The organism is Paracoccaceae bacterium Fryx2 (assembly GCA_032334235.1).
In the GTDB taxonomy this organism is placed as follows: domain Bacteria; phylum Pseudomonadota; class Alphaproteobacteria; order Rhodobacterales; family Rhodobacteraceae; genus JAVSGI01.
Genome location: JAVSGI010000005.1, coordinates 1,971,885 through 2,027,762 on the forward strand (window position 1 = coordinate 1,971,885; position 55,878 = coordinate 2,027,762).

Here is a 55,878-nt window from a genome sequence, read left to right on the forward strand (position 1 = left end):
CCGCCAGTTCACCCGCAGCGAAAGCGGCTGGGCCGAAACCATGGTCGGGCTGAGCGACGGCCGGCTCGCCTTCGGCCTCGCGGCCCCGGTGCCGCTGGCGGCGCTGGACCATCGGCTGGCCGACACCGCGCCCGGCGACGTGGTGGAAACCTGCGCCGCCGCTACCGGCATCATCGCGCAGATCGCCGACCGCATCGCCACGCATGGCGGGGCGGCGCTGGTGATCGACTATGGCGGCTGGGGCTCGCGCGGCGACACGCTGCAGGCGCTGCGCGCCCACCGCTTTGCCGACCCGCTGGCCGAACCGGGGCTGGCCGACCTGACCGCCCATGTCGATTTCGCGGCGCTGGCCCGCGCCGCCGCCCCCTGCCGCGCCGCCCCCCTGCTGACGCAAGGTGCGCTGCTGAACCGGCTGGGCATTGCCGCCCGCGCCGACCGGCTGGCGCAGAATCTCTGCGGCGCAGCACTGGAAAACCACCGCGCCGCAACTCGCCGCTTGACCGCCGACGATGAAATGGGAACGCTGTTCAAGGCGCTCGCCCTGCATTCGCCAGCACATTTGCCGCCACCCGGATTCGATTGATGCTAGAGATCCTGACCTCCGACGCGCTCGCGCCCTTGCGCCACGGTTTTTTCACGCGCAAGGGCGGGGCCTCGTCCGGCATATTCCATGGGCTGAACTGCGGTCCGGGCAGCACCGACCTGTCGGAAGTCGTGGTGATCAACCGCGCCCGGGTCGCAGCGTCCATGGGCGTCGCCCCCGATCACCTGGTGTCGATCCGTCAGGTGCATTCGGCCGATGTGCTGCACCTGACCGAACCGCCCGCCCAGACGCCGGTGGCCGATGCGATGGTGACGGCCACGCCGGGGCTTGCGCTGGCCGTGCTGACCGCCGATTGCCAGCCGGTGCTGTTCGCAGACGCCGAGGCGGGGGTGATCGGCGCGGCCCATGCCGGCTGGCGCGGCAGCCGCGACGGCGTGCTGGAAGCGGTGCTTGACGCGATGGAGACGCTGGGTGCACGGCGCGCGGCGATCACGGCCGTGATCGGCCCGTGCATCAGCCTCGCCGCCTACGAGGTCGGCCCCGAGTTCGTCGAAAGCTTCATCGACGACGACCGGGCCTCTGCCCGCTTCTTCGCGCAGGGCGCGGGCGACCGTGCCCTGTTCGACCTGCCGTCCTACAGCCTGGCCCGGCTGCGCGCGGCAGGCGTGGGCCATGCCGAATGGACGCGGCACTGCACCTACAGCGACCCCGACCGATTCTTCTCCTACCGCCGCACCACCCATGCCGGCGAAGTGGATTATGGCCGCCTGATCTCGGTGATCCGGCTGTAATCCGGGCAGGATCACGGCGCCCGCCGTCAAGGTCCGGCCACATTTGCGGAAACAGTCACGGGCATGTGCCGCGGATTGACCTCGATCCGGCGAGAAATCCCCTGCATTTGAAGCAGTTTCCCGATTGCGTCACGTTCGCCATAATTCCCTGGCGGAAAGAATCCGCGCCACACCGCAGCGCCAAAACCCTGCCGCATTGCCCCGTCATAGTGAACCCAAGGTCGAAAGGACCACCAAGGCAGAGCAGAAGTGAGGAGCCGATGATGAAGAAAGAACGCCGCTGGCTGAAGTCGGTCCTTGCCGCAAGCACCGAAGCGCAGGTTGCCCTGCCGTGGCAGCGCAGCACCCGCCGCCGCCCCGAGGCGATGAAGCCGGAGATTCCGCAGAAGTCGCGCGCCGTAGCCGCGCGCTGATCCGGCACGGCCGGACGCCCATTTCAGAGGCCGGGGGCACCGCCTCCGGCCATGCGCTTTTCCAGACCGGCGATTCACCAAGGCGAATCACCGTGCCCCGGCAAGACCGGCCTTGCCGCCACATTTCTGCGAGCTTTCCAGCGCCCGAGGAAACAATTGCCCGCCCCCTGCCACATTGGCGACCACGCTGTGACGATTAAGAATTAATTTTGACAGCCCGCCCGAATTCCGACATCTTCTGCCTTACAGATGTCCCTCTGTGAAAACAGGCGAAGGCAGGTGCGGCAAGACCCGGGGCGAAAGCCCAAGGCACCCCTCCCTTCGCTCCGGAATGGCCCAGCAGGGCTGCTTCGGGGTTCAATGCTCGGTAAGGCGGCCTTGGTGCGTTCCTCTGACGTGCCGCGAAGGGGCCGCCTATCTGTACCAGCCACACCCGCCCGATCCCGCCGTGCGCCAAAATCCTTCAAAGGATTTTGCAAAAATCTTGCAACAAGATTTTTTGGCCCCGGCCCGACCGGCGGGAAACTACCTCAGGCGCTGCGCTTCAGCCGCGCCTCAAGCACGTCGAACGGCACGCCCGGCTGGTCCTTGGCGCAGCGGATCACCAGGCTGGTCTTGACGCTGGCCACGTTCTCGGCCGCCGTCAGCTGCTCGGTCAGGAAGTTCTGGAAGGTCGACAGGTCCGGCGCCACACATTTCAGGATGAAGTCGATCTCGCCGTTCAGCATGTGGCACTCGCGCACCAACGACCACGCCCGCGCCCGCGCCTCGAAGGCCGAAAGGTCGGCCTCGGCCTGGCTGCGCAGGCGCACCATGGCGAACACCTGCACCTCGAACCCCAGTTCGCGCGCGTCGATATCGGCGTGGTAGCCCTTGATGAACCCGGCTTCTTCAAGCGTGCGCACCCGGCGCAGGCAGGGCGGGGCCGAAATGCCGACCCGCTTGGCAAGCTCGACATTCGTCATTCGGCCGTTGGCCTGCAATTCCGCCAGAATATGCCGGTCGATGGGGTCGAGTTTCGATCCGGCCATGACCGTCTCCTTGATCGCACGTCGTTTTCGGGCGGACATTAGGATTTCCGCCCCCCCTGCGCAATATTGTTTCACGGTCACGCAACATTTTATCGCGCGCGTGCGGCCGGGGCGGCCAGCCAGAGTCCCGGGGGGCTTTCGCCCTCGCTGCCTTGCGCCTATATGATGCGCCACAGGAAAGACACCAGAGGCAAGCATGACCGCGACACGTCACACCAGGGTTCTGATCATCGGGTCGGGGCCTGCAGGCTATACGGCGGCGGTCTATGCCGCGCGGGCGATGCTGAATCCGATCCTCGTGCAGGGGATGCAGCCCGGCGGCCAGCTGACCATCACCACCGAGGTCGAGAACTGGCCGGGCGACAGCCATGTGATGGGCCCCGACCTGATGCTGCGGATGGAGGACCACGCGAAGGCGATGGGCGCCGAGGTGATCTCCGACATCATCCTGAGCCTTGACCTGCAGAACCGCCCCTTCACCGCGCAGGGCGATTCCGGCACGACCTACACCGCCGACGCGGTGATCCTGGCCACAGGGGCGCAGGCGCGCTGGCTGGGCCTGCCGTCGGAAGAAAAGTTCAAGGGCTTCGGCGTCTCGGCCTGCGCAACTTGCGACGGGTTCTTCTATCGCGCCAAGGAGGTGGTGGTGATCGGCGGCGGCAACACGGCGGTCGAGGAAGCCCTGTTCCTGACCAATTTCGCGACCAAAGTCACGCTGATCCACCGCCGCGACAGCCTGCGCGCCGAAAAGATCATGCAGGACCGGCTGTTCAAGCACCCGAAGATCACCCTCATGTGGAACCACGAGGTCACCGAGGTGCTGGGCGACGAAACTCCGCTTGGCGTCACCGCCGTGCGCGCCCGCAACGTGCAGACCGGGGCCGTCACCGATGTGCCCTGCGCCGGGTTCTTCGTGGCGATCGGCCACGCGCCGGCGTCGGAACTGGTGAAGGCCCAGTTGGAGTTGCATCACGGCGGCTATGTCAAGGTCACCCCGGGCAGCACGCAGACCTCGATCCCCGGCGTGTTCGCGGCGGGCGACCTGACCGACCACATCTACCGCCAGGCGGTGACAAGTGCGGGCATGGGCTGCATGGCGGCGCTGGATGCCGAACGCTGGCTGTCCGGAGAAAGCTGACCACCGGGCTGCAAGCCGGGGCGGGAAACCGTCCCAGGATCATGCCGCAACGCAGCATTTTCGACTTTTTCCGTCACGAGGCGACAAGATCGCTTGAATTCGGCCGTGCTGCCGGGGTATGGCGCGCAAAAGTGGTGTCTCTGCCCCCCGTCTGCAGAGCTATTGAAACAAGGCCCTCGCAATGTCCCTGCCCAATCTCGCTCCGATCCCGGAGCTTTATGTTTCCCATGACTCCGCCCAAAAGCTGAAAGTCGACGCTGGCAACCTGCCGTCCTGGGATCTGACCGCCCGGCAGGTCTGCGATCTGGAGCTGCTGATGAACGGCGGTTTCTTTCCGCTGAAGGGCTTCCAGACCGAGGCGGATTACAACAGCGTCGTCGATACCATGCGGATGGCCGATGGCGCGCTCTGGCCGATGCCGATCACGCTGGATGTGTCGGAAAAATTCGCGGGCACCGTCGAGCCGGGGCAGGACATCGCGCTGCGCGACCAGGAAGGCGTGATCCTCGCCATCCTGTCGGTCACCGACAAGTACACGCCGAACAAGGCGCACGAGGCCGAGATGGTCTATGGCGCCGACGATCTGGCGCATCCGGCCGTCAACTACCTGCACAACACCGCAGGCCCGGTCTACCTCGGCGGCCCGGTCACCGGGATCCAGCAACCTGTCCACTATGACTTCAAGGCCCGCCGCGACACGCCGAACGAGTTGCGCGCCTTTTTCCGCAAGGTTGGCTGGAGCCGCATCGTGGCGTTCCAGACCCGCAACCCGCTGCACCGCGCGCATCAGGAACTGACGTTCCGCGCCGCCCGCGAGGCGCAGGCGAACCTGCTGATCCACCCGATCGTCGGCATGACCAAGCCGGGCGATGTCGACCACTTCACCCGCGTGCGCTGCTACGAGGCGGTTCTTGACCAGTATCCGTCCTCGACCACCACGATGAGCCTGCTCAACCTTGCAATGCGCATGGCGGGCCCGCGCGAGGCGGTCTGGCACGGCCTGATCCGCAAGAACCACGGCTGCACCCATTTCATCGTCGGCCGCGACCATGCCGGCCCCGGCAAGAACTCTGCCGGGCAGGATTTCTACGGCCCCTACGACGCGCAGACCCTGTTCAAGGAACACGAGGCCGAAATCGGGCTTGAGATGGTCGATTTCAAGCACATGGTCTATGTGCAGGAAAAGGCGCAGTATTTTCCGGCGAACGAAGTGCCCGAGGGCGACACAGTGCTGGACATCTCCGGCACCGAACTGCGCCGCCGCCTGCGCGAAGGGATCGAGATCCCGGAATGGTTCAGTTTCCCCCAGGTGGTAACCGAACTGCGCCGCACCAGCCCCGCGCGCAACAAGCAGGGCTTCACGGTGTTCTTCACCGGCCTGTCGGGTTCGGGCAAATCCACCATCGCCAACGCACTGATGGTCAAGCTGATGGAAATGGGCGGCCGCCCGGTGACGCTGCTGGACGGCGACGTGGTGCGCAAGCACCTGTCGTCGGAACTCGGCTTTTCCAAGGAACACCGCGACATCAATATCAAGCGGATCGGCTATGTCGCGTCCGAGATCACCAAGAACGGCGGCATCGCGATCTGCGCGCCGATTGCCCCCTACACCAGCACGCGGCGCGCCGTGCGCGAGATGATCGAAGCCTTCGGCGCCTTCATCGAGGTGCATGTGGCGACCTCGGTCGAGGAATGCGAACGTCGTGACCGCAAGGGGCTCTACAAGCTGGCCCGTGAAGGCAAGATCAAGGAATTCACCGGGATTTCCGATCCCTATGAAGTCCCGACCAAGGCCGAACTGGTGGTCGATACCGAAAACGTCGATGTCGACCATTGCGCGCATCAGGTGATCCTGAAGCTTGAGTCGATGGGCCTGATCAAGGCCTGAGAGCCGCGACGAAAGCCCCCCGGGGCCGGACCTGTTCCGGCACCCGGGGTCGGCCAAAGACCCGCCCGCGCCCGCACAGGGAAACCGTGCTGGGTCTGGGCGGCGCAAAGCGATCTTCCCGACAGCGCCGAAACGCTGGACCTGACGACCAGAGGTGGCGCTGGTCAAGGTCGGCCACATGATCACCGCCCTGCCACGCCGCCCCGCCAGCGTGGCGGTCACGCTGGCAGCGGCGCGCCCGGATCGCGCGGTCGGACCGCAGCGGAGCCTCAGACCGCCGCGCGCCGGTCCTGCCGCGCGATGCGGGCCAGCAGGTAATCGACCTCGGCCCGCCCAGTGGCCGACAGCGCGGGCCAGGGCTTGCGCTGCGTGTCGGACGCGATGATTCCCCGTCGCATCAGCACATGCTTGCGCACCGCCAGCCCGATGCCCGGCTGCTGTTCATAGCGGATCAGCGGCAGGTGCAGATCGAACAGGTCATGCGCCGCATCGCGCGCGCCCTGCCGGTGCAGCGCGTCAAGCTCCACCAGCATGTCGGGAAAGCCATAGCCGGTCATCGCCCCGTCAGAGCCGCGCTCGGGTTCGAAATCCAGAAACAGCCCGCCGTTTGCCGTCAGGATGGAAAACGCCCGCAGGCTGCCCTCGGCTTGCGCCCGCCGAAGCGCCGACAGCTTTTCCAGCCCCGGCCAGTCCTCGGCCTTCAGCATCACGCAAGAGGCGTGCTCGGTCATGATCCGTCGGATGACGGCCACCGACATCTGCACCGTCAGCGTCAGCGGATAGTCCTGCAACGCCCAGGGCACATCGGCGCCGACCGCCTCGACCGCCTGCGCGAAATAGCCGGTGATCTGGTCGTCGGTGCGCAGGTGCGGCGCGGGCGCGATCATCACGCCTGCCGCGCCCGCCGCCATGGCCTCCTGCGCCAGCCGCCGCATCGCGGCAAAGCCGGGGGCCGAGACCCCAACCACCACAGGAATCCGCGACCGCCGCACCACCTGCCGCACGATGGAAAGCGACTCTTCGGGTTCCAGCTTCGGCGCCTCGCCCATGATGCCAAGGATCGTCACGCCGCTGGCGCCCGCCTCGTGGTAGAAATCGGTCAGCCGGTCGATGCTGGCCGTATCCAGCCGCCCGTCGGGGTGAAACGGCGTCGCCGCAATCGGATAGACGCCCTTCGTGGCGACCCCGAAACTCATTGCGCCGCTTTCCAGGCCGCATAGCGCGCCCGGGTCTCCTCGTTCATCGGGTAAAGGCCGGGCAGGGGCACGCCCCGGTCAACCTCGGTCATGATCCACGCCTCCATCCGTTCCTGCCCGGGCGCTTCGGCCAGAATGTCGTCAAGGAAGGCGGCGGGGATCAGCACGGCGCCATCCTCGTCGACCACGACGATATCGCCGGGAAACACCGCGACGCCCCCGCAGGCAATCGGCTCCTGCCAGCCGACAAATGTCAGCCCCGCAACCGACGGCGGCGCCGCCACCCCGTTGCACCAGACCGGCAGGCCGGTGCCCAGCACGCCCACCGCATCGCGCACCACGCCGTCGGTAACCAGCCCGGCCACCTTGCGCTGCACCATCCGGTTGCACAGGATATCGCCGAAGATGCCCGCATCCATCACGCCCATCGCATCGGCCACGGCAACGCAGCCTTCCGGCATCGCCTCGATCGCCGCCCGGGTCGAAATGGGCGAGGCCCAGCTTGCCGGGGTCGCCAGATCCTCGCGCGCGGGCACGAAGCGCAGGGTGAAGGCGGGGCCCACCACCCGTTCCTGCCCCGGCCGGATCGGCCGCGTGCCGCGCATCCACACGTTGCGCAGCCCCTTCTTCAGCAGGATCGTGGTCAGGGTCGCGGTGGAAACGGCCTTCAGCGCGGCAATGGCATCGGCATCAAGTGTCATGGGCTTTCCCTCGGAAGCTGGCGGTGGGTCACAGTGCGGCCAGCGGAAGGCGCACAGTGTCAGCTGCCGCCCCCTGCCCCGGTCAGCAGCACTTCTGTTCCAGATGCCACAGCAGGGCAAGTGCGTATCGACCCGGCCGATTCCCAACGGGAAGGCCGCCGGTGCGACTGCCTCGGCCGGGGATCTCCAGTCCCGCGCCGGATGTGGGCGGCGCAGGTTCTCCGAACGCGGCCATGACGCCGAACAGCCAGGCCGGGAAACCGTCGGCCGGCACCGCGACCATGAGCTTCGCATCGATTCCCGCCACCCCGGGTTTTCGGCGCGGGTGCCGGGCGACGGCAGCGCGAAAGCCCAGTTCAGGGCGGTGATGGCGCAGAGCCGATCCCGCGAATTCAGCCAGCCAGACTGGATGGGCGCAGGCTCGACCGTGCATCCGAAGATTTGCACGGTATGGGCAATCGATTCCGGACATACGACCCACAAGCCTTTCGGCGTGCGCCGAAACCGGTCCGTATGGAGGTTAAGAATGCCCGCAGGCCATCACCGCAGAAATCCGGCACGCTTTGTTCATGCAATGGTCAAACGACATACGCGGATGTGGTGGCGAGGGGGGGACTCGAACCCCCGACCCCGCGATTATGAGTCGCGTGCTCTAACCAGCTGAGCTACCTCGCCATCCGTTCGGCGGTAGCTAGTCAAGCCGCGCCGGGGCGTCAAGAGAGAAATCGCGTCGGTCAGGCATGGGCCACCCGGGGGCGGCCGGTGGCGGTGGCGGTCAGGGTGGCTTCGATGAACATCGGGCGGCCCTCGACCTCGGCCTCGCGGATCTGGCGGGTGGTGGTGATGTGGATGTCTTCGGCCCCGGCGCGGCGGGCGCGGGTGGCGGCGTCGGCGGCCAGCGCGGTGGCCATTGCAGCAAGGGCTGCGTCGCGGTCGATGAAATGGTGCGGCCCGTCGGGCAGATGCGCGGTGAAGCGGCCTTCGCCGGGGCTGCTGACAAGGCCGGTCGCACGCTGCGACACCTGCCCCACCACCGCGCCGATGGCATTGGCGACACCGGCATGTTCAGGCAGGATCATCCGGCAGCCAAGCCTTTCGCCCACCGCACCATAGTAGAACGGGGCCGACGCGCCCAGCCCGATCACCGGCACTCCCAGCCGCGCCGTGATCTCGACCACACCGCGATGGCCGGCCAAACCGGCGCGGGTCAGCGGGTGCCGGGCCAGCACCTCTGGCGGCTCGCCCACGAAACCGGTGTCTTCGGCAAAGGCGGCCTCCAGCAGGCAATCGACGGTCTGCGCCGTCAGCTGGTCGATGATCGCCTGCGCCAGCACCTGCGGGTCGGCCGCGAAACGCTCGCCCCGGCCGCTGCGGCGGCGGCCCAGCAGGCGCAGCGCCTTTTCGGCGGCCAGCGCATCCCAGCCGCCCTGCCGCCCCAGCACGTGGCTGGCGTCCGAAGGCGTGACACCTGCGATCATCACCAGCCCGCGCGCCACCAGCCGCTCCAGCGCCGCCACCTCCAGCCGCGAGGCGAGCGCCGTGGCCAGCGGCGCGGGGCCATCCAGACGGGCCAGCAGCGCCGCCTCGCGCGGCGAAAGCCCGCCGGGGTTGCCGCCCATCGGCAGCACGAAGCGCCCGTCGTGGTCGCCCGACACCTCGGCCGACAGCGCCCGGTCCAGCGCGGCATGGACCATCGCGCCATGGTCCGCCGCCATCAGCGCCACCGGGATCAGGCGGCGCGGGCCAAGGCGCAGGCCGCCCTCCAGCCCGCTGGTCAGCAGATGCACCTCGCTGTCACCGCCAAGGCCGGTGGTCCGCATCGCCACCGCCTCTACCATGGTTCGGAAGCCGCCGACCCGCGCGCCCTCGGGGTCGATCTCGGGCAACCCACCGCGCAGCAGGGCGACATCGGTGGTGGTGCCGCCGATGTCGGACACCAGCGCATCCTCTGCCCCCGTCAGCCAGCGCGCCCCGACGATCGAGGCGGCGGGGCCGGAGAGGATGGTCTCGATCGGCCTTTCGCGCACCATCGCGGCGGAAATCAGCGCGCCGTCGCCGCGCACCACCATCAGCGGGGCGTGGATGCCCACCTGTGCCAGATGCCGCTCGCACGCCTGCACCAGCCGGTCGATCATCCCGATCAGCCTTGCGTTCAGCACCGCCGTCAGCGCCCGTTTCGGGCCGTTGAGGTTGGCCGAAAGTTCATGCGAGCAGGTGACGGGCCGCCGGGTCACCCGGCGGATCAGGTCGCGCGCCGCCAGTTCATGGCCGGGGTTGCGGGTGGCAAAGCGGGCGGCGACGGCAAAGCCCACCACTTCTTGCCCGAGGCCGGTCACCGCCGATTCCAGCGCGCCCAGGTCCAGCGGCCAAGTTTCGGTGCCGGCATGGGAGTGCCCGCCGGGCAGCAGGATCACCGGATCGCCGCCCAGCGCCTCGGCCAGACCTCCGCGATCAAGGTCGGCAGCGTCGAACCCGATGAACACCAGCGCAACCCGGCCGCCCTGGCCTTCGACCAGCGCATTGGTGGCCAGCGTGGTCGACAGCGACACCATCGCCACATCGCCCGCCGCCACCCCGGCCCCGGCCAGCGCCGCATCGACCGCCCGTCCGATGCCCAGCGCCAGATCGCCCCGCGTGGTCAGCGACTTGGCCGAGCCGATCACCCGGTCGGAGGCCACGTCTAGGATCACCGCATCGGTATAGGTGCCGCCGGTATCGACCCCGAGAAAGAACGCCATGCCCGCCATCCCTGTTGCGCCCGCCACCCGGACCCATAGCGATTAGGCCGAACCGGCGCAGTCTTCCCCCCCGGATGCGACATTCCGTGTCGCGCGGGGCTGTGCGGCGCGGGCGGGATGTTCGGAGGACCTTGTGGTCGCGGCGGCGAAGTGGTCAGCGGCGGCGGCGGTGGGCGGGGGGGATGTGCAGCATCTCGCGGTATTTCGCGACCGTGCGGCGCGCCACCGGCAGGCCCTGCGCCGCCAGCGCCGCAACCAGGGCGGCATCCGACAGCGGCCGGGATTGCGGTTCAACCGCGACCAGTCTTGCCAGCGCCGCCCGCAGCGCCGCCGCCGACGGGCCGCCCTCGGCGCCGATGCGGACGCTGAACAGGTCGCGCAGCCACCATGTGCCCAGCGGCGTGTCGACCGAGGTGCCCGCCACCGCCCGGCTGACCGTGCTTTCATGCAGGTCGAGCGCGGCCGCAACCTCGGCCATGCCGAGCGGCACCAGCGCCGTCAGGCCGCGTTCCAGCGCCGCCTGCTGCCGCCCGAGGATGTCGCGCCCGACCCGCAGCAGCGTGGCATTGCGCCCCTCGACCATCCGGTCCAATGCCTGCGCCGCCTTCCAGCCCGGGCGCTGGTCGGTCAGGTTGGCACCATCCGCAGGGTGCACCACCAGCGCGGGCAGCGCCGAGCGGTTCAGCGCCACCTGCCAGCCCCCGGGCCCGCGCCGCGCGATCAGGTCAGGTTCGCGCACCGGGGCGGCGCCATGGTCGAACCGCGCCCCCGGCTTGGGGTCAAAGCTGCGGATCAGCCGCAGGCGGGCGGCGATTCCGTCCTCGGTCACGCCGCACAACCGCGCGAGCCGCGCGTGATCGCCAGCCGCCAGAAGATCGAGATGGTCCAGAATGCGGTCCATCACCGGGTCCAGGCAATCGGCATCCTGCGCCTGAAGCCGCAGGCATTCGGCCAGCGACCGCGCGAACAGGCCCGGCGGGTCGATGCGGTGCAGCCGGGCCAGCACGGCCTCGGTCTCGGGCAGCGAGGCACCCGCGTGCCGCGCCAGATCGGCCAGCGGCCTGCCCAGCCAGCCCGACGGTTCCAGCCCCTCGGCCAGGGCAAGCGCGATGTCGCGCTCGCGCCCCGGCTTCGTCAGGCGGGCGATCTCGGTCGCGACATGGGCGATCAGGCTGGGGGCGGGGCCGGGGCTGCCCGCGGCCAGCCCGGACCCGTCGACTGCCCCGCCTGCGCCTTGCCGGAACGCCTCGGACCAGCGCGGCAGCCAGTCGCCCGGCGAAGGCGGCGCCAGCGACAGGTGCGGATTGTCCTGGGCCTGTTCTTCAAGGTAGCGTGTCAGACCGGCGGCATCGAAATGCAGCACCCGCAGAGAGGCCGTCAACCCGAGGTTGAGGCTGAGCCGCTGGGACTGCGATATTCCGATCAGGGGTCTGGATTTCATATGGGCTTCCGGTTGTGTCGGCGCACCCTAGCCAGCCCCGGCCCGACACGCAACCGTGGCAGCCGACCCCATGGCCTTGGCAGCGCAGGCGGGCTATGACCGGGGTCCGTCCCTTGTGGCGGGCACCGGGGGCCGGCCCCCGGACCCCCGGGGTATTTGTGCCAACGAGAAACCGGGGGACGTGAAGCAGGAGAGACCGATGCAGTCTGACATGGTGCCACTGGTGCGCGATCTGGTGTTGATCGGCGGCGGACATGCCCATGCGCTGGTGCTGCGGATGTGGGGGATGGACCCGTTGCCGGGCGTGCGGCTGACGGTGATAAACCCCGGCCCGGTGGCGCCCTATACCGGCATGTTGCCGGGGCATGTCGCCGGACACTACGGGCGCGACGACCTGATGATCGACCTCGTGCCGCTGGCGCGCCACGCCGGGGCGCGGGTGGTGCTGGACCGGGCGGCGGGAATCGACCGGGCGGCGCGGCGGGTGCTGCTGGAAGGGCGGGGGCCGCTGCCCTATGACGTGGCCTCGATCGACATCGGCATCGGATCCGACCTGCCCGACCTGCCGGGTTTTGCCGAACATGCGGTGGCCGCCAAGCCGCTGGGCGGCTATGCCGAGCGTTGGGCGGCGTTTGTGGCCGAAGGCCGGGCCTGCCCGCGGCTGGTGGTGATCGGGGCCGGGGTGGGCGGGGTGGAGCTGGCGCTGGCCTCGGCACACCGTCTGCGGGGGGCGGGGGTGAGCCCCGAGGTGGTTCTGCTGGAACAGGCCGGGGTCGCCCTGCCCGGCATCGGGGCCGGGGCGCGGGCGGCGTTGCTGGCGCATCTCGACCGGCTGGGGGTGCGGCTGCTGACCGCGGCGCGGCCCGCACGGATCGAGGCGGGGGCGGTGGTGCTGGAGGATGGCCGGGTGCTGCCTTCGGATTTCACATTGTCGGTGGCGGGGGCGCGGCCGCAGGGGTGGCTGGCAGATACCGGGCTTGTGCTGACCGATGGTTTCGTGTCGGTGGGGCCAACGCTGCAATCATCGGACCCGGCGATCTTTGCTGCGGGGGATTGCGCGCATCTGGCACATGCGCCGCGCCCAAAGGCCGGGGTGTTCGCGGTGCGCGAGGCGCCGGTGCTGATGCACAACCTGCGCGCGGCGCTTTCCGGCGGGGCGATGCGGCGCTACCAGCCGCAGCGCGACTACCTCAAGCTGATCTCGACCGGCGGCAAGGGGGCGGTGGCCGACAAGGCCGGGTTGCGGCTGGACGGGGCCTGGCTCTGGCACTGGAAGGACCGGATCGACCGAAGGTTCATGGCGAAGTTCGCGGCTTACCCGGCGATGGCGGCCGCGCCGCTGCCCGCCGTTGTGGCGCTTGGGCTGCGCGAGGCGCTGGCGGGCGCTCCGCTCTGCGGCGGCTGCGGCGCCAAGGTGGGGGCGGCGGATCTGGCGGTTGCGCTGCGGGCGCTGCCCGCGCCGCAACGGGCCGAGGTGGTTTCGGGCCCCGGCAACGATGCGGCGGTGCTGCAGCAGGGGGCGGGGTTCCAGGTGCTGACCACCGACCATCTGCGCGCCTTCACGCTGGATGCGGGCCTGATGGCGCGGATCGCCGCGACCCATGCGCTGGGCGACATCTGGGCGATGGGTGCGGCACCGCAATCGGCGCTGGCGCAGGTGACGCTGCCGCGCATGTCGCCCCGGATGCAGACGGAAACCCTGCGCGAGATCATGACGGCAGCCGCGGCGGTGTTCCGCGAAGCCGGGGCGGATGTGCTGGGCGGGCACACTTCGGTGGGGGCGGAACTGACACTGGGCTTCAGCGTGACCGGGGTGGCCGGGCGCATCATCGCCAAGGGCGGGGCCCGGCCGGGCGACGCGCTGATCCTGACAAAGCCGCTGGGCACCGGCACCATCCTTGCCGCCGAAATGGCGATGAAACGGTTGCCGGGGCTGATGCTGGGCGAGGTGGTGGCGGCGGCCTTTGCGGGGATGCTGCGCCCGCTGGGGCCTGCCGCGGCAATACTCGCACCCGAGGCGCGGGCGATGACCGATGTCACCGGCTTCGGACTTGCCGGGCATCTGCTGGAGATGCTCGACGACTCGGGCTGTGCTGCCACGCTGGATGCGGCGGCGATCCCGCTCTTGCCGGGGGCTGAAGCTCTTGCGGCGGCGGGCGTGGCCTCCAGCCTCGCACCCGCCAACCGGGCGGCCTGCGCGCCGCGCATGGCATTTGCCGAAAGCCCGCGCGCGGCGCTGCTGTTCGATCCGCAGACGGCGGGCGGGCTGCTTGCCGCGGTGCCGGGGGCGCGGGCAGAGGCCTTGCTGGAAGAACTGCGCTTGGCGGGCGATACCGCCGCGATCATCGGCCGGGTGACGGAAGGGGCGGCGTTCGCGACCCTGATCGGCTGACGTTGTGGCCACCCTCTGCCCCGCGAAACCCCGCCAAAAATCTTGAACAAGATTTTTGCAAGATCCTTGCTTCAAGGATCTTGGTCCCGGCCCTGCCGCACGCGCGGCCGTCAGACGCCTTGCACCTGCGCCGCGATCCGCTCGGCCAGATCATCCAGCGCGGCGGGCCCAAGATCGTCGGTCGCGAAGTCCCGCCAGCTCCCGTCATCCGCCCAGCGGTCGCGGTGCTTGCCATAGCGCGGGTCATAATGGCGCTGCATCAGATCGGCCGCCAGCGCCCGGAACGCGCCCGCAGCCGCCTGCGCCTGCCAACCCTCGATCACTTCGGCGGCGTGCAGCGGTTTCAGCGCCGCGATGCGCCGGGCAAGCAGGTCGGGGTCGGCCACCAGATCGGCATAGGCGCGGCACAGATAGTCGGCCCGGGCCGCCACCGGGGCCGCCACGGCCAGCCGGGGAGCGGCGGTCATCGCCTTCCACAGGCCGGGCGGCAGGCGGCAATTGCCGATCTTCGACGATTCCGCCTCGATCACCACCGGGCGGGCGGGGTCGAGCCGCGCGATTTCCAGCGCCAGTGCGCCCTCGAAGGACTTCTGCGACGGCTGCCCCTCAGGATGGCCGCCAAACAGTGACCCGCGGTGCCGCGCCAGCCCTTCGAGGTCGATCACCTGTACGCCCCGCTTGGACAGAAGGGCCAGGATCTCGGTCTTGGCAGAACCGGTGTTGCCGTCGAGCACCAGCACCTTCGCCGGAAACGGCGTGTCGTAAAGTGCCTGCACCACCATCCCGCGCCACGCCTTGTAGCCGCCCGTCACGGTTTCTGCCCGCCAGCCGATCTGCGACAGGATGGTGGCGAAAGACCCCGAGCGTTGCCCGCCGCGCCAGCAATAGACCAGCGGCCGCCAGCCGCCCGGCATCTCGGCCAGCGCGCCTTCCAGGTGTTTCGCGGCATTGCGCGCCACCAGCGCCGCGCCCAGCTTGCGCGCGGTGAAGGGGCTGACCTGCTTGTAGATCGTGCCGACCCGCGCGCGTTCGGCGTCATCCAGCACCGGCAGGTTGATCGCGCCCGGCAGGTGGTCCTCGGCCCATTCGGCAGGGGAGCGCACGTCGATCACGGCATCGCAGCCAAGGCGGAAGATCTCGGTCAAGCTGGTGAGGGTGATGGCCATGCCGCCCTTCTAGCCCAAGCGCCGCCCGACCGGAAGCGTCAGATCCCCTCGCAAAGCCGGTCCAGCAGCGCCGCCAGCATCGCCTCGCAGCGCGCAAGCTGGTCAAGGCTGACATATTCGTCGGGCTTGTGGCCCTGCGCCATGCTGCCCGGGCCGCAGATCACGGTCGGAATGCCCAGCCGGGCGTGGAACAGCCCGCCTTCGGTGCCGAAGGCCACCTTGATCGTGCCATTCGCCCCGGTCAGCCCCTTGACGAAGTTCACCACCGCCGCATCGGACGGCGTGCCAAGGCCGGGGTAATCCCACAGACGATCCACCACGATGGCCGCCTCGGGGAAGGCGGGGCGCAGCGGTGCCACGATGCTTTCGGCCGCCGCGCGCAGATCGGCGATCAGCGCCTCGGGGTCGTCGCCCGCCAGCGAGCGGATCTCGAAATCCAGCGCGCAGGCATTGGGCACGATGTTGACCTGCACGCCGCCGTTCATCTTGCCGACATGCAGCGTGCTATAGGGCACGTCATAGTCGCCGTCGCGCAGGCCGGTCGCCGCGACGCGTGCCTGCAACGCCCGGACGGCGTTCAGGAAATCGGCCCCAAGATGCAGCGCGTTCAGCGCCATCGGGGCCAGTGCCGAATGCCCCTCGCGCCCGGTGCAGGTCGCGCGCAGCGCCACCTTGCCCTTGTGGCCGGTGGCGACCTGCATCCCGGGCGGTTCGCCCACGATGCACATGCGCGGCCGCACCGGCGCGGCCGCCAGCAGGTCGATCAGCGAGCCGACGCCAAGGCACCCAACCTCTTCGTCATACGACAGCGCCAGATGCAGCGGCACCTGCAGGGGCGGCGTGGCGGCCCGCAGCATCGCGACAACAGCACAGGCGACAAAGCCCTTCATGTCGGTGGTGCCGCGCCCGTAAAGCCGCCCGTCGGCCTCGGTCAGCGCGAAGGGCGGCCGGGTCCAGGCCTGCCCTTCCACCGGGACGACATCGGTATGGCCCGACAGCATGACGCCGCCCGCCCCTTCCGGCCCGACGCTGGCGTAAAGATTGGCCTTGCCGCCGCCCTCATCGGGAATCAGCACCACCCGCGCCCCGGCCTCCTGCAAAAGGTCGCGAACAAAGGTCATCAGCGCCATGTTGGGCCGCGAACTGACCGTGTCGAACCCCACCAGCCGTTCGAGGATCGCGCGCATCTGCATGTGGACCACCTTTCCGTTGCCCGCCACCAAAGCCGAAATCCGCGCCGACCGGAAGCCCCCGGCCCTGGGCTGCGCCCGCTGCCGGGGTTTGCATGACGGTACATGTCACGACGAACAGGCTTCTCAAACTCCGGGGCCGGTGACACATTCGCCCCAACCGCCTCCGTTGCGCGGGGCCATCACAGGACCTGACCCCATGACGCTCAAATCGCTTTCCGCCGTTCTGGCCACCGCAGCACTGGCGGCGCTCGCCTCGCCGGCCCCGGCACAGGACAAGACCGGCGCCAACGTCGATCCCACAGGCGTCGGCACCAGGGGTGCGGTGTCGCAACTGGCGCTGGCGCAGCAGCTTTATGCCCTCGGCCTGGCCGACAAGGATGCGCTGACCGTGCTGACCGCCGCGAAACTGGCCGGTTCGGTCGAGATCGCCAGCGTCGAGCGCAAGAAGGAAACGAAGGGCGATGCCGCTGCCGAAGAGGCCGACACGAGCGATGCGCCGGTGGACGCCGCAACGATGCTGGCCTCGGCCAGAACCCTTGCGGGCGAAGATGAAACCCTGATCGGCCTGATCGAGGTTGCCGGGGCCGAAGGCTCGCGCGGGCGCATCGGCGGGGCATCCAGCACCCTTTCGCGCCTTCCTGCCGGACAATCCGACGTGTGGGAAGTGCCGTTCTTCGGCAACTCGCTGGCCGAAGTCGCCGTTCTGGGCGACGGCGATGCCGACCTCGACGTGCTGGTCGCCGACGAGAACGGCAACGCGATCTGCGTCGAAACCGGTTCTTCCGACACGGTCTATTGCGATTTCGTGCCGTCGTGGAACGGCTACTTCCACGTGACCGTCACGAACACCGGAAACCGCCGCAACAGCTATGACCTTGTCACGAACTGATGTCGGACCTCGGGTGGGGCCGTCGGGCACTGGCCGACGTGCTTTGCGCCAGCGGCCGGAACCGGGGGTTTCACACCCCCGGACCCCCGTGGGATATTTGGGAACAGAAGAAGCCGGGCTTTCCGCAGGGAGCGTCACCCTTTTGCCAGCCTGCGCGCCCGCTCCGATCCGCGACCGGTTCAAGACTGCACCCGGTGCCGTGTCGCTCAGGGCAGCACCTTGCCCGGATTCATCAGGTTGCGGGGGTCGAGCGTCGCCTTCAGCGCCGCCATGACCGACAGCGCCACAGGATCCTTGCGCCGCGCCATCGAGGGGCGTTTCGACAGGCCGACACCGTGTTCCGCCGAGAAGCTGCCGCCCAGTTCCGCCACCACATCCTCGATCGTGCTGACGATGCGGTCATCCAGTGTGGCGTCGGCAGCCGAGGGGAAGACGGTGAAATGCAGGTTGCCGTCGCCCAGATGCGCCACGGTCAGCGTGTCGGCCCCGGCATCAAGCAGAGGCACGCGGGCGTGGATGCGGGTCAGGAAGGTTTCCACCGCTTCCAGCGGCACCGCCACGTCGGTGTCGATCAGCGGCTTGCGCGCGAAGGTGATCTGCGCCGCCGCCTCGCGCCGGTCCCACATGGCGCGGCGCTGGCTTTCCGATTGCGCCACGACCGCGTCCAGCACCAGACCCTCGTCCATCATCGCGGCCAGGCTGTCCTGCAGCAGGCCGGTCACGGCCAGCGTGCCGTCGGGCAACGGGGCGGCGTCGCGGGGGGCGGTGGCGCCGACCTCGACCAGGATCGTCACGTCATGGGTCTGCGCGAAGGGCGGCCGCAGGTCGGGCCGGGCCTCGGCCAGGCGCTGCATGTAGCTGCGGGGCATGAACTCGAACGCCTCGACCGCGCCGCCGGTCGCGGCCTGCAAGCGGTTCAGCAGCATCAGCGCGTCGGGCAGCGAGCGCAGCGCCAGCGTCGCCGTGGCGTAGGCCAGCGGCCGGGGCACCAGTTTCATCACAGCGGCGGTGATCACGCCCAGCGTGCCTTCGGCGCCGATGAACAGGTTCTTCAGGTCGTAGCCGGAATTGTCCTTGTGCAGTTCGGACATCAGGTTCAGCACCCGCCCGTCGGCCAGCACCACCTCCAGCCCCAGACAGAGCGCCCGGGTCGAGCCGTAGCGCAGCACGTTCGACCCGCCCGCGTTGGTGGCCAGCACGCCGCCGATGGTGGCGGACCCGCGCGCCCCGAACCACAGCGGAAAATAAAGCCCCTCCGCCTCGGCGGCCTCGTGCAGGCGGGCCAGCACCACGCCCGCCTCGACCACCGCCAGCCGCGACTGCGCGCGGATCTCGCGGATGCGGTTCATCCGTTCCAGACTGAGCATCAGACCGCCGTCGGTCATCGCGCCGCCGGTCAGCCCGGTCAGGCCGCCCACCGGCACAACCGGCACCCCCGCCTCTGCACAGGCCCGCAGCACGCAGGCAACCCCGGCCGTGTCGGCGGGGCGGGCCACGGCGCAGGGCCGGGCGGTGTATTTCCCGGTCCAGTCCGGGCAATAGCGCGCCATGTCGGCCCCGGTCAGCACATGGGACGGGCCCAGCAGGACGGCAAGGCGGGTCACAAGATCCATCGGCATTCTCCAGGTCTGGGGGCACTGTTTCAAATCCCCCGCCCGGATGCCAGAGCCATCAGCCCGGCACGCGGTCCAGCAGCGCCAGCACCTTCGGCCCCAGCGCCTCGACCAGTCTTGCCACGCCTGCGGCATTGGGGTGGATGCCGTCGCCCTGCATCAGCGCGGTGTCCACCAGCCCCGAGTCCTGCCGGATCAGCGGCTGGAAATAGTCGGCCTCCAGTTCCGCGCCATAGCGCTCCGCAAGATCGGGATAGATGGCGTCGAACGCGATCTTGTAATCGGCACCGTAGTTGCCCGGTGCGCGCAGGCCGACCAGCAGCACCGGCAGGCCGCGAGCCTTGGCCTCGGCCAGTATCGCCTCCAGATTGGCGCGGCTGTTGTCCGGGTCGATGCCGCGCAGCAGGTCGTTGCCGCCAAGGTTGACGATCATCGCATCGACCTCCGGCGTCAGGCTCCAGTCCAGCCGCGACAGGCCGCCCGCCGTCGTATCGCCGGAAACGCCGGCATTCAGCACCGTGACCTCTGCCCCCTGCCCTGCCAGCCATGCCTGCAATTGCGGCACGAAACCTTCCTCCACCGGCAGGCCGTAGCCCTGCGTCAGGCTGTCGCCCAGCGCCAGCAGCGTCGCCGGTTCCGCCATCGCCGCCGAGGCGCACAGACTTAACCCCATTGTGATGTTGCGCATTCCCCGCCACGCCCCATATCCAAGGGCTAGGCAAGACCGAAGGACAGACTGCATGACCGATCCCGTTCTGGCGCTGAAAGACGCGCAACTGACACTGCAGGGCAACGCAGGCCCGGTAGAGATTCTGCGCGGCATCACCCTGCGCGTCGAGGCCGGGCAGACGGTCGGGCTGGTGGGGCCTTCGGGGTCGGGCAAATCGTCACTCCTCATGCTGATGGGCGGGCTGGAACGCGCCACCGGGGGGCAGGTGATGGCGCTGGGCCATGATCTCACCGCGATGGATGAAGACGGGCTTGCGCGCTTCCGTCGGGGGAATATGGGGGTTGTGTTCCAGTCCTTCCACCTCATTCCGACGATGACCGCGCTGGAAAACGTGGCGGTGCCGCTCGAACTGGCGGGAATCCGCGATGCCTTTCCGCGGGCGCGGGCAGAACTGGCCGCCGTTGGGCTGGCCAAGCGGATGGATCATTACCCCAGCCAGATGTCGGGCGGCGAGCAGCAGCGCGTGGCGCTGGCCCGGGCCGCCGCGCCGCGGCCCGCCATCGTGCTGGCCGATGAACCTACCGGCAACCTTGACGGCACGAATGGCGCGGCAATCATGGACCTGCTGTTCGGCCTGCGCGACAACCATGGCGCCACGCTGGTGCTGGTGACCCACGCGCCGGAACTGGCGGCGCGCTGCGACCGCGTGGTGCGGCTGGCCGATGGCCGGATCGCGGGCGAAAGCCCGGGTGCGGCCACCCTGCAACGGGTGTCGGCATGAGCGTCCGCCTGGCCGCCCGAATCGCCCGGCGCGAGCTGCGCGGCGGGCTGAAGGGCTTCCGGGTTTTCCTCGCCTGCCTGGCCCTTGGGGTCGCGGCGATTGCCGCCGTCGGCATGGTGCGCACCGCCATCGAGCGGGGGCTGAACGAACAGGGCGCGGTGCTGCTGGGCGGCGACGCGCAGATGGATTTCACCTACCGCTTCGCCAGCGAGACCGAGCGCGCCTATATGGACCGCATCGCCACGCAGGTGTCGGAGGTGGTCGATTTCCGCTCGATGGCAGTCGCGGGCCCTGCGGGGGCCGAGGACCGCGCCCTGACCCAGATCAAGGCGGTGGATGACAATTATCCGCTGATCGGCAGCGTGGGGCTGGACCCGGCGATCCCGCTGGCCGAGGCGCTGGCGGGGGCCGATGGCCTGCCGGGCGCGGTGATGGACCGGGTGCTGGTCGACCGGCTGGGGCTGGAGGTCGGCAGCACCTTCCGGCTGGGCATGCAGGACTTCCGGTTGGGCGCCGTGCTGACGCGCGAACCCGACAGCGCGACGGGCGGCTTTTCGCTGGGCCCGCGCACCATCGTGCGGACCGAAGGGCTGGCGAATTCGGGCCTGATCGAACCGGGCACGCTCTATGAAACCGCATACCGGCTGACCCTGCCCGAAGGGGCCGACCTTGCGACGCTGGAAACCGAGGCCGAAGCCGCGTTCCGCGATGCCGGAATGCGCTGGGCCGACAGCCGCCGCGCCGCACCCGGCGTCGAACGGTTTGTCGAGCGGATCGGGTCGTTCCTCGTGCTGGTCGGGCTGGCGGGCCTTGCGGTCGGCGGGGTCGGCGTGTCGGCGGCGGTGCGCGCCTATCTCGACGGCAAGATTTCCACCATAGCCACGCTCAAGACGCTGGGGGCCGAAGGCGGAACGATCTTTCGCATCTACCTGATCCAGATCGGGGCGCTGGCGGGGCTTGGCGTGTCGCTGGGGCTGGTGCTGGGCGCGGCGCTGCCCTTGCTGATGGCGCCGGTGATCGAGGCGTCGCTGCCCTTCCCCACCGCCTTCGCGCTCTATCCCCGGCCGCTGCTGGAGGCCGCGTTCTACGGCCTGACCACGGCGTTCCTGTTCACACTCTGGCCGCTGGCGCGCACCGAATCGGTCCGCGCGGCGGCGCTGTATCGCGGGGCGGGCAAGACGGGCTGGCCGCGCTTGCCCTACGGGTTGGCGATGCTGGCACTGGCGGGCGCATTGCTCGGCGGCGCGGTGCTGTTTTCCGGCACGCTTGCACTGGCGCTGGGCACGGCGGGCGGCATTCTGGGCGCGCTGCTGGTGCTGGCGCTGGCGGCCTATGGCCTTCGCCGTGTCGCGCGGCGGCTGTCGCGTAGCACGGCGATGCACGGCCGCACCGGCCTGCGGCTGGCGCTGGGCGCGATCGGCGGGCCGCGCGCCGAGGCGGCCTCGGTGATCCTGTCGCTGGGGCTGGGCCTGTCGGTGCTGGCCGCGGTGGGCCAGATCGACGCCAACCTGCGCGCCGCCATCGACCGCGACCTGCCCGCCCGCGCGCCGTCCTACTTCTTTGTCGACATCCAGAACGACCAGATAGAGGGCTTCCTGAAGCGGGTTCAGGACGATCCGGCCGTGTCTAAGGTCGAAAGCGCCCCGATGATGCGCGGCGTGATCACCCAGATAAACGGCAGGCCCGCGCGCGATGTGGCGGGCGAGCACTGGGTGGTGCGCGGCGATCGGGGCGTGACCTATTCCGCCACCCCGCCTGACAACGCGACCATCACCGCAGGCGAATGGTGGCCCGCCGACTACACCGGCCCGGCGCAGGTGTCCTTCGCAGCCGAGGAAGCCGGGGAAATCGGCCTGAATCTTGGCGACACCCTGACGGTCAACATCCTCGGCCGCGACATCGAAACCACGATCACCAGCTTCCGCAACGTCGATTTCTCGACCGCCGGGATGGGCTTCGTGATGTCGCTGTCGCCATCCGCCGTGGCAGGCGCGCCGCATACCTTCATCGCCACGGTCTACGCGACCGAGGAAGCCGAGGCGCCGATTCTGCGTGATCTGGCGACGGCCTACCCCAACATCACCGCGATCCGGGTGCGCGATGCCATCGACCGCGTGACCGAGGCGCTGGGCGCCATTGCCACTGCAACCGCCTGGGCTGCGGCGGCAACGCTGGTCACCGGCTTTGTCGTTCTGATCGGCGCGGCGGCGGCAGGCGAACGCGCCCGGATCTACGAGGCGGCGGTGCTGAAAACTTTGGGTGCCACACGCGCGCGCATCCTTGCGAGCTTCGCGCTGCGCTCGGCGCTGCTGGGGGCCGCGGCGGGCAGCGTGGCCATTGCAGCAGGCGGCATCGCGGGCTGGGCGGTCATGACCTTCGTGATGGAGGCCGACTATGCCTTCGAGCCGGTCTCGGCGCTGGCGATCGTGCTGGGCGGCATTCTGGCGACCCTGGTCGCGGGCCTTGCCTTCGCGCTGCGCCCGCTGGCCGCCCGCCCGGCGCAGGTGCTGCGCAGCGAGACCTGAACGGAGGGCGGGACGGGCATCGAATTTTCTACGAAAATTCCTTTGCCTGCCCGCCTGCCCGCCTGATCCCGCGGAGAGGTTCGAATTTTCGTAGAAAATTCGTGGTCACTCAGCGCCAGTCGAAGAACCCCTGCGGTGCCCGCGCCAGCAACTGCTCGGCCAGATCGACCCCCAGCGCCGCGCCGTCCGACACCGCACCGCGCACCTCGCCCGCAATCGCCTCGGTGCCGTCGGGGCGCAGGATCTCGCCGCGCAGCCACAGCGCGTCGCCCTCCAGCACCGCCAGCCCGGCGATCGGTGTCTCGCACGACCCGTCGAGCCGCTTCAGGAACGCCCGTTCCGCCGCCAGCCGCCAGCCGGTCGGCGCGTCATGTATTGCGGCCAGCATCGACTCGGTCCGCGCATCCACGCTGCGCCGTTCGATCCCGATGGCGCCCTGCGCAACGGCGGGCAGCATCTCGTCCACCGCGATGGCGGAACGCGCCATGTGCGCCATGCCCAGCCGGTTCAGGCCCGCCATGGCCAGGAAGGTCGCCACCGCCACGCCTTCCTCCAGCTTCTTCATCCGGGTCTGCACGTTGCCGCGAAACTCCACCAGCTTCAGGTCCGGCCGCCGCAGCGCAAGTTGCGACCGGCGGCGCAGCGACGACGAGCCCACCGTCGCCCCCTGCGGCAGTTCCGCCAGCGTCGCCACCCCGGGCGACACGAAAGCGTCGCGCACATCCTCGCGCGGCAGATAGCAGTCCAGCAGCAGGCCCTCGGGCTGCACCGTCGGCATGTCCTTCATGGAATGCACCGCGATGTCGATGCCGCCATCGAGCAGCGCCTCCTCGATCTCGCGGGTGAACAGGCCCTTGCCGCCGATGTCCTTCAGCGCCCGGTCCAGCACCTGATCGCCCGTCACCTTGATGACCACGATCTCGAACGCCGCCTCCGGCAGATCGAAGGCCGCCATCAGGCTGCGCCTTGTCTCATGCGCCTGCCACAGGGCAAGCGGCGAGCCACGGGTTCCGATTTTCAGGGGTTCGGCGGGGGAGGGCATGTGCTGTGTCATGCGCAAGACTTACATGTGTCATCTTCGCCTGACAACTCCCGCCATATTGACAAGCCGCCGCAGCCGCGCAAGTCAGGGGGCAACCAGAGGAGCTTTCCATGACCAAGACCATCCTGCGCGCCCTGAAGGGTGAAACCCTCCCGACGCCGCCGATCTGGATGATGCGTCAGGCAGGCCGCTTCCTGCCGGAATACCGTGCCACCCGGGCCCAGGCGGGCGACTTCCTGTCGCTGTGCTACAATTCCGAGCTGGCGGCCGAGGTCACGCTGCAGCCGATCCGCCGCTACGGCTTCGATGCCGCCATCGTGTTTGCCGACATCCTGCTGTTGCCGCAGGCGCTGGGCGCCGACCTGTGGTTCGAAACCGGCGAGGGGCCGCGGCTTTCGACCATCACCACCATGGCGGGCGTCACCGCGCTGAAACCGGCCGATGCGGTGCATGAGCACCTCGCGCCGATCTACGAAACCATCCGCATCCTGCGCCGCGAACTCCCGTCCGAGACGACGCTGATCGGCTTTGCCGGCAGCCCCTGGACGGTGGCGACCTACATGATCGCGGGCCGCGGCTCCAAGGACCAGGGCGCCGCCCATGCCCTGAAAGACACCGACCGTGCCACGTTCGAGGCGCTGATCGACCGCATCACCGATTCCACCATCGAATACCTGTCGATGCAGGTCGAGGCCGGGGCCGAAGTGATCAAGCTGTTCGATTCCTGGGCCGGCAGCCTGAAACATCAGGATTTCACCGATTTCGCGGTAAAGCCCGCCGCGAAGATCATCGCCGAGCTGAAGCACCGCCACCCCGGCCTGCCGATCATCGCCTTCCCGCGCGAGGCGGGGGCGGGCTACATCGGCTTTGCCAAGGCCACCGGCGCCGATTGCGTGGCGATCGACAATTCCGTGACGCCGGAATGGGCGGCCGAGAATGTCCAGCCCGACGGCTGCGTGCAGGGCAACATGGACCCGCGCCACATGGTCACCGGCGGCGCGGCGCTCGACGAGGCGACGCGGCGGGTGGTGAAGGCCTTCTCGGGCGGGCCGCACATCTTCAACCTCGGCCATGGCATCACCCCTGATGCCGACCCCGAGAACGTGACGCGGATGATCGAGGTGGTGCGCGGCCTGCGCTGAGGCGGGCTTTCGCCACCCCCGCTGGTTTGCGCTTGCAGCCCCCCGCCGCAGGGCCGATCATTCGGCCCTGACCGGATGGAGGCCACCTTGCGCCAGATACTGATTGCCCTGCTCGCCACCCTCGCCCCCCTCGGGGCGATGGCCGCACCCACCGAATGCCAGACCTCGGTCAGCGGGATCAAGGTGCAGCACTGGTACGACCCGACAGAATCAGTGATCAAACAGAACCGCAGCACCCGAGAGCGGATCTTCGGCGGCTACGGCGACATCACCTGCCCCGGCTACGTCACCCTGCGCGAAATGACTCGCGAGCTGACCGACGACCAGCGCGGCGTGTTCTGCCTGAACTATGACAAGGACCGCAAGACCTACCTCGGCTTCGCCCAAGGCCCCCGCGATGCCTGGCTGACCTGCACCGAACCGTCCAAATCCTTCTGCGAACGGGTCAATAACTCGAAGGACGCGGCGCTGGAGATCACCGGCCTCGGCGGCGGCAATGCCGTCGGCAAGGTCGCAACGGCGGGCGTCAACGTGGTGACGGGGAATTCCGGCGCGGTCATCCTGTCGGGGTCGGGCGGCTACGTCGCCAGCACGCTGAGCAGCCTCGGCACCACCGCGTTTTCGGTTCTCACCGCCCCCGCCACCCTGACCGCCGCCGCCGTCACCGTGGTCGCGGTGGGCGGGGCGGTGTATGTCTGCAGCGAATAGCGCATTCATCTTGGCCCAAATATCCCCGCCGGAGGCTCCGCCTGCAGGATCAGGTGCCCCGCATCAGGTCCATTTCGCCACCGGCGGCAGGCTCATCAGCACCGCATTGGCGTCATGCCCGGTTTCCAGCCCGAACTTGGTGCCCCGGTCATAGACCAGATTGTATTCGGCATAGAGCCCGCGATGCACCAGTTGCGCCTCGCGGTCGGCCTCGGTCCAGGGCGTATCGCGACGCTTTTCGGTCAGCGGCACGAAGGCGGGCAGGAAGGCGCGGCCGATATCCTGGGTGAAGGCGAAATCCGCCTCCCAGTCGCTGGTGTTCAGGTCGTCGTAGAATACCCCGCCGACCCCGCGCGCCCGGCCCCGGTGCGGCACGAAGAAGTATTCGTCGGCCCAGGCCTTGTATTTCGGGTAGCGCGCCGGGTCATGCGCGTCGCAGGCGGCCTTCAGCACGCCATGGAAGAACGCGGTATCCTCGGGGTATTCCAGACAGGGGTTCAGATCGGTGCCGCCGCCGAACCACCAGGCGCCCGGCGTCCAGAACATCCGCGTGTTCAGATGCACCGCCGGGGCATGCGGGTTCTGCATATGGGCCACCAGCGACACGCCCGACGCCCAGAAGCGCGGGTCGGCCGCCATCCCGGGTACGCCGCGCGCGGTCATCGAGCGTTGCGCCTTGTCGCCCAGCGATCCATGCACCTCCGAGACGTTGACCCCGATCTTCTCGAACACCCGGCCGCCGCGCATCACGCTCATCAGCCCGCCGCCGCCGCCGTCGGCGCGGGTGGTCGGCGTCACCTCGAACCTGCCGGGGGTGCCTTCACCTGCGTGGCTGTCCTCCAGCCCCTCGAACGCCGCCACGATCTGGTCGCGCAAGCTGCGGAACCAGGCCGCCGCGCGGATTTTCTTCGCGTCGAAGTCTTCGGTCATCGGGGCCTCCCTCGGCAGTTTTTTCCTTGCTAGCAGTTTCAGCCAAACCCCGCCAGCATCCCGACATTCCGGTAGCTCCGCCGCCCTTCGGGGCGTAGACTGACCCCGAAGCCGGAGGCCGCCATGAAACATGCCCTGATCCTAGCCCTGTCGCTGCCGCTGGCCCTTGCCGCCTGCGGCACCCCGCAGCAGAACTGCATCGCCGGGCAGACCCGCGACCTGCGGGTGGTGGACCGGCTGATCGTGGAAACCCAGCAGAACCTGTCACGCGGCTACGCGCTGGAGGAGGTGACGGTCCTGCGGCCGCAATGGGTGCAGTGCTACCCGCGCGCCGCGACGCCGGGCAACCCGACACCGCCGCCGCGCATGTGCATGAGGAACCGGCCCGACACCGTGACCCGGCCGCAAGCCATCGACCTTGATGCCGAGGCGCGCAAGCTTGCCTCGTTGCAGACCAAACGCGCGCAACTGGCCCGGGCGGCCGCACCCGCCATCGCGCAATGCCGGGCGCTGCACCCGGAATGACTGCGCCGTGATCAGTGCGCCGGGGCCGCGACCGGGTCGAGCAGGCTGCGCCCGCCATCGACCGTCAATATCTGACCGGTGATGAACCCCGCAGCGTCCGAGGCGAGGAACTGCACCGTCTCGACCAGTTCCGCCGGGGCCGCGATGCGGTGCAGCGGCGTGCCGTCGGTGATCACCGACCGGTAGGCGGGGTTGTCCTTCAGGATCATCTGCAGGCTGGCGCTCATCACCGACCCGAAGGCCACGGCATTGACCCTGATACCCTTGGGCGCCAGCGCCACCGCCATTGACCGCGTCATCTGGTCCACCGCCGCACAGCTGATCGAATAGCCCATCAGCCCGTTCTGGGTGCGCTGCGCCGCGATCGACGACATGTTGATGATGGTGCCGATCATGCCCTTCGATTCGGATTTCTCGGCCTGTGCGATCATCCGCCGGGCGGTCATCTGCGACATGCGCAGGCTGGTCATCAGGTTCTGCTGCAGCAGCTTTTCGACGCCGTCCTCCTCGATGCACAGCGAATCGGCGATCACCATCTGGCGGCTGGCGTTCACCAGGATGTCGACCCGCTCGAACGCGTCCATCGTGGCCGACAAAAGGTTGGTGATCGTCAGCTTTTCGCGCAGGTCGCCCGCGAACATGCGCAGCGCACCCTCGGCGCGGGCTTCCTCGCCCACTTCGGCGTCAAGCCGGTCCTCGTCCATGTCGGCGAACATCACGTTCGCGCCCTTGTCGAGGAAATGCCGGGCTATGGCGTGGCCGATGCCGCTGGCGGCCCCGGTGACGATGGCGGTCTTGCCTGCGATGGAAAGCGACATGTTCGGTCCTTGCTCAGCGCCGCGCCCGTTCGGGGCGAGCAGCGCGGGTCAGCCTGAAAGCGGCATCGCCGCCGATGTCTTCTACCTCGCGGAACAGCGCCGCCAAGGGCTTACCATAGGGCAAGTGCCGGTTTGCCACCAGCCAGAGCGTGCCGTGCGGCGCCAGCATCCGCGCGGCGGCGGCGAGGAAGGCCTGCCCCAGCGCCGGATCGGCCTCGCGGGCCGCGTGAAACGGCGGGTTGCACACCACGGCATCGACCGGGCGATCCGGGCGGAAGCCGGCCGCATCTGCCCAGTGGAATCGCGCCCGCAGGTCGGTCACGTTCAGCCGCGCGCACTCCAGCGCCGCGGCTTCGGCCTCGACCAGATCAAGCTGGGTCACCCCTTCGCGCGCCAGCACGGCCCGCGCCAGATAGCCCCAGCCCGCGCCCAGGTCGACCACCCGGCCCGGCATCCTTGCAGGCAGCGCCGCCGCCAGCAGCGCCGAGCCGCGGTCGGGGGCATCGGCGGAAAACACGCCCGGCAGGGTCTGGAAGCCGCCCTCGATGGTCTGCAACCGCGCGGCCCAGTCTTCCATCCCCGGCCCGGCGGCAAAGCCGAAGATCCGGCCATGCGCCTTGGCGACAGGTTCCGAAACCGGGCGGCGCGCCGCCAGATCACGGTGGACAGCCTCGATCCCGTCGGTCTTCTGGCCATCGACCAGCACCAGCCCGCCGGGCACGACCGAGGCCGCCGCCTCGGCCAGCAGGGCGTGGGCCTCGGCCTTGGCGCGGGGCAGGCAGACCAGCGCCGCCGCGTGCCCCGGCCCGCCGGTCACCGCCACCTGGTAACCTGCGGCCACAAAGGCGTCATGGTCGGGGCGGAAGCCCTGCACCACCAGCACCCGGTCCTTGGGCAGGGCCGACAGGTCATCGCCTGCCCGTGGCCGGTAAACGGCAATGCTGCCCGTTTCGGGCAGGACGAACGCGCCGCTATCCAGCGCAAGGGTCAATCTGGCAGATCGCATGGGCGGCCGCGTGCGGCCAGAGTTCCTTCTGACGCGGCCTTGTCCCGGCCGTTGACGCGGTAGACCAGAGGCGGCCTATTCCTTTTCCATCGTGCATTGCAGCGGATGCTGGTGGCGGCGGGCAAAATCCATCACCTGCGCCACCTTGGTTTCCGCCACCTCGAAGGAAAACACGCCGACCACCGCCAGCCCCTTCTTGTGGACCGTCAGCATGATCTCGAACGCCTGCGCGTGGTTCAACCCGAAGAACCGTTCCAGCACATGCACGACGAATTCCATCGGGGTGTAGTCGTCGTTCAGCAGCAGCACCTTGTAGAGCGGCGGGCGCTGGGTCTTGCTGCGGGTCTTGGTCAGGATCGAGGTTTCGTCATCTCGCCCGCCGCCCTTGCCGCCGCCATCCGTGCCGGACATCTGAAAGGGGCGAAAGATCACGGGGAAAGCTCCGTCTTGCTGGAGAGTCGGGGTGTTGGTATCGGAACAATATAGCGGTTTTTGGCGGTTGGAAAAGGGGGGCGGCCCGAAATGCGAAAGGCGGGCTTGATCGCCGCCGTCCCTTTGGGCAAGTCTGCCACAACGAGGACGCCATGACCCACCCGCGCTTTGACCTGATCGGCTTCGATGCCGATGACACGCTCTGGCAGAACGAGACGTTCTTCCGGCTGACGCAGGACCGCTTTGCCCGGTTGCTGGCCGATCATGCCGACCCCGACCACCTGCACGACCGCCTGCTTGCGGCAGAACGCCGCAACATCGGCCACTACGGCTTTGGCATCAAGGGCTTCGTGTTGTCGATGATCGAGACCGCCATCGAGGTCACCGACCAGCGCGTGCCCGCCCCGGTGATCGCGGAAATCATCGCCGCCGGGCGCGAGATGCTCGACCACCCGATCGAGCTTCTGCCCCACGCGCGCGAGGCGGTGACGGCGCTGGCCCGCACGCATCGCGTGCTGCTGATCACCAAGGGCGACCTGATGGATCAGGAACGCAAGCTGGCGCAGTCGGGCCTGGGCGACCTGTTCCACGCCGTGGAAATCGTGTCGCACAAGACCCCGGCCACCTATGCGACGATCTTTGCCCGCCACGGATCGGGGCCGGAACAGGCGCTGATGGTCGGCAACTCGCTGCGCTCCGACGTGCTGCCGGTGATCGAGGCCGGGGGCTGGGGCGTGCATGTCCCCCACGGCCTGACCTGGGCGCTGGAGGCCGCCGATCCGCCGCTGGGCCACCCCAGATTCCATGCGCTGCCCGATCTGGGCGGCCTTGCCGCGCTGGTGGCCGCGCTGGACCACGACACCCATGATGTGGGGGGTTGATGGCCCCATTTCCCCAACATTTTGCCACCCCGCATAAAGAACGCGCGAAAACCCTTTGAAAATAGGGGGTTTTCCTGAATGCTCCACCATGCTAGGCTTTCACAGCAGTAAAAGCCCCATCAAAAAACCGGGGCGGGACGAGAGGCAGTATCCATGACCAGCGACGTGACATCGCTTGTTGGGCGGTTTGTCCGCAATTTACTATTGGTGGCCTGCTTCGGCCTGATAACGGCTTGCGCCAGCAGCCCGTCGAGGGCGGCCCCCTACGCCGCCATCGTGATGGATGCCCGCACCGGCGAGACGCTCTATTCCAAGAACGCCGACGCCCGCCTGCACCCCGCCTCGCTGACCAAGATGCTGACGCTCTACATCGCGTTCGACGCCATCGAACGGGGCGAGCTTTCGCTTGACACCATGGTGACCGTGTCGAAGAACGCGGCTGCCGAACCCCCTTCGCGGCTGGGTCTGAAGGCCGGGCAACGCATCGCGATGCGTCACCTGATCCGCGCGGCGGCGGTGAAATCGGCCAACGATGCCGCCTCTGCCATCGGCGACCACATCAGCGGGTCCGAGGAGAAATTCGCGGCCCGCATGAACCGAACCGCCAAGGCGATCGGCATGAAGAACTCGACCTTCCGCAACGCCAACGGGCTGACCCGTGAAGGCCATCTGTCCACCGCGCGCGACATGAACACGCTGGGGCGGCGGCTGTTCTACGATTTCCCTCAATATTACAACATCTTCTCGCGCCGGTCGACCGATGCGGGGCTGGCCGAGGTCAACAACACCAACCGCCGCTTCCTCGATGCCTACAAGGGTGCAGACGGCATCAAGACCGGCTACACCGTGGCTGCGGGCTTCAACCTGACCGGCTCGGCGGAACGCGGGAACACCCGCATCATTGCCACCGTGTTCGGCGGAACCTCGACGGCGCAGCGCAATGCCAAGATGGCCGAGCTGCTGGACATCGGGTTCAAGTCGGCCCCCGCCAACGCCCCGACCAAGAAGCCGGGCCCCCCGGTCTACGAGGCCGCCCCGCCCGAAGAGGCGCTGATGGCCGAAGCCGATGAAGGCGAAGGCAGCGGCAAGGCGATCTCGCCCGGCAAGACCATCCGGATGATCATGGCCGTCGACAGCTCGCCCCGGCCGCGCGGCCGCCCCGGCCAGGCCACAGCGGCGGCAGAGGCTGTGAACTCCATGCAGGCGGGCATCGCGGGTGCCCTGGCCGAAGCAACGGGGGCAGCGCCCGAAGTCTTCGCCGCGCTGGAACCGCAGGCCGAGAATGTGCAGTCGCTGGCCGCATCCGGCCAGCCGGCCCCCCGCCCGGCAGCGGCGGCCGCCGCCACCATCATCTTCACCGCGCCCGAGCCGGTGCCGGTGCCCAGCGAACCCGAGGTTGTCACCCGCATGTCGACCTCTGGCGGGCGGCACTGGGGCATCAATCTGGGCCGCTACCCGTCGCATGGCGTCGCGGAACGGATGCTGATGAAGACCATGCTGTCCGAAAGCGCCACGCTGAACGACGGACTGCGCAAGATCGTCCAGCGCGGTGGCGGTTATGACGCGAACTTCATGGGGCTGACGCAGGAACAGGCCGACCTCGCCTGCCGCCGCCTGCAGGCCCGCGCGGTGCAGTGTTTCGCCATCGGGCCGTAAGGGTCAGCCGCATTTCCCGGCACCGCGCAGCATCCCTGCCAGCGCCTGCCCGTCGATCGCCCGGCAGATGCGGCCTGCGGGTTTCAGTGTCGGCATGTCGCACGCGGCCAGCATCGCGTTGATGATCGCCTCGTCGGTCGCCTCGACCGTGGCAAGGTAGACCGGGTCCAGATGCGCGTCGGCCAGACAGGTCAGCGTCTGGAACGCACCCTGCGCCGCCGGTGCCGCCGTGCTGAACGCCAGGAAGATGTCGCCCGAACTGTTGCCCCCGGGTGTGCCCGACCGGCCGATGCCGATGGAGGCCCGCCGCGCCACCCGCTCCAATTGGTCGGGGCGCAGCGGCAGGTCGGTGGCGATCACCACGATGATCGAGCCCGCCTCGCGCTGCATCATCCGGTCGTGCTGCATCGCCTGCCCCACCGGCTCGCCCAGCACCGTCAGCCAGTCACGCAGGCCGTGGTTCGCCTGCACCAGCACCCCCACATGGAAATCGCGCCCCTCCACGGGGATGCGGCGCGACGCGGTGCCGGTGCCGCCCTTGAACTCGTAGCAGATCATCCCGGTGCCGCCGCCCGTGTTGCCCTCGGCCACCGGCCCGCCCTGCGCCGATTGCAGCGCCGCCAGCACATGCGCCTCGGTCAGGTGCTGGCCGTTGATGTCGTTCAGCACGCCGTCATAGGTTTCGGCGATCACCGGCATGGCCCAGATGTGGTCCGGCCCGAAGGTCGCGGCATGGTGCCGGATCATCCAGCGCACTGCCGCATGGTGCGCGATGCCGACCGAATGGGTATTGGTGATGCAGACCGGCCCGAGGAACGACCCCGCGTCGCGGATCCAATGGCAGCCGGTCATCTCGCCATTGCCGTTCAGCGCGAAGGTGCCCGCCAGCACAGGCACCGGATCGACGGAATGTCCGCGCGGCAGGATTGCGGTCACCCCGGTTCGCACCGTCGGGGCCGCCGCACCGGGCATCGACCCGTCGAGCGTGGTCTGCCCGACCAGCACCCCCGGCACATCGGTGATGGCATTCAGCGGCCCGGGCTGCCCCGGAAACCGCAACCCCAGATCGCGCCCGCGCGGCTTTGCCATGCAATTCGCCCTTCTCTTCGGCACCCTGACCCGCAGCCAGACTAGCCCGCCGCTTTTTCTTGAAAAAGTGTTTTTTGCGCCAGCTAAAATGCAGGATACCCGACAAAAAGGGACGGCGCGCGTTGGATCGTTTTCTGGGCATAGCCTCGGTCACCAAGACCTACCGCCCCCCCGAAGGCGGCATGGTGACCGCACTCGACGACGTGACGCTGGAGATCCGGAACAACGAATTTCTCACGCTGCTGGGGCCTTCGGGCTGCGGCAAGACCACCTTGCTGAAATGCCTCGCCGGGTTCGAGGATGTCGATGCGGGCGACATCCTGCTGGAGGGGCGGAGCCTGCGCGCCCTGCCGCCCTACCGCCGCCCGTTCAACACCGTGTTCCAGAACTACGCGCTGTTTCCGCATCTTTCGGTGTCGGACAACGTCGGTTACGGGCTCGATGTCGCCCGGGTCGCCCGCGACGCCCGCAACCGGCGGGTGGACGAGGCGCTGGCGCTGGTCGGCCTGTCGGGCTTTGGGGCGCGGGCGCCGCACATGCTGTCGGGCGGGCAGCAGCAGCGGGTGGCGCTGGCCCGCGCGCTGGTGCTGCGGCCGCGCGTGCTGCTGCTGGATGAACCCCTGTCGGCGCTAAACCGGCAGATGCGCGAGGCGATGCAGATCGAGCTGAAAGCCCTGCAACACTCGGTCGGCATCACCTTCGTCTTCGTCACGCACGATCAGCAAGAGGCGCTGGCGATGTCGGACCGCATCGCCGTGCTGTCGCAGGGCCGGGTGCAGCAACTCGGCACGCCGGAGGAGGTTTATGACCGCCCCGCCACCACCTTCGTCGCAAGCTTCGTCGGCACGGGCAACCTGTTCGCCGGCCGCGTGACGCAGCGCATCGGGCCGGTGGCCGGCGTGACAACCGATCAGGGCCGCACGCTGATGGCCGAGGCCGGGCCGTTCGCGCCCGGCGACAGGGTCAGCCTGCTGCTGCGCCCCGAACACCTGACGCTGACCCCGTTCGAAGGCGCCGCCCCGGCGCTGGAAGGGCGGGTGGCGCAGTCGGTGTTCGTCGGGTCCGACCTGCATCTGCATGTCGATGTCGGGATGGACCGCCCGGTGATCGTGCATCACCGCCACCAGAAGGACGCGGGCCGCCCGCTGGGTGTCGGCGCCGCGGTGTCGCTGCATTACGCCCCCGCCTCGGGGCACCTTATCGCGGCAGGGGGTTGATATGGCGGCGGCGGGCAAATCGGCCGGGTCCGTTGCCAGCCGCCGCCGCTGGGCGCTGGTGCTGCTGCTGGCGCCGATCACGCTGGTGCTGGGCTGTTTCTTCCTGATCCCGCTGGGGATCATGATGGTCTATTCCGTGCTGGAGCCCGGTGTTTACGGCGGGGTGGAATGGGTCTGGTATCCCTACAACTACGGCCGCATCCTGGGCTGGCCATTGAACGATTATGAACAGTTCGATCCGGTATATCTGCGCATCTTGCTGAATTCGCTGCTGCTGGCGGTGCTGACGGTGATCGGCACGTTCGTTCTGTGCTACCCGGCGGCGTTCTGGGTCGCGCGGATGCCGCCGGGCCGCAAGAACCTTGTGCTGTTTCTGATCACCCTGCCCTTCTTCGCCAACCTGCTGATCCGCATCTATGCCTGGCTCTTGCTGCTGCGCCCGACCGGTTTCATCAACGCGGTGCTGCAAGGGGCGGGGCTGATCGACGAGCCGCTGGACCTGATGTTCTCCAACACCGCCGTGCTGATCGGGATGATCTACATCCTGACGCCGTTCATGTTCCTGCCGCTTTACGCCAGCGTCGAAAAGCTTGACCCGGGCCTGCTGCGCGCCTCGCAGGATCTGGGGGCCAATGCGGTGCAGACCTTCTGGCGGGTGATCCTTCCGCTGACTGCCCCCGGCATCATGGCGGGCGCGCTGATCGTGTTCATTCCGGCACTTGGCAACTTCATCGTGCCGTCGTTCCTCGGCGGCTCCAAGGTGCAGATGACCGGCACGCTGATCGAACGCTCGTTCCTGCAATCGCGCGACTGGCCGTTCGGTGCGGCGCTGGCGCTGCTGATCATGGGATTCGTGGTGGCCCTGGTGCTGATCGGGCTGGCGCGCGGCAACCGTGCGGGGGTGCGGCGATGATCGACCGCATCCTGACCAGCGGCATCTGGAGGCGGCTGCGCGGCGGCTACGGGCTGCTGTTCCTCGGCTTCCTGTATCTGCCGCTTGGGTTGATCTTCTTCTATTCGTTCAATTCCAACCCGATAAACATCGTGGAATGGAGCGGGTTCACGTTCGATTGGTACAAGACCATTTTCGTGGGCGCCGATGCCGAAAGCAATTTCGACGCGGTGTTTTCGGAATCGCCTGCGCGGATTTTCGAGGTTGTGAAGAACAGCCTGTTCATCGCCCTGACCGCAAGCGCCATCGCCACCGTGATCGGCACGGCAACGGCGCTGGCGATGGGGCGGCACAGCTTTGCGGGCAAGCGGCTGTATCAGGCGCTGCTGATCCTGCCGATGGTGGTGCCCGACATCGTGCTGGGCATCGCGCTTCTGATCTTCTTCGTCGGCGCGGGGTTCGAGTTGAGCCTTGCGACCATCATCATCGGACATGTCACCTTTCTGTCGAGCTATGTGTTCATCGTGGTGTCGGCACGACTGGCGGGCATGGATACCAGCCTTGAACAGGCCTCGGCCGACCTTGGAGCGGGGCCGCTGACGACCTTCCGCCGCATCACCCTCCCCCAGATCATGCCGGGCGTGATGGGGGGCTTTCTGCTGGGGTTCATCATCTCGCTCGATGACGTGGTGATCACCTATTTCATCGCCGGGGTCGGTGCGCAGACGCTGCCGCTGTTCATTCTTGCGATGATGCGCCGGGGCCTGCGCCCGCAGATTTCTGCGCTGGCCGTGCTTTTGCTGCTGTTTTCCTTCCTTGTCGCCGCGACCGGCCTGTGGCTGCGCGGCCGCAAGGTCAACCGTCACTGACCTGCCCAGAACCAGAAAAAACGCCAACAGAAGGAGAAGACGATGACCCTACGGATGACCCTTGCCGCCGGTCTGGCGCTTGCGCTGGCGGCCCCGGCCCATGCCGAAGGCAAGCTGAACCTCTACAACTGGGGCGACTACATCAACCCCGAGGTGATCGAGGCGTTCAGCAAGGAATACGGCGTCGAGGTCACGCTCGACACCTATTCCACCAACGAGGAAATGCTGGCCAAGATTCAGGCCGGGGCAACCGGCTATGACCTGATCTGGCCGTCCGTCCACATGCACGACATCATGCAGAAGCTTGATCTGCTTGCAGAAACCGGGGCCAATACCATGCCGGGGTTCGAGAACATCGACCCCGCCGCGTTGCGGTCGAAGGAAGACCCGGCCGCCGCCTATTGCCTGCCCTATGCCTGGGGTGCGGTGGGCATCTTCTACAACAGGAAGCTGGTGCCCGAAATGACCTCCTGGGCCGATTTCTTCGCCTATGCCAAGGCCAATCCCGGCAAGGTGACGATGCTGGACGATCTGCGCGAAACGCTGGGTGTCGGGCTGATCATGACCGGAGCCTCGGTCAATTCGACCGATCCGGCCCAGATCGACGCCGCCGCCGCCTTCATTCTGGAGCAGAAGCCGAACATCGGCGCCTTCCGCTATGACGTGGTGCCGCTGATCACCTCGGGCGATATCGGGGCGGCGCACTGGTATGTCGGCGCGGTGCTGGATGTGAACAAGGATCCCGAAAACCTGGGCTTCATCATCCCGTCCGAGGGTGCGACGATGTATCAGGAAGACATCTGCATGCCGAAGACCGCGCCCAACCCCGACAACGCGAAGCTGTTCCTGCAATTCATGCTGCGCCCCGAGGTGTCGGCGATGAACACGGTGCGGCTGACCAACGGGTCGGTCAACACCGCCGCGATCCCGCTGCTGCCGGCCAAGTTGAAGGACCATCCGGCCGTCAACCCGTCGGCCGAGGTCAAGGCGAAGCTGCAGATCTTCGACGATCTGGGCGGCGCGCTGCGGCTTTACAGCCGCGCCTGGGACAAGGTGAAGACCAACTGACCCCGGCCGGGGCGCGCCAACCCGCGCGCGCCCCGGCCCGCAAACGGAGCTTCCGATGGCCCGCTACCCGATCAGCCCCGAAGACCTGATGCACGCCCGCGCCTTTCTGGCCAGCCCGATCGGCTATCACAGCCCCGGCCTGCAGCGCGTGCTGAACCGGATGCGCGGCCCGCACTGGGACCGCCGCTATGTGCTGCTGGTGGTGGAACGCCATAGCCGCTGGCGACTGGCAATCCTGCCCAACGCGCGCGGTGCTGCCATCGAGCCGGTCGAGGGCGTCGAATACACCGACCTGATCGAGGCGGAACGCGACATCTTCCGCCGCCGCTGGTTCGACCTGACCGGGCAGGATCTGGACGCGGCGCTGGCCGCCGGTGGGGTGTAGCATGTTGCCCGTCGTCGGCTATACCGACCGGCTGTCGCTGGCCCCCGGCGAAAGCCTTGACGTGATGGTCAGCAGCTTTGGCGCCGCGACCTACACGGCCGACCTGCGCCGGATCATCCAGGGCGACACCAACCCCGAGGGGCCGGGCTACAAGGACCAGGCGATTGCGCTGGATCTGGGCGGCGAACGTGTGGCGGTGGCCAAGCCCTTCACGCCCGGGTCATGCGTGGTGGTGCCGGGGCAAGGCGTGCTGTCGCGGCTTGGCACCTGCACGCTGGCCGCCGTGATCCTGCCGACCCGGCTGGGCGGGCTGCGCCGGATACTGGCGCTGCCCGGCTGTGCCGAGCTGTGCCTCGATGACCAAGGCCACCTCTGCGCCGTGCTGGCGGGGCGCTGCGTGCTGCGGTCTTTCGGCCGGGTCACGCTGAACCATTGGCACATGGTGGCGCTGGCGCATGACGCGGCCAGCGGTCTGCTGACCCTGACCCTGTCGCCCGATGCGGCCGATGGCGGCGAGTTGCCCGAACCCGAAACCCTGTCAGCCCCAGCGGCGTGGGATGCCACCGCCGCCACCGAATGCCTGATCGCCGCCGGGCGCGAGGGCGGCGCCCTGACCGGCTTCTTCGATGGCAAGATCGACCGGCCCGCGATCTTCGACCGGGTGCTGCCGCCTGACCGGCTGCGCCTGCTGCTGGCCGACCCCGCCGCCCTTGCCCGCCAGAGCAGCCTGATCGCCGCGTGGGATTTCTCGCAGGGCATTCAGGGCACGGCGGTGCATGACCTCTCGCCGTGGCGGCTGGAGGGGCGGCTGCACAACGCCCCGGCCCGGGCGATGACCGGCTGGCTGTGGCGCGGCCAGGAGCTGGACTGGAAGCGGCGGCCGGATCTCTATTCGGCAATCCACTTTCACGCCTCGGATGTCCATGACGCGGGCTGGGCGGTGGATTTCCGCGTGACGCTACCCGAAACGCTGCCCAGCGGCGTCTATGCCATCCGCCTTGTGCCCGATGGCGACGAGGATGCCGCCTACTACTGCGTCTTCGCCCTGCGCCCGCCGCGCGACCGGGTCAGCGGCAACAAGGTTGCCTTCCTGTTCCCGACCTGCAGCTACATGGCCTATGCCAACCACCGCCTCGGCCTCGACGTGCCGGGCACCGAGATCGGCATGGGCCGCGCGGTCGAGATCGACCGGCACCACGCCTTCCTGCAAACCAACCCCGGCATCGGCTATTCGCATTACGAAACCCATGACGACGGGTTGGGGGTGTTTCACACCTCGCGGCTGCGGCCCATTGTTGACCTGCAACCACGGGTCAAGGCGTTCCTCGGCGGCGTCGGGTCTAACATCTGGCAGTTCAACGCCGACACCCACATCCTCGGCTGGCTGGATGCCATCGGCCAGGGCCATGACGTGATCACCGACGAGGATCTGGATGCCGAGGGCCTGCGGCTATTGTCGCGCTACCGGGTGCTGATCACCGGCACCCACCCCGAATACCACACGCGCGCGATGATCGAGGCATTGCGCGGCTTCACCGAACGCGGCGGGCGGCTGATGTATCTGGGCGGCAACGGCTTCTACTGGGTGGTCAGCTTCCACGCCGAGTTGCCCGGCCTGATGGAATGCCGCCGCTCGGAGGCGGGCATCCGGCCTTGGGAGCCGGGGCACGGCCAGTTCTACCACGCCTTCACCGGCGAGTATGGCGGGCTGTGGCGGCGCAACGGGCACCCGCCGAACCATCTGTGCGGCGTCGGCATGACCTCGCAGGGGTTCGACCTGTCGGAACCCTATGTGCTGACCGGGGCCGCCGCCGACCCGCGCGCCGCCTTCCTGATGCAGGGCATCGGCACCACGCCGGGCCAGCGCATCGGCGCCTTCGGCCTGTCGGGCGGCGGTGCGGCGGGGCTGGAGGTCGACCGCGCCGACCTGGCGCAAGGCACGCCCCCACATGCGCTGGTGCTGGCCTCGTCGGTCCGCCACACCGACATCTACCTGATGACCCCCGAAGACCTGCTCGACCCGACGCCAGACTGGACCGGCACGCAGGCCGAGATCATCCGCGCCGACCTGACCTTCTTCGAGACGGCGGGGGGCGGGGCGGTGTTTTCCACCGGCTCGATCGCCTGGGCTGGGGCCATGGCCGCGCAGGGCTACGACAACGAGATTTCCCGCCTGACGCAGAACGCCCTGCGCCGCTTCCTCGACCCCACGCCCTTCGACCCGCCATGACCGCATTCGACCTGCAACTGCGGCTGGCACGCCGGATCATCGCCGCCATCGGCGACGGCAGCTTTGCCCGCGGCGCGCATCTGCGCGAAACCGACCTGTCGCAGCGGTTTGCCGTGTCGCGCTCTCCGGTGCGCGGCGCGCTTGACCACCTGCACGGGCTGGGCGTGGTGGAACGCCGCGCCAACCGGGGGTTCTTCGTGCCGCTGGCACCGCCTGCCGCCGCGCTTTGCGCAACCGACCTGCCGCGCACCGGCGACGAACGGATGATAGACACGCTGTCGGCCGACTGGTTCTTCGGCCGCATCGCGCAGGTCGTCTCGGAAGCCGAGCTCCGCGCCCGTTATGGCCTCGGCCGGGGCACGGCGGCACGCATCCTGCGGGCCATGGCCGATGACGGCATCGTGGCGCGCCTGCCCGGCTATGGCTGGCGCTTCGAGCCGACACTGAATTCCACCGCCGCCAATGACGAAAGCTACGATTTCCGCATCATGGTCGAGGTCGGCGCGATTCTGTCGCCGCAGTTCCGCCATGCCCCGGAAGCAGCGCAGGCGCTGCGGGCGCGGCATGGGGTGGTGCTCGACTGCGGCGGCGCGGGCTGGGACACGCCGGCGCTGGTCGATCTGGACGTGGCATTCCACGACCATATCGCCGCCGGTTCGCAGAACCGCTTCGTGGTGGCCGCCGTTGCGCAGCAGAACCGGCTGCGGCGCCTGCTGGAATACAACTCGCTGATCGACACCGGACGGATGGCCACCTCGATTGCCGAGCATCTGGGCATCCTCGACAGCCTCGATGCCGGTGACACCGCCACCGCCGCCCGCCGGATGGAGGCGCATCTGCGCGCCGCCCGCGCCGCCAGCCCGCCCTTCGGGCGCTGAGGTCGCACTGGCGTTTGCCGCGCAGTTCTGGCCTGATGGCGGGACAGGGCGCAGGGGAACGCGGCATGACAGGCGGGGCGATCAGGGACAGGCGGCTCTTGGTGACCGGGGCGGCGGGCTTTCTGGGGGGCGCGCTCTGCCGCCGGGCGGTGGCGCAGGGGGCATTGGTGACGGCGCTGCTGCACGTTGCCGGGCCCGCGCCGGACGGAGTGGCCGGGGTGGACGTGCTCGATCTGGCGACCGGCGACATCGACGCCGTGCTGGCGCGGGCAGAACCGCAGGCCATCGTGCATTGCGCCGGGCTGACCGCCGCCCCCGGTGATGCGGCGGGCCACGCGCTGCTGCTGCGCGCCAATGTCACCGCGACCGAACGGTTGTTGCAGGCGGCGGCGCGACAGGCCCTGCCGCCGCGGGTGGTGCTGGTATCCTCGGCCGCGATCTGGGGGCCGATGGCACAGGGTCAGGCCGCCATCGACGAAAGCCACCCGATTGCCCCGGCCTCGCCCTATGGCCACGCCAAGGCCGCGATGACCCGGCTGGGGCTGGAGGCGGGCGAGGCCGGGTTGCAGGTCGCCATCGGCGTGCCGTTCAACATCATCGGCCCCGGCCAGCCCGCCCGCATGGCACCGCAGGCCTTCATCGACCAGCTGCGCGCCGACCCGGCCGTCATCACCCTGTCCGACCCCGACGCGGTGCGCGACTGGGTCGATGTGCGTGACGTGGCCGAGGCCCTGCTGCGGCTGGCCGATCCGGCAACGCCGCCCGCACTCTACAATATCGCCACCGGGCGGGGGCTGTCGCTGGGGGCCATGGTGCAGGCCATCGGCGAGGTTACGGGCCGGCGGCCCGAGATCCGTCGCGGCAGCGCCCCCGCCGGGGTGTCGCGCAGCATCGGCAACCCCGGCCGGCTGCTGCGCGCGACCGGCTGGCAGGCGCAGGTGCCGCTGGTGCAGACGCTGGCGGATATGCTGGCGGGGTGAGCTTGCCGCCGTTGCACCCGGCCCGGCGGGCGGAGCCTCCGGCGGGGATATTTGGGCCAAGATGAATGGGGGACGTCAGGTCATCACTTCGAAGCGGTCCACGTCGATCATGCCATGGTCGGTGATCTTGAGGTGCGGGATCACCGGCAAGGCGAGGAAGGCCAATTGCAGGAAGGGTTCTTCCAGCATCACGCCCAGGCTGCGGGCGGCGGCGCGCAGCGTCACCAGCGTGTCGCGCACCGTCTCGAACGGCTCCAGGCTCATCAGCCCCGCCAGCGGCAGCGCCAGTTCCGCCAGAATCCGGCCCCCGCAGGCCACCACGAAGCCGCCCTCGATCTGCCCCAGCCGGTTCGCCGCCAGCGCCATGTCGTCGTAGTCGGCCCCCACCACGACGATGTTGTGGTGGTCATGGCAGACGGTCGAGGCGATGGCGCCGCGTTGCAGCCCGAACCCCTTGACGAAGCCGGTGGCGCGGTTGCCGTTGCGGCCGTGCCGCTCGATCACCGCGATGCGGATCAGGTCGCGCGCGATGTCGGGGGCCTTGTCGCCGTCTTGCGGGGTGATGGGATAGGTCAGGTGTTCGGTGATGATCTTGCCGGGCAGGATGCCGATCACCGGGGTTTCCGCGCGGTTGCCCCCCGCGCGAAAGTGGTGCGGCTCGATCCGGGCGGCCTTGACCGAATGGCGCGCCACCGGGGGGATGGTGGCACGGGCGGCAAAGGCCGCCGGGGTCGCTTCGACGCCGCCGGCAAAGGTGCGGACGGCGTGGCAGCCGGCCAGGCTATCGATCACCACGATGTCGGCCCGCTTGCCCGGCGCGATCAGCCCGCGGTCCTTCAGGCCGAAAGCCTCGGCGGCCGACAGGCTGGCGGCGCGGTAGGCGGCCAGCGGCGGCGCGCCAAGGGCGATGGCGGTGCGGATCATGTAATCCAGATGCCCGTGTTCCGCGATGTCGAGCGGATTGCGGTCATCGGTGCAGAAGCAGAGGTAAGGCGCGTGCCGTTCGGTCAGCAGCGGCACCAGCGCGTGCAGGTCTTTTGACACCGAGCCCTCGCGGATCAGCACCCGCAGGCCCTTGCGCAGCTTTTCCAGCCCCTCTTCCGCCGTGGTCGCCTCGTGTTCGGTGCGGATGCCCGCCGCGATGTAGCCGTTCAGGTCGCGCCCGCGCAGCAGCGGGGCGTGGCCGTCGATGTGGCGGCCGCGGAAGGCATCGAGCTTGGCGAGGCAGCCCGCGTCCTTCATCAGCACGCCGGGAAAGTTCATGAACTCGGCCAGCCCGATCACGCGCGGATGGTCCATCAGCGGGATCAGGTCGGCGGCCTCCAACTGCGCGCCCGCGGTTTCCATGTGGGTCGAGGGCACGCAGGAGGAAAGCTGCACCCGGATGTCCATCACCGTCAGGGCCGAGGCGGCGAGGAAGTAGTGGATGCCCTCCAGCCCGCAGACATTGGCAATCTCGTGCGGGTCGCAGATCGCTGTGGTCACGCCGCGCGGGGTCACGCAGCGGTCGAACTCGAACGGGGTGACGAGGCTGCTTTCGATGTGCAGGTGGGTGTCGATGAAGCCCGGCACGAGGATCCGGCCGGTGCAGTCGATCACACGGCGGCCCTCGTAGGCGTCGAACACCCCCACGATGGTGTCGCCGCAGATCGCCACGTCGCCCGGGACCAGATCGCCCGTGATCAGGTCGAACACCAGCCCGCCGCGCAGCACCAGATCAGCGGGCACCACGCCGCGCCCTTGGTCGATGATGTCGGACAGTGTCGGGCTCGGCATGGCGTCCTCCTGCGGTCGGGGCCAGTGAACGCCACGGGGAGGGCGGCGTCCAGTGGGCATTCGGTCTTGCGACCGGCGGCAAAGGATGATCCACCTTGGCCACCCCCTGCCGGAAAGGTCACCCATGCGCCCGTTGCGCGGCATTGCCCTGAAACTTGCCTCGGTGATGATGTTCATCGTGATGTCGGCGATGATCAAGGCCACCGCCGACCATGTGCCGCCCGGCGAGGCGGTGTTCTTCCGCTCGTTCTTCGCCATGCCGGTGATCGTGGTCTGGCTGATGTTTCGGCGCGAGCTTGCGACCGGGTTCCGCGCGGTGCGGCCGATGGGGCATGTCTGGCGCGGGCTGATGGGGACGATGGCGATGGGGCTGGGCTTTGCCGGGCTGGGGTATCTGCCGCTGCCCGAGGTGACGGCGATCGGCTATGCCGCGCCGCTGCTGACGGTGATCTTCGCCGCGATGTTTCTGGGCGAGGAAGTGCGGGTCTTCCGCATCAGCGCGGTCGTGCTGGGGATGCTGGGCGTGCTGATCGTGCTGTCGCCGCGGATGACGGTGCTGTCGGGTGACGCGGCCGGGCACCGCGAGGCGCTGGGGGCGATGCTGGTGCTGGGAGGGGCGGTGTTCGCCGCGCTGGCGCAGGTCTTCGTGCGCAAGCTTGTGATGACCGAGCGGACGCCGGCCATCGTGTTCTGGTTCTCGCTGACCGCCACGGTTCTGTCGCTGGTCACGCTGCCGTTCGGCTGGGTGATACCCGGGCCGACCGAGGCGGCGCTGCTTGTCGCCTGCGGATTGCTGGGCGGGGTGGGGCAGATCCTGCTGACGGCGAGCTATCGCGAGGCAGATGCCTCGCTGGTGGCGCCGTTCGATTATGCCTCGATGATCTTCGCGCTGGGAATCGGTTACTTCATCTTCGGCGAGACGCCGTCCTGGACGATGCTGGGCGGGGCGGCGCTGGTGGTGACGGCGGGGATACTGATCATCTGGCGCGAGCATCGACTGGGGCTGGAACGGGCGCGGCAGCGGAAGGCGATGACCCCGCAGGGGTGATTTTCACGCGTGAAAACCCGGTTATGATTATGTTTTTATTGTATGTTTTTTCTGGCCTTCATGATCTGTCAAGATTCATCTTCCTGGCTTGGAAGGGGGTTCCGGGCGGGGGTGCGGGCTGGCGCGGGGACGGGCGGCGGAACGGCCGGGCGGTGAGGCGGGAGCCTCCGGCGGGGATATTTTTGAACAGAAGAAGGGGTTCCGGGGAGGCGGGGCGGGGCGGGGTGCGGGCTGGCGCGGGGACGGGCGGCGGAACGGCCGGGTGGCGGAGGCGGGAGCCTCCGGCGGGGATATTCTTGAACAGAAGAAAGGGTTCCGGGGAGGCGGGGCGGGCCAGGGTGCGGGCTGGCGCGAGGACGGGCGGCGGCACGGCCGGGCGGTGAGGCGGGAGCCTCCGGCGGGGATATTTTTGAACAGAAGAAAGGGGGCGGGGGTGCTCCGCGTGGGGGCGGGGGAGCGGGGACGGGCCTCGATGCGGGCGGCGGGGGGCGGCCTCAGCGCGGCAGGCGAGGCAGCGTTCGAAGGCGGCGAGGGTGGCGGGGAAGACGTGGTGTTCGATGCCTTCGGCGTCAGGCGGGGGCCGGGGCGGCGGTGGCGCCGGGGCTGAAGGCGGTGCTGCTGGCGCAGTTCTTCGGCGTGGCGCTTCCAGGGCTGGGGCAGGCATCAGCCCTGTCGAAGCTGGATCGTCGCGGGGTGCGAATGGGACAGGACAAGCCGGGCGTTCGGGATGTCGTTGGACAGGGCGCGGGCGCGGGCGGCATCGGGGGCGAGGCCGTGGTCGCGCCAGCGCCGGACCAGGCGGCGTTCAAGCTCGGCCTCTGGCACGTCGAGGAAGATCGTGAGGTCGTAGAGCGGGCGGGCGGCGGACCATGGGGCTGCGTCGAGCAGCAGGTAGTTGCCTTCGACGATCAGGATGCGGTCTGCGTCGGTGATCACGTCGGCCCCGGCGCGGGCGAGGTCGGCTGCACGGTCGAACACCGGGATGGCGATCTCGGCACCGCCATCGCGCAGGCGGTGCAGCAGGGCGCAGAAGCCCGCGGCGTCGAAGGTTTCGGGGGCACCCTTGCGGGCGCGCAGGCCGCGGGCGTCGAGCACGGCGTTGTCGTAGTGGAAGCCGTCCATCGGCACCAGGCGCGCGCCGGGGCCGAGGGCGGCGACCAGGGCGCCGGCGAGGGTGGATTTGCCGGCGCCCGGCGGGCCGGCCACGGCGGCGATGAACCGCGCCCGGCCGGTGGCGCGGGCGCGGATGTCGGCGGCGAGGGTTTCCGGTGTCATGCGGCCTCGGTCACGCCTTCGGGCAGTTTCGCGCCGGTCATGTAGGCCACCGCATCCGACATCGAATGCGCCTTGGGGTCGATGACGCAGAGCCGCTTGCCGAGCCGGTGGATGTGGACGCGGTCGGCGACCTCGAACACATGCGGCATGTTGTGGCTGATCAGGATGATCGGGATGCCGCGCGAGCGCACGTCGAGGATCAGCTCCAGCACCTTGCGCGATTCCTTGACGCCGAGGGCGGCGGTGGGTTCATCCAGGATGATGACCTTGGAGCCGAAGGCCGCCGCGCGGGCCACCGCCACCCCCTGACGCTGGCCGCCCGACAGGGTTTCCACCGCCTGGTTGATGTTCTGGATCGTCATCAGTCCCAGTTCGGTCAGCTTGGCGCGGGCGATCTTTTCCATCGCCGGCCGGTCGAGCTGGCGCAGCCACTTGCCCATGAAGCCGGGTTTGCGCAATTCGCGCCCCATGAACATGTTGTCGGCAATGGAAAGTGCCGGCGACATGGCGAGCGTCTGGTAGACGGTTTCGATGCCGGCCGCGCGCGCCTCGATCGGCGAGGTGAACTGGATGCGCTTGCCTTCGAGGTGGACCTCGCCCTCGTCGGGGATCACGGCGCCGGATATCGCCTTGATCAGCGAGGATTTCCCCGCGCCGTTGTCGCCGATCACCGCGAGAATCTCGCCGGGGTAAAGGTCGAAGTCGCAATGGTCCAGGGCGGTGACCTTGCCGTAGCGCTTGACCAGCCCGCGGGCCTTGAGCAGCGGTTCCATCATGCTGACGCCTTTCTGATCCACTGATCCACGGCGACCGCCGCGATGATGAGAACGCCGATAAGCAGGAAGGTCCATTGCGGATCGGTGCCGATCAGCCTGAGACCCAGCGAGAACACGCCGACGATCAGCGCGCCGAACAGCATCCCGGCAATCGAGCCCCGGCCGCCGAACAGGCTGATGCCGCCGATCACCACCGCCGTGATGCTTTCGATATTGGCAAACTGGCCCGAGGTCGGCGAGACAGAACCGAGGCGGCCGATCAGCACCCAGCCCGCCAGCGCGCAGATCAGGCCCGACAGGGTATAGACCGAGATCAGGATCTTCTTGACCTTGACCCCCGCCAGTTCGGCGGCATCGGGGTCGTCGCCCACGGCATAGACGTGTCGGCCCCAGGCGGTCTCGCGCAGGACGTAGGCCAGCACCACCACCAGCAGGATCATCACGACCACGCCATAGGTGAACACCGCCCCGCCCTGCCCGGCCTCGTTGGCGCCGATCTTGAAGCTTTGGCCGAAGAACTTCAGCAGCGGCGCCTGGGCGTCGATGTCGGCGGCGCGGATCGTCTCGTTGGCGGAAAAGAGGAAGTTGGTCGCCAGCACGATCTGCCACATGCCCAGCGTCACGATGAAGGGCGGCAGTTTCATCCGGGCGACCAGAGTGCCGTTGATGAAGCCGATCAGCGCCCCGGCGGCCAGACCGCAGAGCACCGAAAGCTCGACCGGCAGGCCGTAGCGGAAGGTGAACTGGCCCATGATCACCATCGACAGCACCATGATCGCGCCGACCGACAGGTCGATGCCCGCGGTCAGGATCACCAGCGTCTGTGCCGCGCCGACAATGCCGACGATGGCCACCTGTTGCAGGATCAGCGTCATGGTGAAGGCAGAGAAGAACTTGCCCCCGAGCAGCGCGCCGAACACCAGGACCGCCGCGACCAGCACGATCAGCGGCACCAGCGACGGCGTGACATGCAGGAGGTGCTGGAGCTTCTGCACCCCGGTCTTGCGGGTCGCGAATTCGGCGACCTCCTGCGGACTGCTTTTCAGGGCTTTCTCGAACCCCTGCGGACCTCGGATCTCGCCTGTCATCATGTCCCCTCCTCTGGGCCCCCAAGGGTGCCGGGTGCGAAGAAAGGGGCGGCGTTTCCACCGCCCCTTCGGGCGTAGCTCACCTTGCGTCAAGGTGCCGCATCAGATCAAGCGTGCCGAGGGCTCAGCCCCAGCAAAGCTCTGCGCCCCGGGCGCTGTCGATCGACTCGATGCCGTCAACCGGCTTGTCGGTGACCAGCGCCACGCCGGTGTCGGTGAAGTCCTTGCCTTCGGTCGGGGCGGGCCTGGTGCCATCCTTGGCGAAGGCGGCAATCGCTTCGACGCCGAGCGAGGCCATCAGCAGCGGATATTGCTGCGAGGTGGCGCCGATGATGCCGTCTTTCACGTTGGCGACGCCGGGGCAGCCGCCATCCACCGCGACGATCAGCACGTCGGCCTCGCGGCCGATGGCCTTGATCGCCTCGTAGGCGCCGGCAGCTGCGGGCTCGTTGATGGCATAGACCACGTTGATCGTCGGATCGCGGGCGAGCAGGCTTTCCATCGCGCGGCGGCCGCCTTCCTCGTTGCCCTGCGTCACGTCGTTGCCGACGATTCGCGGATCGGTCTCGTCGCCCCATTTGGACGGATCGACCGGGTCGATGCCGAAGCCGGTCAGGAAGCCCTGGTCGCGCAGCACATCGACCGAGGGCTGCGATACCTCCAGATCGAGCATCGCGATCTTCGCGTTGGCAGCCTCGGCCCCCAGCGCGGCTGCGGCCCATTTGCCGATCAGCTCGCCCGCAAGGAAGTTGTCGGTGGCGAAAGTGCCGTCGGCGCTGTCGATCGGGTCGAGCGGCGTGTCGAGCGCAATGACCAGCAGGCCCGCGTCGCGCGCCTTCTGCACGGCGGGCACGATGCCCTTGGTGTCGGACGCCGTCAGCAGGATGCCCTTGGCGCCATCCGCGATGCAGGTCTCGATGGCAGCGACCTGGCTTTCGCTGTCGCCGTCGATCTTGCCCGCGTAGGATTTCAGATCGATCCCCAGTTCGGCGGCCTTGGCGGTGGCGCCTTCCTTCATCTTGACGAAGAACGGGTTGGTATCGGTCTTGGTGATCAGGCAGGCAGAAACGCCCTGCGCCATGGCGGGTGCCGCCAGCAGCGCAAGCGCGGCAGCCCCGACATGAAGCGTCGTCATGAGTTTGGTCATCTGATGTCCTCCCAGGTTCGGCAGCCGTTGGCCGCCGGTTCACAGCTTCCCGCAAGCAGTTCCTCCCGCCGCGATGACGGTCAATTGCCCTCATTCCGCGATTCGCGTCAATATAATTAAATCACTCTGATTTATTATTGACAGGCTTTCGATTTGCTTGGCAATGTGGCCGCCAGTTGTCCGGTGCGCCGGGTTGGGGAGGGATCATGGCGCGACAGACGCGGGAAACCGCAAGCGACCGGGCCGCATCCGAGGCAGGCGCGCGGCGCGGGTCGAACCAGAGCGGGATGCGGGCGCACAACGAACGGCTTGTGCTGTCGCTGGTGCGCCAGCACGGGGCGCTGGCGAAATCTGACATCGCGCGGATCACAGGGCTGTCGGCGCAGACTGTTTCGGTGATCATGCGCAGTCTGGAACAGGACGGGCTCTTGCTGCGCGGCGAGCCGATCCGCGGCCGGATCGGCCAGCCCTCGGTGCCGATGTCGCTGGCGGCCGAGGGGGCCTACTTTTTCGGGCTGAAGATCGGGCGGCGGTCCACCGATCTGATATTGATAGATTTTCTCGGGCATGTGGTGGGGATGCGGCGGCGCACCTACCCGTGGCCAACGCCGGGCGTGGTGGTGGCCTTCGTGCAGGAGGCGCTGCCGACGCTGAGCCTCGAATTGCCGTTCCGGCTGCGCGGGCGGATCGGCGGGATGGGCATCGCCATGCCGTTCCAGCTGTGGAACTGGGCGCAGTTCGTCGGCGCCCCCCCGGCCGGGATGGACGACTGGCGCGGCCGCGACATCCAGGCCGAGATCGCCGCTTTCTGCGACATGCCGGTGTATCTGCAGAACGACGCCACGGCGGCCTGCGGCGGCGAGCTGGTGTTCGGCACCGGCGAGCGGCCTGCGGATTTCCTGTATTTCTTCATCGCGCATTTCGTCGGCGGCGGGCTGGTGCTGAACGGCCAGCTTTACACCGGGCGCACGGGCAATGCCGCCGCCATCGGGTCGATGCCGGTCCCGGCGCCGGGCGGCGGGATGCAGCAGTTGATCTCGGTCGCGTCGCTGGCCTCGCTGGAACGCTATGTCGCCGGAGCGGGAGGCGAAACCGGGCAGTTGTGGGAGCCGCCGACCCGATGGACCCTGCCGCCGGGCGTGCTGGACCGCTGGATCGCGGAGGCCGCGCAAGGCGTGGCGCACGCCATCCTGTCGGCGGCGACGGTGATCGACTTCGGCACGGTGATGATAGACGGCTGGCTGCCGGAAGGCGTGCGGGCGGCGCTGGTCGCAGCCACGGCAGAGGCGCTGGCGCGGCTCGATCTGGCTGGAATAGAGCCGCCGCTGGTGCGGGCCGGGACGGTGGGGCATGTGGCGCGCAGCCTTGGCGCGGCCTCGATCCCGCTGTCGCAACGCTACCTGATCGACCAGAACGCCTTCCGGAAAGACGGCTGAGCGGGCGGTGCCGGTGCGAAACCCCTGCCCCCTGCCCGCGGCGACGCGACGCGAAACCGGGCGGCGGGGGCGGAAAATTTTCGTAGAAAATTTGTGGCCGGCATCATGCCGCGGGCGATACCCTTGTGCGGGCAGGCAAATCTGCCACACCGAAGCTTGACTTGGAAGGCGGCCGTGTCCAAGTAGGGCATTGTCCCGCCCGAAGCCCAAGCCCAGAACGGAACATCCCGGAATGTCGCTCGCCCTGATCGCCGCGTTGCCTTTTCTCGGCGCGCTCCTTCCCGGCCTGATGATACGTGCCGGTCGCGATGCCTGCGCGGTCGTGACCGGGTCGGTCACCGCGCTGGCCCTGCTGATGGTCGGGCTGCACGCCCCGGCGGTGCTGCGCGGCGAGGTGATCCACAGCCGCATCGACTGGCTGCCGGGGCTGGGGCTGAACGCCAGCTTCATGCTCGACGGGCTGGGGCTGCTGTTTGCCGGGCTGATCCTCGGGATCGGGCTGCTGATCATCCTCTACGCCCGGTTCTATCTGGCCAAGGCCGACCCTATGGGGCAGTTCTACACTTACCTGCTGCTGTTCCAGGGGGCGATGCTGGGCATCGTGCTGTCGGACAACATCCTGCTGCTGCTGGTGTTCTGGGAGCTGACGAGCCTGAGCTCCTTCCTGCTGATCGGCTACTGGAAGCACCTGCCCGAGGGGCGGCAGGGCGCGCGGATGGCGCTGGCGGTCACCGGGGCGGGCGGCCTTGCGATGATCGGGGGGATGCTGATCCTTGGCAACATCGCGGGCAGCTACGACCTGTCGGTGATCCTGACGCAGAAGGACGCGATCCAGGCGTCGGAGTGGTATCTGCCCGCGCTGATCCTGATCCTGCTGGGGTGTTTCACCAAATCGGCGCAGTTCCCGTTCCATTTCTGGCTGCCGCACGCGATGGCCGCCCCCACGCCGGTTTCAGCCTATCTGCATTCGGCGACCATGGTGAAGGCCGGGATCTTCCTGATGGCGCGGATGTGGCCTGTTCTGGCGGGCACGCCCGAGTGGTTCTACATCGTGGCGACGACCGGGCTGGTGACGATGGTGATCGCCGCCAAGATCGCGCTGTTCAAGGATGACCTGAAGGCGCTGCTGGCATTCTCGACCGTCAGCCACCTGGGGCTTATCACCATGCTGCTGGGCTTCGGCACCAAGGCCGCGGCGGTGGCGGCGGTGTTTCACATCATCAACCACGCCACCTTCAAGGCGGCACTGTTCATGACCGCCGGGATCGTCGATCACGAGGCGCATACCCGCGACATCAGGCGGTTGGGCGGGTTGCGGGTGCTGATGCCGGTGACCTTCACCCTGGCCACGCTGGCGGCGCTTTCGATGGCGGGGCTGCCGCCGCTGAACGGTTTCCTGTCGAAAGAGATGATGCTGGAGGAGGCGACGCACACCGTCTGGGCGGGGGTGCCGTGGCTGCTGCCCGCGCTTGCCACCATCGGCGCGCTGTTCTCGGTGGCCTACAGTTTCCGGCTGATCTCGCATACCTTCCTGGGGCCGGTGCGCAACGACTATCCGCACCGCCCGCATGACCCGGGTTTCGGGATGTGGGCGGCGCCCGCGGTGCTGGTGGCGCTGGTGGTGCTGATCGGGGTGGCGCCGGTCGCCATGGCGGGCTGGCTGGTCGATGCCTCGGCCGGGGCGGTGACGGGCGAGGTGGTCGACAGCTACATCAAGCACTGGCACGGGCCGGTGCCGGCACTGTTCCTGTCGCTGGTGGCGATCGGGGGCGGGCTGGTGCTTCTTGGGCTGCACCCGGCCCTGAACCGGCTGTGGCTGGCCACGCCGCGCCCCGAGGCCAAGCGGATCTTCGACGGGCTGATGGAGCCGTTCGCCCGCATGTCGCGCCGCCTGACCGATGCGCTGCACGACGGGGCACTGACGCGATACATGGCGATTGCCGCGGTGGCGATCACGGCGGCGGGGGTCTACGGCTTTTTCAGCGGCGCGCACCTGCCGGGCACGCGCGCGGCCACGCCGATCACGGCGGTGCCCGCGATTGCCTGGTTCTTGCTGATGATGGCCTCGGGCGGGCTGGTGCTGGTGCATCACAACCGGCTGCTGGCACTGCTGCTGGTGGGGGTGATCGGGCTGGTGATCTCGGTCGGCTTTGCCTACCTTTCGGCGCCCGACCTGGCGCTGACCCAGATCTCGGTCGAGGTGGTGACGATCATCCTGCTGCTGCTGGCGCTGAACTACCTGCCCAAGACCACCCCGCGCGAAACCAGCGTGTTGCGCAAGAGCCGCGACGGGGTGATCGCGGCGGCGGGCGGGCTGGCGGCGGGGGCGCTGATCTATGCGCTGATGCTGCGCGATTTCGCCTTTCCGACCGTGTCGGGCTACCATCTGGAAAACGCCAAGACACTGGGCGGCGGCAACAACGTCGTCAACGTGATCCTCGTCGATTTCCGCGGCTATGACACTTTCGGCGAAATTACCGTGCTGGGCATCGCGGCGCTGGTGATCTATGCGCTGACCGAGGTGCTGCTGAAGCCCGGCCCGGCCAATGACCGGCTGATGGCCTGGAACCCCGACAGGAACGAGGCGGGCGACCGCCATCCGCTGATGCTGGTGGTGGCGACTCGGGTGATCCTGCCGCTGGCGATCATGGTGGGGGTGTTCATCTTCCTGCGCGGGCACAACCTGCCGGGCGGCGGCTTCATCGCCGGGCTGGTGGTGGCGATCGCGATGGTGATGCAATACATGGCGTCGGGCTTTGGCTGGGCGAAGGCACGGCAGCGGATCGAGTATCACGCGCTGATCGGCGCAGGCGTGATGATCGCCGGGGCGACCGGCGTGGGGTCGTGGTTCGCCGGGCGGCCGTTCCTGACGTCGAGCTACGGCTATGTCTACCCGCCGCTGGTCGAGAAGATCGAACTTGCCACCGCCGCGCTGTTCGATCTGGGCGTGTTCCTGACGGTGCTGGGCGCGGTGATGCTGGCGCTGGCTTCGCTGAGCCGGATCGGGGTGCGGGCGGGCGAAACCATCAACGCGAAGCCGCATGACGTGGACCCGCGCAGCCCCCCGGAGGCGACATAGCATGGAACTGCTTGTGGCAAGCGCCATCGGGCTCATGACGGCGGCGGGGATCTACCTGATCCTGCGGCTGCGCACCTTTTCGGTGATCCTGGGGCTGGCGATGCTGTCCTATGCGGTCAACGTGTTCATCTTCGCCTCGGGGCGGGTGACCGTGGGCAAGCCGCCGATCCTTTCGGCGGCCGCATCGGGCTATACCGACCCGCTGACGCAGGCGCTGGTGCTGACCGCCATCGTGATTTCCTTCGGGATGACGGCGGTGATCGTGATGATGGCGCTGGGGTCGTATCTGAATACCGGGTCTGACCGGATCGACATGGACGACGAGGGGGAGACCCGTTGAACCACTGGATCATCGCCCCCGTGGTGCTGCCCGCGCTGCTGGCCCCCTTCATGATGCTGACGATGCGGCGCGACCTGATGTTGCAGCGGGTGTTCGGGCTGGCGGGCACGCTGGCGCTGCTGGGCATCGCGGCGGGGCTGCTGGTCTCTGCCACCGGCACCCCGGCCGATGTGTATTTCCTTGGCAACTGGCCCGCGCCCTTTGGCATCGTGCTGGTGCTGGACCGGCTGTCGGCGCTGATGCTGGGGCTGACGGCGGTGCTGGCGCTGGCGGTGCAGCTTTACGCGATCTCGACCGACTGGGATACGCGGGGGCGGCATTTCCACGTGCTGCTGCTGTTTCAGCTGATGGGGCTGAACGGCGCCTTCCTGACCGGCGACGCATTCAACCTGTTCGTGTTCTTCGAGGTGCTGCTGATCGCCTCTTACGGGTTGATGATCCATGGCGGCGGGCGCGACCGGCTGCGGGCGGGGGTGCAGTACATCGCCTTCAACCTTGTCGGCTCGACCCTGTTCCTGTTCGCGCTGGCGACGGTGTACTCGGTGACCGGCACGCTGAACTTCGCCGATCTGGCGGTGAAGGTGGCAAATCTGCCCGAAGGCGACGCGGCGCTGATCCGGGTGGCGGGGGTGCTGCTGCTGCTGGTGTTCGCGATCAAGGGCGCGCTGGTGCCGCTGCATTTCTGGCTGCCCAACACCTATGCGTTTGCCCCCGGCCCGGTGGCGGCGCTGTTTGCGGTGATGACCAAGGTGGGCGCCTATGCCACGATAAGGATCTACACGCTGGTGTTTCCGACCGGCACGCCCGCCACCGGCACGCTGTTTGCCGAGATCCTGCAACCGGCGGCGCTGATCACGCTGGGTGTCGGCGTTCTGGGGGTGCTGGGCGCGCAGACGCTTGGGCGGCTGGTGGCCTTTGCCGCCATCGCCTCGATGGGGACGCTGTTCATCGCGATTGCGGCCTTCACGCCGCAGGCGCTGGCGGCGGGGCTATACTACCTGATCCATTCGACGCTGGCGGGGGGCGCGCTGTTCCTGATCTGCGATATGGTCAGCGACCGGCGCGCCGATGACCGGCTGACCCGCGCCCTGCCGCCGATACCGCAGCACGGGCTGATCGGGGCGCTGTTCCTTGCCGGGGCGATTGCGGCGGCGGGGATGCCGCCGCTGTCGGGGTTCCTCGGCAAGCTTCTGATCCTCGATGCGACGCGCGGGCCGGGGATGGCGCTGGTCTGGTCGGTGATCCTGGCCACCTCGCTGATCTCGATCGTGGGGTTTGCGCGGGCGGGCAGCACGCTGTTCTGGAAGGCGCATGAATCGGCACCGCAGGCCCGGCCCGTCCACAAGGCGGAACCGCTGTCTTTCGCGGCGGTGTTCGGGCTGCTGGCGGCGCTGCTGGCGCTGACCGTGTTCGCCGGGCCGGTGACCGGCTGGCTGGAGGTGACGGCGGCGGGTCTTTTCGACCCGGCGGCCTACATTGACGCCAACACCCTGCCGACGGGGGGCACGCCATGATCCGCAAGCTGTTTCCGCACCCGTTCCTGACGCTGGCGCTGATCGTCACCTGGATGCTGCTGGTCAACGGCACCAAGCTGGGCAGCCTGATCTTCGCGCTGCTGCTGGGCATCGCGATTCCGGCGCTGACCGCCGCCTACTGGCCCGACCGGGCCCGGATGCGCAACGTGCCCGCGATCTTCGGCTATATCGCGGTGGTGCTGTGGGACATCGTGAAATCCAACATCGTCGTGGCGCGGGTGGTGCTGTTCGTGCCGCGCGCGGCCCTGCAATCGGCCTGGATCAGCGTGCCGCTGGACCTGCGCAGCCCCGAGGCGATTGCCGTGCTGGCGGGCACCATCACCCTGACGCCGGGCACCGTGACCGCCGACACGTCGGCCTGCGGGCGGGCGCTGCTGGTGCATTGCCTGCACGCCCCCGACCCCGACGCGGTGCGCGACGAGATCAAGTCCCGTTACGAGGCCCGGCTGAAAAGGATCTTCGAATGATCACCTATGCCCTGACCTATGCCATCGGCTGCTTCGGCCTGGCGCTGCTGATC

General features: G+C 68.5%; 50 protein-coding genes and 1 tRNA gene (2 of these 51 running past the window's edge). 30 read left to right on the plus strand and 21 right to left on the minus strand.

Annotated elements, in window-relative coordinates; genetic code table 11:
• The 3 genes from RNZ50_18805 to RNZ50_18815 form a co-directional block, all read left to right on the plus strand.
• Positions 1-583, plus strand: partial view of an SAM-dependent methyltransferase gene (locus RNZ50_18805; protein ID MDT8857044.1) — the 3' portion only. Its footprint begins 479 nt before the window's first position; the window shows 583 of its 1,062 coding nt (coding positions 480-1,062); its start codon lies off the left edge, out of view; it ends in the stop codon at positions 581-583.
• Complete coding sequence (gene pgeF, locus RNZ50_18810) at positions 583-1,335, plus strand: peptidoglycan editing factor PgeF (GenBank protein MDT8857045.1); 753 nt, start codon at positions 583-585, stop codon at positions 1,333-1,335. The genes RNZ50_18805 and pgeF overlap by 1 nt, the downstream gene beginning before the upstream one ends.
• Positions 1,336-1,598: 263 nt before the next feature.
• Entirely contained in the window at positions 1,599-1,748 is a 150-nt protein-coding gene (locus RNZ50_18815) for a hypothetical protein (protein ID MDT8857046.1), read from the plus strand.
• A gap of 530 nt (positions 1,749-2,278) precedes the next feature.
• Here the strand turns inward: RNZ50_18815 and RNZ50_18820 are convergent.
• Entirely contained in the window at positions 2,279-2,779 is a 501-nt protein-coding gene (locus RNZ50_18820; protein MDT8857047.1) for an Lrp/AsnC family transcriptional regulator, read from the minus strand.
• Between the two features lie 196 nt (positions 2,780-2,975).
• Here RNZ50_18820 and trxB point away from each other — a divergent pair, with 196 nt between their 5' ends.
• Entirely contained in the window at positions 2,976-3,917 is a 942-nt protein-coding gene (gene trxB, locus RNZ50_18825; GenBank protein MDT8857048.1) for a thioredoxin-disulfide reductase, read from the plus strand.
• Positions 3,918-4,098: 181 nt separating this feature from the next.
• A complete protein-coding gene (locus tag RNZ50_18830) occupies positions 4,099-5,805 on the plus strand; it encodes a bifunctional sulfate adenylyltransferase/adenylylsulfate kinase (protein ID MDT8857049.1) in 1,707 nt (568 codons plus the stop codon).
• Between the two features lie 269 nt (positions 5,806-6,074).
• Here RNZ50_18830 and RNZ50_18835 read toward each other — a convergent pair whose 3' ends face one another.
• From RNZ50_18835 to rpoN, 5 genes are all read right to left on the minus strand, one after another.
• Positions 6,075-7,001 carry a dihydrodipicolinate synthase family protein gene (locus RNZ50_18835; GenBank protein MDT8857050.1) on the minus strand — a complete coding sequence of 309 codons (927 nt, stop codon included), beginning with the start codon at positions 6,999-7,001 and terminating at the stop codon, positions 6,075-6,077.
• Positions 6,998-7,702, minus strand: a complete 705-nt coding sequence (locus RNZ50_18840; protein MDT8857051.1) for a ribonuclease activity regulator RraA — start codon at positions 7,700-7,702, stop codon at positions 6,998-7,000. The genes RNZ50_18835 and RNZ50_18840 overlap by 4 nt, the downstream gene beginning before the upstream one ends.
• Before the next feature lie 598 nt (positions 7,703-8,300).
• Positions 8,301-8,377, minus strand: a tRNA-Met gene (locus RNZ50_18845).
• Between the two features lie 59 nt (positions 8,378-8,436).
• Positions 8,437-10,440, minus strand: a complete 2,004-nt coding sequence (locus RNZ50_18850) for a hydantoinase/oxoprolinase family protein (protein ID MDT8857052.1) — start codon at positions 10,438-10,440, stop codon at positions 8,437-8,439.
• A gap of 154 nt (positions 10,441-10,594) precedes the next feature.
• A complete protein-coding gene (gene rpoN, locus RNZ50_18855; GenBank protein ID MDT8857053.1) occupies positions 10,595-11,881 on the minus strand; it encodes an RNA polymerase factor sigma-54 in 1,287 nt (428 codons plus the stop codon).
• Positions 11,882-12,080: 199 nt separating this feature from the next.
• On the opposite strand from rpoN, the gene selD reads away from it, so the two are divergent.
• The gene (selD, locus tag RNZ50_18860; protein ID MDT8857054.1) at positions 12,081-14,273 is read left to right on the plus strand and encodes a selenide, water dikinase SelD; all 2,193 of its coding nucleotides are present in this window, start codon (positions 12,081-12,083) and stop codon (positions 14,271-14,273) included.
• Between the two features lie 110 nt (positions 14,274-14,383).
• On the opposite strand, the gene mnmH is transcribed toward selD, so the two are convergent.
• Both mnmH and argE read right to left on the minus strand, forming a co-directional pair.
• Entirely contained in the window at positions 14,384-15,439 is a 1,056-nt protein-coding gene (gene mnmH / locus RNZ50_18865; protein ID MDT8857055.1) for a tRNA 2-selenouridine(34) synthase MnmH, read from the minus strand.
• Positions 15,440-15,477: 38 nt separating this feature from the next.
• Positions 15,478-16,632, minus strand: coding sequence for an acetylornithine deacetylase (gene argE, locus RNZ50_18870; GenBank protein ID MDT8857056.1), 1,155 nt, complete (start codon positions 16,630-16,632; stop codon positions 15,478-15,480).
• Positions 16,633-16,828: 196 nt separating this feature from the next.
• Here argE and RNZ50_18875 point away from each other — a divergent pair, with 196 nt between their 5' ends.
• Positions 16,829-17,521: a hypothetical protein gene (locus RNZ50_18875; GenBank protein MDT8857057.1), complete on the plus strand. Its 693-nt coding sequence runs from the start codon at positions 16,829-16,831 to the stop codon at positions 17,519-17,521.
• 206 nt (positions 17,522-17,727) lie between these two features.
• Here RNZ50_18875 and RNZ50_18880 read toward each other — a convergent pair whose 3' ends face one another.
• On the minus strand, positions 17,728-19,134 hold the full coding sequence (locus RNZ50_18880; GenBank protein MDT8857058.1) for an FAD-binding oxidoreductase: 1,407 nt from the start codon (positions 19,132-19,134) through the stop codon (positions 17,728-17,730).
• A 58-nt stretch (positions 19,135-19,192) separates the two neighbouring features.
• Entirely contained in the window at positions 19,193-19,822 is a 630-nt protein-coding gene (locus tag RNZ50_18885) for an arylesterase (GenBank protein MDT8857059.1), read from the minus strand.
• A gap of 52 nt (positions 19,823-19,874) precedes the next feature.
• Here RNZ50_18885 and RNZ50_18890 point away from each other — a divergent pair, with 52 nt between their 5' ends.
• Both RNZ50_18890 and RNZ50_18895 read left to right on the plus strand, forming a co-directional pair.
• Complete coding sequence (locus tag RNZ50_18890; GenBank protein MDT8857060.1) at positions 19,875-20,585, plus strand: ATP-binding cassette domain-containing protein; 711 nt, start codon at positions 19,875-19,877, stop codon at positions 20,583-20,585.
• Positions 20,582-23,110 (plus strand): FtsX-like permease family protein, encoded by a 2,529-nt coding sequence (locus tag RNZ50_18895; GenBank protein MDT8857061.1) that lies wholly within the window; start codon positions 20,582-20,584, stop codon positions 23,108-23,110. The genes RNZ50_18890 and RNZ50_18895 overlap by 4 nt, the downstream gene beginning before the upstream one ends.
• 109 nt (positions 23,111-23,219) lie before the next feature.
• Here the strand turns inward: RNZ50_18895 and hemC are convergent, their stop codons facing one another.
• Positions 23,220-24,164 carry a hydroxymethylbilane synthase gene (hemC, locus tag RNZ50_18900; GenBank protein ID MDT8857062.1) on the minus strand — a complete coding sequence of 315 codons (945 nt, stop codon included), beginning with the start codon at positions 24,162-24,164 and terminating at the stop codon, positions 23,220-23,222.
• Between the two features lie 98 nt (positions 24,165-24,262).
• Here hemC and hemE point away from each other — a divergent pair, with 98 nt between their 5' ends.
• Both hemE and RNZ50_18910 read left to right on the plus strand, forming a co-directional pair.
• Positions 24,263-25,294, plus strand: coding sequence for a uroporphyrinogen decarboxylase (gene hemE / locus RNZ50_18905; protein ID MDT8857063.1), 1,032 nt, complete (start codon positions 24,263-24,265; stop codon positions 25,292-25,294).
• A gap of 87 nt (positions 25,295-25,381) precedes the next feature.
• The gene (locus tag RNZ50_18910) at positions 25,382-26,002 is read left to right on the plus strand and encodes a hypothetical protein (protein ID MDT8857064.1); all 621 of its coding nucleotides are present in this window, start codon (positions 25,382-25,384) and stop codon (positions 26,000-26,002) included.
• 63 nt (positions 26,003-26,065) lie between these two features.
• Here RNZ50_18910 and hemF read toward each other — a convergent pair whose 3' ends face one another.
• Entirely contained in the window at positions 26,066-26,932 is an 867-nt protein-coding gene (gene hemF / locus RNZ50_18915) for an oxygen-dependent coproporphyrinogen oxidase (GenBank protein MDT8857065.1), read from the minus strand.
• Between the two features lie 123 nt (positions 26,933-27,055).
• On the opposite strand from hemF, the gene RNZ50_18920 reads away from it, so the two are divergent.
• The gene (locus tag RNZ50_18920; protein MDT8857066.1) at positions 27,056-27,457 is read left to right on the plus strand and encodes a hypothetical protein; all 402 of its coding nucleotides are present in this window, start codon (positions 27,056-27,058) and stop codon (positions 27,455-27,457) included.
• Between the two features lie 11 nt (positions 27,458-27,468).
• Here the strand turns inward: RNZ50_18920 and RNZ50_18925 are convergent, their stop codons facing one another.
• The 3 genes from RNZ50_18925 to clpS all read right to left on the minus strand — a co-directional run bounded on the left by RNZ50_18925 (position 27,469) and on the right by clpS (position 29,692).
• Positions 27,469-28,275, minus strand: a complete 807-nt coding sequence (locus tag RNZ50_18925; protein MDT8857067.1) for an SDR family oxidoreductase — start codon at positions 28,273-28,275, stop codon at positions 27,469-27,471.
• 13 nt (positions 28,276-28,288) lie between these two features.
• Positions 28,289-29,281: a methyltransferase gene (locus RNZ50_18930; protein MDT8857068.1), complete on the minus strand. Its 993-nt coding sequence runs from the start codon at positions 29,279-29,281 to the stop codon at positions 28,289-28,291.
• A 75-nt stretch (positions 29,282-29,356) separates the two neighbouring features.
• Positions 29,357-29,692, minus strand: a complete 336-nt coding sequence (clpS, locus tag RNZ50_18935; GenBank protein MDT8857069.1) for an ATP-dependent Clp protease adapter ClpS — start codon at positions 29,690-29,692, stop codon at positions 29,357-29,359.
• Between the two features lie 173 nt (positions 29,693-29,865).
• Between clpS and RNZ50_18940 the strand changes: the two genes are divergently transcribed.
• A complete protein-coding gene (locus tag RNZ50_18940; protein MDT8857070.1) occupies positions 29,866-30,594 on the plus strand; it encodes an HAD family hydrolase in 729 nt (242 codons plus the stop codon).
• A 153-nt stretch (positions 30,595-30,747) separates the two neighbouring features.
• Positions 30,748-32,250, plus strand: coding sequence for a serine hydrolase (locus RNZ50_18945; protein ID MDT8857071.1), 1,503 nt, complete (start codon positions 30,748-30,750; stop codon positions 32,248-32,250).
• A 3-nt stretch (positions 32,251-32,253) separates the two neighbouring features.
• Here RNZ50_18945 and RNZ50_18950 read toward each other — a convergent pair whose 3' ends face one another.
• Positions 32,254-33,339 (minus strand): P1 family peptidase, encoded by a 1,086-nt coding sequence (locus RNZ50_18950; protein MDT8857072.1) that lies wholly within the window; start codon positions 33,337-33,339, stop codon positions 32,254-32,256.
• 122 nt (positions 33,340-33,461) lie between these two features.
• On the opposite strand from RNZ50_18950, the gene RNZ50_18955 reads away from it, so the two are divergent.
• The 8 genes from RNZ50_18955 to RNZ50_18990 all read left to right on the plus strand — a co-directional run bounded on the left by RNZ50_18955 (position 33,462) and on the right by RNZ50_18990 (position 41,858).
• Entirely contained in the window at positions 33,462-34,556 is a 1,095-nt protein-coding gene (locus RNZ50_18955) for an ABC transporter ATP-binding protein (GenBank protein MDT8857073.1), read from the plus strand.
• Between the two features lies 1 nt (position 34,557).
• Complete coding sequence (locus RNZ50_18960; GenBank protein ID MDT8857074.1) at positions 34,558-35,469, plus strand: ABC transporter permease; 912 nt, start codon at positions 34,558-34,560, stop codon at positions 35,467-35,469.
• Positions 35,466-36,317 (plus strand): ABC transporter permease, encoded by an 852-nt coding sequence (locus tag RNZ50_18965; GenBank protein MDT8857075.1) that lies wholly within the window; start codon positions 35,466-35,468, stop codon positions 36,315-36,317. The genes RNZ50_18960 and RNZ50_18965 overlap by 4 nt, the downstream gene beginning before the upstream one ends.
• Before the next feature lie 42 nt (positions 36,318-36,359).
• Positions 36,360-37,385: a spermidine/putrescine ABC transporter substrate-binding protein gene (locus RNZ50_18970; protein MDT8857076.1), complete on the plus strand. Its 1,026-nt coding sequence runs from the start codon at positions 36,360-36,362 to the stop codon at positions 37,383-37,385.
• Positions 37,386-37,440: 55 nt separating this feature from the next.
• Positions 37,441-37,770 (plus strand): hypothetical protein, encoded by a 330-nt coding sequence (locus RNZ50_18975; GenBank protein ID MDT8857077.1) that lies wholly within the window; start codon positions 37,441-37,443, stop codon positions 37,768-37,770.
• Position 37,771: 1 nt separating this feature from the next.
• The gene (locus RNZ50_18980) at positions 37,772-40,000 is read left to right on the plus strand and encodes a N,N-dimethylformamidase (GenBank protein ID MDT8857078.1); all 2,229 of its coding nucleotides are present in this window, start codon (positions 37,772-37,774) and stop codon (positions 39,998-40,000) included.
• Entirely contained in the window at positions 39,997-40,878 is an 882-nt protein-coding gene (locus RNZ50_18985) for a GntR family transcriptional regulator (GenBank protein ID MDT8857079.1), read from the plus strand. The genes RNZ50_18980 and RNZ50_18985 overlap by 4 nt, the downstream gene beginning before the upstream one ends.
• A gap of 65 nt (positions 40,879-40,943) precedes the next feature.
• Complete coding sequence (locus RNZ50_18990; protein MDT8857080.1) at positions 40,944-41,858, plus strand: NAD(P)-dependent oxidoreductase; 915 nt, start codon at positions 40,944-40,946, stop codon at positions 41,856-41,858.
• A gap of 75 nt (positions 41,859-41,933) precedes the next feature.
• On the opposite strand, the gene ade is transcribed toward RNZ50_18990, so the two are convergent.
• Positions 41,934-43,634: an adenine deaminase gene (gene ade / locus RNZ50_18995; protein ID MDT8857081.1), complete on the minus strand. Its 1,701-nt coding sequence runs from the start codon at positions 43,632-43,634 to the stop codon at positions 41,934-41,936.
• 124 nt (positions 43,635-43,758) lie between these two features.
• Here ade and RNZ50_19000 point away from each other — a divergent pair, with 124 nt between their 5' ends.
• On the plus strand, positions 43,759-44,682 hold the full coding sequence (locus RNZ50_19000) for a DMT family transporter (protein MDT8857082.1): 924 nt from the start codon (positions 43,759-43,761) through the stop codon (positions 44,680-44,682).
• Between the two features lie 409 nt (positions 44,683-45,091).
• Positions 45,092-45,289 carry a hypothetical protein gene (locus tag RNZ50_19005; protein MDT8857083.1) on the plus strand — a complete coding sequence of 66 codons (198 nt, stop codon included), beginning with the start codon at positions 45,092-45,094 and terminating at the stop codon, positions 45,287-45,289.
• 56 nt (positions 45,290-45,345) lie between these two features.
• Here RNZ50_19005 and RNZ50_19010 read toward each other — a convergent pair whose 3' ends face one another.
• The 4 genes from RNZ50_19010 to RNZ50_19025 form a co-directional block, all read right to left on the minus strand.
• Positions 45,346-45,957: a nucleoside/nucleotide kinase family protein gene (locus tag RNZ50_19010; GenBank protein MDT8857084.1), complete on the minus strand. Its 612-nt coding sequence runs from the start codon at positions 45,955-45,957 to the stop codon at positions 45,346-45,348.
• Positions 45,954-46,730, minus strand: coding sequence for an ATP-binding cassette domain-containing protein (locus tag RNZ50_19015; protein MDT8857085.1), 777 nt, complete (start codon positions 46,728-46,730; stop codon positions 45,954-45,956). The genes RNZ50_19010 and RNZ50_19015 overlap by 4 nt, the downstream gene beginning before the upstream one ends.
• Positions 46,730-47,821 carry an ABC transporter permease gene (locus RNZ50_19020; protein ID MDT8857086.1) on the minus strand — a complete coding sequence of 364 codons (1,092 nt, stop codon included), beginning with the start codon at positions 47,819-47,821 and terminating at the stop codon, positions 46,730-46,732. The genes RNZ50_19015 and RNZ50_19020 overlap by 1 nt, the downstream gene beginning before the upstream one ends.
• Before the next feature lie 124 nt (positions 47,822-47,945).
• Entirely contained in the window at positions 47,946-48,968 is a 1,023-nt protein-coding gene (locus RNZ50_19025; GenBank protein ID MDT8857087.1) for a sugar ABC transporter substrate-binding protein, read from the minus strand.
• A 206-nt stretch (positions 48,969-49,174) separates the two neighbouring features.
• Here RNZ50_19025 and RNZ50_19030 point away from each other — a divergent pair, with 206 nt between their 5' ends.
• From RNZ50_19030 to RNZ50_19055, 6 genes are all read left to right on the plus strand, one after another.
• Positions 49,175-50,404 carry an ROK family transcriptional regulator gene (locus RNZ50_19030; protein MDT8857088.1) on the plus strand — a complete coding sequence of 410 codons (1,230 nt, stop codon included), beginning with the start codon at positions 49,175-49,177 and terminating at the stop codon, positions 50,402-50,404.
• A 232-nt stretch (positions 50,405-50,636) separates the two neighbouring features.
• Complete coding sequence (locus RNZ50_19035) at positions 50,637-53,483, plus strand: monovalent cation/H+ antiporter subunit A (GenBank protein ID MDT8857089.1); 2,847 nt, start codon at positions 50,637-50,639, stop codon at positions 53,481-53,483.
• A gap of 1 nt (position 53,484) precedes the next feature.
• Positions 53,485-53,823, plus strand: a complete 339-nt coding sequence (locus RNZ50_19040; GenBank protein MDT8857090.1) for a Na+/H+ antiporter subunit C — start codon at positions 53,485-53,487, stop codon at positions 53,821-53,823.
• Complete coding sequence (locus tag RNZ50_19045) at positions 53,820-55,337, plus strand: monovalent cation/H+ antiporter subunit D (GenBank protein ID MDT8857091.1); 1,518 nt, start codon at positions 53,820-53,822, stop codon at positions 55,335-55,337. The genes RNZ50_19040 and RNZ50_19045 overlap by 4 nt, the downstream gene beginning before the upstream one ends.
• Positions 55,334-55,825, plus strand: coding sequence for a Na+/H+ antiporter subunit E (locus RNZ50_19050; GenBank protein MDT8857092.1), 492 nt, complete (start codon positions 55,334-55,336; stop codon positions 55,823-55,825). Before RNZ50_19045 ends, RNZ50_19050 begins: the two co-directional genes overlap by 4 nt.
• On the plus strand, positions 55,822-55,878 hold the 5' portion of the coding sequence (locus tag RNZ50_19055; protein MDT8857093.1) for a K+/H+ antiporter subunit F. It continues 213 nt past the right edge of the window; 57 of the gene's 270 nt are visible here — the first part of the coding sequence; it begins with the start codon at positions 55,822-55,824; its stop codon lies off the right edge, out of view. Before RNZ50_19050 ends, RNZ50_19055 begins: the two co-directional genes overlap by 4 nt.

What these genes read in the sequence shown, in the direction of transcription:
- hemF (MDT8857065.1), bottom strand. Translation starts at nt 26,932, where the DNA reads ATGACCGAAGACTTCGACGCGAAGAAAATCCGCGCGGCGGCCTGGTTC.
- RNZ50_18835 (MDT8857050.1), bottom strand. Translation starts at nt 7,001, where the DNA reads ATGAGTTTCGGGGTCGCCACGAAGGGCGTCTATCCGATTGCGGCGACG.
- RNZ50_18880 (MDT8857058.1), bottom strand. Translation starts at nt 19,134, where the DNA reads ATGGATCTTGTGACCCGCCTTGCCGTCCTGCTGGGCCCGTCCCATGTG.
- RNZ50_18885 (MDT8857059.1), bottom strand. Translation starts at nt 19,822, where the DNA reads ATGCGCAACATCACAATGGGGTTAAGTCTGTGCGCCTCGGCGGCGATG.
- RNZ50_18980 (MDT8857078.1), top strand. Translation starts at nt 37,772, where the DNA reads ATGTTGCCCGTCGTCGGCTATACCGACCGGCTGTCGCTGGCCCCCGGC.
- RNZ50_18895 (MDT8857061.1), top strand. Translation starts at nt 20,582, where the DNA reads ATGAGCGTCCGCCTGGCCGCCCGAATCGCCCGGCGCGAGCTGCGCGGC.
- RNZ50_18830 (MDT8857049.1), top strand. Translation starts at nt 4,099, where the DNA reads ATGTCCCTGCCCAATCTCGCTCCGATCCCGGAGCTTTATGTTTCCCAT.
- RNZ50_18850 (MDT8857052.1), bottom strand. Translation starts at nt 10,440, where the DNA reads ATGGCGTTCTTTCTCGGGGTCGATACCGGCGGCACCTATACCGATGCG.
- RNZ50_18920 (MDT8857066.1), top strand. Translation starts at nt 27,056, where the DNA reads ATGAAACATGCCCTGATCCTAGCCCTGTCGCTGCCGCTGGCCCTTGCC.
- ade (MDT8857081.1), bottom strand. Translation starts at nt 43,634, where the DNA reads ATGCCGAGCCCGACACTGTCCGACATCATCGACCAAGGGCGCGGCGTG.
- RNZ50_18815 (MDT8857046.1), top strand. Translation starts at nt 1,599, where the DNA reads ATGAAGAAAGAACGCCGCTGGCTGAAGTCGGTCCTTGCCGCAAGCACC.
- pgeF (MDT8857045.1), top strand. Translation starts at nt 583, where the DNA reads ATGCTAGAGATCCTGACCTCCGACGCGCTCGCGCCCTTGCGCCACGGT.
- RNZ50_18960 (MDT8857074.1), top strand. Translation starts at nt 34,558, where the DNA reads ATGGCGGCGGCGGGCAAATCGGCCGGGTCCGTTGCCAGCCGCCGCCGC.
- mnmH (MDT8857055.1), bottom strand. Translation starts at nt 15,439, where the DNA reads ATGGCCATCACCCTCACCAGCTTGACCGAGATCTTCCGCCTTGGCTGC.
- RNZ50_19030 (MDT8857088.1), top strand. Translation starts at nt 49,175, where the DNA reads ATGGCGCGACAGACGCGGGAAACCGCAAGCGACCGGGCCGCATCCGAG.
- RNZ50_18990 (MDT8857080.1), top strand. Translation starts at nt 40,944, where the DNA reads ATGACAGGCGGGGCGATCAGGGACAGGCGGCTCTTGGTGACCGGGGCG.
- RNZ50_19010 (MDT8857084.1), bottom strand. Translation starts at nt 45,957, where the DNA reads ATGACACCGGAAACCCTCGCCGCCGACATCCGCGCCCGCGCCACCGGC.
- rpoN (MDT8857053.1), bottom strand. Translation starts at nt 11,881, where the DNA reads ATGAAATCCAGACCCCTGATCGGAATATCGCAGTCCCAGCGGCTCAGC.
- RNZ50_18970 (MDT8857076.1), top strand. Translation starts at nt 36,360, where the DNA reads ATGACCCTACGGATGACCCTTGCCGCCGGTCTGGCGCTTGCGCTGGCG.
- argE (MDT8857056.1), bottom strand. Translation starts at nt 16,632, where the DNA reads ATGCAGATGCGCGCGATCCTCGAACGGCTGGTGGGGTTCGACACGGTC.
- RNZ50_19020 (MDT8857086.1), bottom strand. Translation starts at nt 47,821, where the DNA reads ATGACAGGCGAGATCCGAGGTCCGCAGGGGTTCGAGAAAGCCCTGAAA.
- RNZ50_18965 (MDT8857075.1), top strand. Translation starts at nt 35,466, where the DNA reads ATGATCGACCGCATCCTGACCAGCGGCATCTGGAGGCGGCTGCGCGGC.
- RNZ50_19000 (MDT8857082.1), top strand. Translation starts at nt 43,759, where the DNA reads ATGCGCCCGTTGCGCGGCATTGCCCTGAAACTTGCCTCGGTGATGATG.
- RNZ50_18890 (MDT8857060.1), top strand. Translation starts at nt 19,875, where the DNA reads ATGACCGATCCCGTTCTGGCGCTGAAAGACGCGCAACTGACACTGCAG.
- RNZ50_19035 (MDT8857089.1), top strand. Translation starts at nt 50,637, where the DNA reads ATGTCGCTCGCCCTGATCGCCGCGTTGCCTTTTCTCGGCGCGCTCCTT.
- RNZ50_18950 (MDT8857072.1), bottom strand. Translation starts at nt 33,339, where the DNA reads ATGGCAAAGCCGCGCGGGCGCGATCTGGGGTTGCGGTTTCCGGGGCAG.
- RNZ50_19015 (MDT8857085.1), bottom strand. Translation starts at nt 46,730, where the DNA reads ATGGAACCGCTGCTCAAGGCCCGCGGGCTGGTCAAGCGCTACGGCAAG.
- RNZ50_18875 (MDT8857057.1), top strand. Translation starts at nt 16,829, where the DNA reads ATGACGCTCAAATCGCTTTCCGCCGTTCTGGCCACCGCAGCACTGGCG.
- trxB (MDT8857048.1), top strand. Translation starts at nt 2,976, where the DNA reads ATGACCGCGACACGTCACACCAGGGTTCTGATCATCGGGTCGGGGCCT.
- RNZ50_18945 (MDT8857071.1), top strand. Translation starts at nt 30,748, where the DNA reads ATGACCAGCGACGTGACATCGCTTGTTGGGCGGTTTGTCCGCAATTTA.
- RNZ50_18940 (MDT8857070.1), top strand. Translation starts at nt 29,866, where the DNA reads ATGACCCACCCGCGCTTTGACCTGATCGGCTTCGATGCCGATGACACG.
- RNZ50_19040 (MDT8857090.1), top strand. Translation starts at nt 53,485, where the DNA reads ATGGAACTGCTTGTGGCAAGCGCCATCGGGCTCATGACGGCGGCGGGG.
- RNZ50_18820 (MDT8857047.1), bottom strand. Translation starts at nt 2,779, where the DNA reads ATGGCCGGATCGAAACTCGACCCCATCGACCGGCATATTCTGGCGGAA.
- RNZ50_19050 (MDT8857092.1), top strand. Translation starts at nt 55,334, where the DNA reads ATGATCCGCAAGCTGTTTCCGCACCCGTTCCTGACGCTGGCGCTGATC.
- RNZ50_18840 (MDT8857051.1), bottom strand. Translation starts at nt 7,702, where the DNA reads ATGACACTTGATGCCGATGCCATTGCCGCGCTGAAGGCCGTTTCCACC.
- hemE (MDT8857063.1), top strand. Translation starts at nt 24,263, where the DNA reads ATGACCAAGACCATCCTGCGCGCCCTGAAGGGTGAAACCCTCCCGACG.
- hemC (MDT8857062.1), bottom strand. Translation starts at nt 24,164, where the DNA reads ATGACACAGCACATGCCCTCCCCCGCCGAACCCCTGAAAATCGGAACC.
- clpS (MDT8857069.1), bottom strand. Translation starts at nt 29,692, where the DNA reads ATGTCCGGCACGGATGGCGGCGGCAAGGGCGGCGGGCGAGATGACGAA.
- RNZ50_18925 (MDT8857067.1), bottom strand. Translation starts at nt 28,275, where the DNA reads ATGTCGCTTTCCATCGCAGGCAAGACCGCCATCGTCACCGGGGCCGCC.
- RNZ50_18985 (MDT8857079.1), top strand. Translation starts at nt 39,997, where the DNA reads ATGACCGCATTCGACCTGCAACTGCGGCTGGCACGCCGGATCATCGCC.
- RNZ50_19025 (MDT8857087.1), bottom strand. Translation starts at nt 48,968, where the DNA reads ATGACCAAACTCATGACGACGCTTCATGTCGGGGCTGCCGCGCTTGCG.
- RNZ50_18975 (MDT8857077.1), top strand. Translation starts at nt 37,441, where the DNA reads ATGGCCCGCTACCCGATCAGCCCCGAAGACCTGATGCACGCCCGCGCC.
- selD (MDT8857054.1), top strand. Translation starts at nt 12,081, where the DNA reads ATGCAGTCTGACATGGTGCCACTGGTGCGCGATCTGGTGTTGATCGGC.
- RNZ50_18930 (MDT8857068.1), bottom strand. Translation starts at nt 29,281, where the DNA reads ATGCGATCTGCCAGATTGACCCTTGCGCTGGATAGCGGCGCGTTCGTC.